The sequence below is a fragment of the Psychrobacter sp. SZ93C1 genome (assembly GCF_015864635.1).
Lineage (GTDB): Bacteria > Pseudomonadota > Gammaproteobacteria > Pseudomonadales > Moraxellaceae > Psychrobacter > Psychrobacter fozii.
Map to the genome: position 1 here is coordinate 1 of NZ_JADYWY010000002.1, position 57,671 is coordinate 57,671.

Annotated in this window: 53 protein-coding genes, 4 tRNA genes and 1 pseudogene (1 of these 58 running past the window's edge); 42 read left to right on the forward strand and 16 right to left on the reverse strand. The window is 41.4% G+C overall.

What is annotated here, in order from left to right:
• Nucleotides 1–142: pseudogene (locus tag I6E83_RS14820) on the reverse strand (hypothetical protein); the annotation flags it as partial.
• A 341-nt stretch (nt 143–483) separates the two neighbouring features.
• Between I6E83_RS14820 and I6E83_RS02880 the strand changes: the two are divergent.
• The 4 genes from I6E83_RS02880 (at nt 484) to I6E83_RS02895 (ending at nt 4,183) form a co-directional block, all read left to right on the forward strand.
• Nucleotides 484–2,418 carry an AAA family ATPase gene (locus I6E83_RS02880; protein WP_197099910.1) on the forward strand — a complete coding sequence of 645 codons (1,935 nt, stop codon included), beginning with the start codon at nt 484–486 and terminating at the stop codon, nt 2,416–2,418.
• A gap of 171 nt (nt 2,419–2,589) precedes the next feature.
• Complete coding sequence (locus I6E83_RS02885; protein ID WP_227680791.1) at nt 2,590–3,753, forward strand: type I glyceraldehyde-3-phosphate dehydrogenase; 1,164 nt, start codon at nt 2,590–2,592, stop codon at nt 3,751–3,753.
• Nucleotides 3,754–3,918: 165 nt separating this feature from the next.
• Nucleotides 3,919–4,009, forward strand: a tRNA-Ser gene (locus I6E83_RS02890).
• A gap of 83 nt (nt 4,010–4,092) precedes the next feature.
• Nucleotides 4,093–4,183: transfer RNA gene (locus I6E83_RS02895), tRNA-Ser, on the forward strand.
• 116 nt (nt 4,184–4,299) lie between these two features.
• On the opposite strand, the gene I6E83_RS02900 is transcribed toward I6E83_RS02895, so the two are convergent.
• The 3 genes from I6E83_RS02900 to I6E83_RS02910 form a co-directional block, all read right to left on the reverse strand.
• A complete protein-coding gene (locus tag I6E83_RS02900; RefSeq protein ID WP_227680792.1) occupies nt 4,300–5,034 on the reverse strand; it encodes a hypothetical protein in 735 nt (244 codons plus the stop codon).
• Nucleotides 5,035–5,470: 436 nt separating this feature from the next.
• Entirely contained in the window at nt 5,471–5,824 is a 354-nt protein-coding gene (locus I6E83_RS02905) for a CopG family transcriptional regulator (protein WP_110924297.1), read from the reverse strand.
• A gap of 190 nt (nt 5,825–6,014) precedes the next feature.
• Nucleotides 6,015–6,090, reverse strand: a tRNA-Asn gene (locus I6E83_RS02910).
• 540 nt (nt 6,091–6,630) lie between these two features.
• Here I6E83_RS02910 and I6E83_RS02915 point away from each other — a divergent pair.
• From I6E83_RS02915 to I6E83_RS02975, 13 genes are all read left to right on the forward strand, one after another.
• Nucleotides 6,631–6,975 carry a DMT family transporter gene (locus tag I6E83_RS02915; RefSeq protein WP_197099911.1) on the forward strand — a complete coding sequence of 115 codons (345 nt, stop codon included), beginning with the start codon at nt 6,631–6,633 and terminating at the stop codon, nt 6,973–6,975.
• Between the two features lies 1 nt (nt 6,976).
• Nucleotides 6,977–7,552: a TetR/AcrR family transcriptional regulator gene (locus tag I6E83_RS02920; RefSeq protein WP_197099912.1), complete on the forward strand. Its 576-nt coding sequence runs from the start codon at nt 6,977–6,979 to the stop codon at nt 7,550–7,552.
• Between the two features lie 202 nt (nt 7,553–7,754).
• Nucleotides 7,755–9,269 (forward strand): betaine-aldehyde dehydrogenase, encoded by a 1,515-nt coding sequence (gene betB / locus I6E83_RS02925; protein ID WP_227680793.1) that lies wholly within the window; start codon nt 7,755–7,757, stop codon nt 9,267–9,269.
• A gap of 126 nt (nt 9,270–9,395) precedes the next feature.
• Nucleotides 9,396–11,093, forward strand: coding sequence for a choline dehydrogenase (gene betA, locus I6E83_RS02930; protein WP_197099913.1), 1,698 nt, complete (start codon nt 9,396–9,398; stop codon nt 11,091–11,093).
• 547 nt (nt 11,094–11,640) lie between these two features.
• Nucleotides 11,641–13,686 (forward strand): choline BCCT transporter BetT, encoded by a 2,046-nt coding sequence (gene betT, locus I6E83_RS02935; protein ID WP_197099914.1) that lies wholly within the window; start codon nt 11,641–11,643, stop codon nt 13,684–13,686.
• 196 nt (nt 13,687–13,882) lie between these two features.
• Entirely contained in the window at nt 13,883–14,371 is a 489-nt protein-coding gene (locus I6E83_RS02940; protein WP_197099915.1) for a M48 family metallopeptidase, read from the forward strand.
• A 448-nt stretch (nt 14,372–14,819) separates the two neighbouring features.
• Nucleotides 14,820–15,242 (forward strand): tetratricopeptide repeat protein, encoded by a 423-nt coding sequence (locus I6E83_RS02945; protein ID WP_197099916.1) that lies wholly within the window; start codon nt 14,820–14,822, stop codon nt 15,240–15,242.
• Nucleotides 15,243–15,310: 68 nt separating this feature from the next.
• Nucleotides 15,311–16,444, forward strand: coding sequence for a flavin monoamine oxidase family protein (locus I6E83_RS02950; RefSeq protein WP_197099917.1), 1,134 nt, complete (start codon nt 15,311–15,313; stop codon nt 16,442–16,444).
• Nucleotides 16,445–16,452: 8 nt separating this feature from the next.
• Nucleotides 16,453–17,397 carry a DMT family transporter gene (locus tag I6E83_RS02955; RefSeq protein ID WP_197099918.1) on the forward strand — a complete coding sequence of 315 codons (945 nt, stop codon included), beginning with the start codon at nt 16,453–16,455 and terminating at the stop codon, nt 17,395–17,397.
• 186 nt (nt 17,398–17,583) lie between these two features.
• Nucleotides 17,584–19,344, forward strand: a complete 1,761-nt coding sequence (locus I6E83_RS02960; RefSeq protein ID WP_197099919.1) for a potassium transporter TrkG — start codon at nt 17,584–17,586, stop codon at nt 19,342–19,344.
• Nucleotides 19,345–19,413: 69 nt separating this feature from the next.
• The gene (locus I6E83_RS02965) at nt 19,414–20,118 is read left to right on the forward strand and encodes a potassium channel family protein (RefSeq protein WP_197099920.1); all 705 of its coding nucleotides are present in this window, start codon (nt 19,414–19,416) and stop codon (nt 20,116–20,118) included.
• A gap of 68 nt (nt 20,119–20,186) precedes the next feature.
• Nucleotides 20,187–20,729, forward strand: coding sequence for a DUF3124 domain-containing protein (locus tag I6E83_RS02970; protein WP_197099921.1), 543 nt, complete (start codon nt 20,187–20,189; stop codon nt 20,727–20,729).
• Between the two features lie 157 nt (nt 20,730–20,886).
• Complete coding sequence (locus tag I6E83_RS02975) at nt 20,887–21,300, forward strand: PaaI family thioesterase (RefSeq protein WP_197099922.1); 414 nt, start codon at nt 20,887–20,889, stop codon at nt 21,298–21,300.
• A 153-nt stretch (nt 21,301–21,453) separates the two neighbouring features.
• Here I6E83_RS02975 and I6E83_RS02980 read toward each other — a convergent pair whose 3' ends face one another.
• Entirely contained in the window at nt 21,454–21,771 is a 318-nt protein-coding gene (locus I6E83_RS02980; RefSeq protein WP_197099923.1) for a hypothetical protein, read from the reverse strand.
• 129 nt (nt 21,772–21,900) lie between these two features.
• Entirely contained in the window at nt 21,901–22,254 is a 354-nt protein-coding gene (locus I6E83_RS02985) for a hypothetical protein (protein WP_197099924.1), read from the reverse strand.
• A gap of 358 nt (nt 22,255–22,612) precedes the next feature.
• On the opposite strand from I6E83_RS02985, the gene I6E83_RS02990 reads away from it, so the two are divergent.
• From I6E83_RS02990 to I6E83_RS03000, 3 genes are all read left to right on the forward strand, one after another.
• Nucleotides 22,613–23,830 carry an acetamidase/formamidase family protein gene (locus I6E83_RS02990; protein WP_197099925.1) on the forward strand — a complete coding sequence of 406 codons (1,218 nt, stop codon included), beginning with the start codon at nt 22,613–22,615 and terminating at the stop codon, nt 23,828–23,830.
• Between the two features lie 429 nt (nt 23,831–24,259).
• The gene (locus I6E83_RS02995) at nt 24,260–25,435 is read left to right on the forward strand and encodes a M20 aminoacylase family protein (RefSeq protein ID WP_265091196.1); all 1,176 of its coding nucleotides are present in this window, start codon (nt 24,260–24,262) and stop codon (nt 25,433–25,435) included.
• Between the two features lie 122 nt (nt 25,436–25,557).
• A complete protein-coding gene (locus I6E83_RS03000) occupies nt 25,558–26,871 on the forward strand; it encodes a DUF3100 domain-containing protein (RefSeq protein WP_197099926.1) in 1,314 nt (437 codons plus the stop codon).
• 181 nt (nt 26,872–27,052) lie between these two features.
• Here I6E83_RS03000 and I6E83_RS03005 read toward each other — a convergent pair whose 3' ends face one another.
• Nucleotides 27,053–27,727, reverse strand: a complete 675-nt coding sequence (locus tag I6E83_RS03005; protein WP_197099927.1) for a GntR family transcriptional regulator — start codon at nt 27,725–27,727, stop codon at nt 27,053–27,055.
• 328 nt (nt 27,728–28,055) lie between these two features.
• Between I6E83_RS03005 and madL the strand changes: the two genes are divergently transcribed.
• The 10 genes from madL (at nt 28,056) to I6E83_RS03055 (ending at nt 36,299) form a co-directional block, all read left to right on the forward strand.
• On the forward strand, nt 28,056–28,457 hold the full coding sequence (madL, locus tag I6E83_RS03010) for a malonate transporter subunit MadL (protein ID WP_110924278.1): 402 nt from the start codon (nt 28,056–28,058) through the stop codon (nt 28,455–28,457).
• A 78-nt stretch (nt 28,458–28,535) separates the two neighbouring features.
• Nucleotides 28,536–29,294: a malonate transporter subunit MadM gene (gene madM, locus I6E83_RS03015; RefSeq protein ID WP_197099928.1), complete on the forward strand. Its 759-nt coding sequence runs from the start codon at nt 28,536–28,538 to the stop codon at nt 29,292–29,294.
• A 21-nt stretch (nt 29,295–29,315) separates the two neighbouring features.
• Entirely contained in the window at nt 29,316–30,971 is a 1,656-nt protein-coding gene (gene mdcA / locus I6E83_RS03020) for a malonate decarboxylase subunit alpha (protein ID WP_110924276.1), read from the forward strand.
• 22 nt (nt 30,972–30,993) lie between these two features.
• Nucleotides 30,994–31,311 carry a malonate decarboxylase acyl carrier protein gene (gene mdcC, locus I6E83_RS03025; protein ID WP_110924275.1) on the forward strand — a complete coding sequence of 106 codons (318 nt, stop codon included), beginning with the start codon at nt 30,994–30,996 and terminating at the stop codon, nt 31,309–31,311.
• The gene (locus I6E83_RS03030) at nt 31,304–32,191 is read left to right on the forward strand and encodes a biotin-independent malonate decarboxylase subunit beta (RefSeq protein ID WP_197099929.1); all 888 of its coding nucleotides are present in this window, start codon (nt 31,304–31,306) and stop codon (nt 32,189–32,191) included. The genes mdcC and I6E83_RS03030 overlap by 8 nt, the downstream gene beginning before the upstream one ends.
• Before the next feature lie 4 nt (nt 32,192–32,195).
• Nucleotides 32,196–32,912 (forward strand): biotin-independent malonate decarboxylase subunit gamma, encoded by a 717-nt coding sequence (mdcE, locus tag I6E83_RS03035; protein ID WP_110924273.1) that lies wholly within the window; start codon nt 32,196–32,198, stop codon nt 32,910–32,912.
• A gap of 31 nt (nt 32,913–32,943) precedes the next feature.
• The gene (gene mdcG / locus I6E83_RS03040; protein WP_197099930.1) at nt 32,944–33,669 is read left to right on the forward strand and encodes a malonate decarboxylase holo-[acyl-carrier-protein] synthase; all 726 of its coding nucleotides are present in this window, start codon (nt 32,944–32,946) and stop codon (nt 33,667–33,669) included.
• Nucleotides 33,596–34,483 (forward strand): triphosphoribosyl-dephospho-CoA synthase MdcB, encoded by an 888-nt coding sequence (gene mdcB / locus I6E83_RS03045; protein ID WP_197099931.1) that lies wholly within the window; start codon nt 33,596–33,598, stop codon nt 34,481–34,483. The genes mdcG and mdcB overlap by 74 nt, the downstream gene beginning before the upstream one ends.
• Nucleotides 34,461–35,369 carry a malonate decarboxylase subunit epsilon gene (mdcH, locus tag I6E83_RS03050; RefSeq protein WP_197099932.1) on the forward strand — a complete coding sequence of 303 codons (909 nt, stop codon included), beginning with the start codon at nt 34,461–34,463 and terminating at the stop codon, nt 35,367–35,369. Before mdcB ends, mdcH begins: the two co-directional genes overlap by 23 nt.
• A gap of 126 nt (nt 35,370–35,495) precedes the next feature.
• Nucleotides 35,496–36,299, forward strand: coding sequence for a sulfite exporter TauE/SafE family protein (locus I6E83_RS03055; protein ID WP_197099933.1), 804 nt, complete (start codon nt 35,496–35,498; stop codon nt 36,297–36,299).
• A 398-nt stretch (nt 36,300–36,697) separates the two neighbouring features.
• On the opposite strand, the gene I6E83_RS03060 is transcribed toward I6E83_RS03055, so the two are convergent.
• Nucleotides 36,698–37,648 carry an EamA family transporter gene (locus I6E83_RS03060; protein WP_197099934.1) on the reverse strand — a complete coding sequence of 317 codons (951 nt, stop codon included), beginning with the start codon at nt 37,646–37,648 and terminating at the stop codon, nt 36,698–36,700.
• Nucleotides 37,649–37,928: 280 nt separating this feature from the next.
• Between I6E83_RS03060 and I6E83_RS03065 the strand changes: the two genes are divergently transcribed.
• The 3 genes from I6E83_RS03065 to I6E83_RS03075 all read left to right on the forward strand — a co-directional run bounded on the left by I6E83_RS03065 (nt 37,929) and on the right by I6E83_RS03075 (nt 41,441).
• Nucleotides 37,929–39,110, forward strand: a complete 1,182-nt coding sequence (locus I6E83_RS03065; RefSeq protein WP_197099935.1) for an alpha/beta fold hydrolase — start codon at nt 37,929–37,931, stop codon at nt 39,108–39,110.
• Between the two features lie 120 nt (nt 39,111–39,230).
• Nucleotides 39,231–40,415 carry an L-lactate dehydrogenase gene (locus tag I6E83_RS03070; RefSeq protein WP_197099936.1) on the forward strand — a complete coding sequence of 395 codons (1,185 nt, stop codon included), beginning with the start codon at nt 39,231–39,233 and terminating at the stop codon, nt 40,413–40,415.
• A 60-nt stretch (nt 40,416–40,475) separates the two neighbouring features.
• A complete protein-coding gene (locus I6E83_RS03075) occupies nt 40,476–41,441 on the forward strand; it encodes a dihydrodipicolinate synthase family protein (RefSeq protein ID WP_197099937.1) in 966 nt (321 codons plus the stop codon).
• An 8-nt stretch (nt 41,442–41,449) separates the two neighbouring features.
• On the opposite strand, the gene I6E83_RS03080 is transcribed toward I6E83_RS03075, so the two are convergent.
• Nucleotides 41,450–42,058 carry a Crp/Fnr family transcriptional regulator gene (locus tag I6E83_RS03080; RefSeq protein WP_197099938.1) on the reverse strand — a complete coding sequence of 203 codons (609 nt, stop codon included), beginning with the start codon at nt 42,056–42,058 and terminating at the stop codon, nt 41,450–41,452.
• A 637-nt stretch (nt 42,059–42,695) separates the two neighbouring features.
• Here I6E83_RS03080 and I6E83_RS03085 point away from each other — a divergent pair.
• Nucleotides 42,696–43,373 carry a hypothetical protein gene (locus I6E83_RS03085; protein WP_197099939.1) on the forward strand — a complete coding sequence of 226 codons (678 nt, stop codon included), beginning with the start codon at nt 42,696–42,698 and terminating at the stop codon, nt 43,371–43,373.
• Between the two features lie 203 nt (nt 43,374–43,576).
• On the opposite strand, the gene I6E83_RS03090 is transcribed toward I6E83_RS03085, so the two are convergent.
• The gene (locus I6E83_RS03090) at nt 43,577–44,482 is read right to left on the reverse strand and encodes a LysR family transcriptional regulator (protein ID WP_197099940.1); all 906 of its coding nucleotides are present in this window, start codon (nt 44,480–44,482) and stop codon (nt 43,577–43,579) included.
• Between the two features lie 181 nt (nt 44,483–44,663).
• Between I6E83_RS03090 and I6E83_RS03095 the strand changes: the two genes are divergently transcribed.
• Both I6E83_RS03095 and I6E83_RS03100 read left to right on the forward strand, forming a co-directional pair.
• On the forward strand, nt 44,664–45,377 hold the full coding sequence (locus I6E83_RS03095; protein ID WP_197099941.1) for a pirin family protein: 714 nt from the start codon (nt 44,664–44,666) through the stop codon (nt 45,375–45,377).
• A 183-nt stretch (nt 45,378–45,560) separates the two neighbouring features.
• Complete coding sequence (locus I6E83_RS03100; RefSeq protein WP_197099942.1) at nt 45,561–46,169, forward strand: nitroreductase family protein; 609 nt, start codon at nt 45,561–45,563, stop codon at nt 46,167–46,169.
• Nucleotides 46,170–46,379: 210 nt separating this feature from the next.
• On the opposite strand, the gene I6E83_RS03105 is transcribed toward I6E83_RS03100, so the two are convergent.
• A complete protein-coding gene (locus I6E83_RS03105) occupies nt 46,380–46,658 on the reverse strand; it encodes a peptidylprolyl isomerase (protein WP_194198313.1) in 279 nt (92 codons plus the stop codon).
• 205 nt (nt 46,659–46,863) lie between these two features.
• Nucleotides 46,864–47,565, reverse strand: coding sequence for a CBS domain-containing protein (locus I6E83_RS03110; RefSeq protein ID WP_197099943.1), 702 nt, complete (start codon nt 47,563–47,565; stop codon nt 46,864–46,866).
• 642 nt (nt 47,566–48,207) lie between these two features.
• On the opposite strand from I6E83_RS03110, the gene I6E83_RS03115 reads away from it, so the two are divergent.
• From I6E83_RS03115 to I6E83_RS03135, 5 genes are all read left to right on the forward strand, one after another.
• Nucleotides 48,208–49,488 (forward strand): RCC1 domain-containing protein, encoded by a 1,281-nt coding sequence (locus tag I6E83_RS03115; RefSeq protein ID WP_197099944.1) that lies wholly within the window; start codon nt 48,208–48,210, stop codon nt 49,486–49,488.
• A gap of 27 nt (nt 49,489–49,515) precedes the next feature.
• Nucleotides 49,516–50,214, forward strand: a complete 699-nt coding sequence (locus I6E83_RS03120; protein ID WP_197099945.1) for a hypothetical protein — start codon at nt 49,516–49,518, stop codon at nt 50,212–50,214.
• Between the two features lie 118 nt (nt 50,215–50,332).
• Nucleotides 50,333–50,713, forward strand: a complete 381-nt coding sequence (locus I6E83_RS03125) for a hypothetical protein (protein WP_197099946.1) — start codon at nt 50,333–50,335, stop codon at nt 50,711–50,713.
• Nucleotides 50,698–51,096, forward strand: coding sequence for a hypothetical protein (locus I6E83_RS03130; protein ID WP_197099947.1), 399 nt, complete (start codon nt 50,698–50,700; stop codon nt 51,094–51,096). Before I6E83_RS03125 ends, I6E83_RS03130 begins: the two co-directional genes overlap by 16 nt.
• 123 nt (nt 51,097–51,219) lie before the next feature.
• Entirely contained in the window at nt 51,220–51,933 is a 714-nt protein-coding gene (locus tag I6E83_RS03135) for a hypothetical protein (protein ID WP_197099948.1), read from the forward strand.
• A 437-nt stretch (nt 51,934–52,370) separates the two neighbouring features.
• On the opposite strand, the gene I6E83_RS03140 is transcribed toward I6E83_RS03135, so the two are convergent.
• A tRNA-Val gene (locus I6E83_RS03140) sits at nt 52,371–52,447 on the reverse strand.
• Between the two features lie 311 nt (nt 52,448–52,758).
• Between I6E83_RS03140 and I6E83_RS03145 the strand changes: the two genes are divergently transcribed.
• Nucleotides 52,759–53,736: a glutathione S-transferase family protein gene (locus tag I6E83_RS03145; RefSeq protein WP_197099949.1), complete on the forward strand. Its 978-nt coding sequence runs from the start codon at nt 52,759–52,761 to the stop codon at nt 53,734–53,736.
• A 91-nt stretch (nt 53,737–53,827) separates the two neighbouring features.
• Here I6E83_RS03145 and hemB read toward each other — a convergent pair whose 3' ends face one another.
• The 3 genes from hemB to I6E83_RS03160 all read right to left on the reverse strand — a co-directional run.
• A complete protein-coding gene (hemB, locus tag I6E83_RS03150) occupies nt 53,828–54,835 on the reverse strand; it encodes a porphobilinogen synthase (protein ID WP_197099950.1) in 1,008 nt (335 codons plus the stop codon).
• A gap of 399 nt (nt 54,836–55,234) precedes the next feature.
• A complete protein-coding gene (locus tag I6E83_RS03155) occupies nt 55,235–57,049 on the reverse strand; it encodes an efflux transporter outer membrane subunit (protein ID WP_227680794.1) in 1,815 nt (604 codons plus the stop codon).
• Nucleotides 57,046–57,671, reverse strand: the 3' end of a protein-coding gene (locus I6E83_RS03160) for an efflux RND transporter permease subunit (RefSeq protein WP_197099951.1). 2,623 nt of this gene lie beyond the right edge of the window; 626 of the gene's 3,249 nt are visible here — the last part of the coding sequence; its start codon lies beyond the right edge, outside the window; its stop codon occupies nt 57,046–57,048. Before I6E83_RS03160 ends, I6E83_RS03155 begins: the two co-directional genes overlap by 4 nt.

The following is a 57,671-nucleotide window of genomic DNA, read 5'->3' on the forward strand; positions in this document are numbered from 1 at the left end:
AGATGACTTTGCCATCTATGGGACTGGTGTTGTCAAAGTATTCACCATCAACGGGTGCAACCCATTCACCATTGATGAAGTTGTCGTATTTTTCGCGGAATTGGACTTGGCTTTTTTCTGTATTTGGATAGGGATATAACATTAACTGCTCCTTGTTGTTTTATGTATGAGGCAAGTCATATATAAGCAATTATTTATTACATCATCGTGTAAAATAACGGCTTATCTCATCGCCACCGAATCTTCCTGATCAAGTTCTCACTTCATACTACTCAACTTTTGAGCAGAGTTATACTCACTTTTAATAATAACTAATGAATGAACTCATAAAATTTTGTTATGGAAAATGTGTCAGTTAAAAGGGTTCGTAAAGTGGATGTAGCTGTTATAATTATTGCCAATATTTTAGGCTGCAGCATTTATAAATTTGCTGATGGCTGCTCTCTTTTCTTTTTCTTCTAAGTTATTGGTTGGTTTGAATATATGCGTCAATCTTCTGCTCTTGATATCCTAAAAACAGGTCAAAATGTCTTTTTGACTGGCTCAGCAGGTTCAGGCAAGACCTATACACTCAATCAATACATCGATTATCTACGCGCGCGTCGAGTACCCGTGGCTGTCACTGCCAGTACTGGGATTGCTGCCACGCATATGAACGGTACGACCATTCATAGCTGGTCGGGTATCGGTATCAAAGATGAGCTAAGTGACCGCGACTTGACCACGTTGTCACGCAAACAGTTTTTAGCAGATAGATTAAAGGACACGGCAGTGCTCGTTATCGATGAGATATCGATGCTGCATGCCAAGCAAATTAATTTGGTGAGCCAAGTACTCAAACATGTGCGCAAAAACGACAAAGCCTTTGGCGGTATTCAGGTGGTGGTTGCAGGGGACTTTTTTCAGCTACCGCCAATTGGTAGCAAAGGTGAGAGTAATCGTGAGAAGTTTGCTTTTATGTCTGAGGCGTGGCTCGATGCCAAGTTTCACATTTGTTACTTGTCTGAGCAGCATCGACAAGTGAGTGAGGCGGCCAACGGCGGTCTTGATTTGGACGATATTTTGAACCAAATTCGTCGTCAAGAAGTCACTTTTGATGCGATTGCTGCGCTAGAAGCCACCTTTGACCAAAACGTCGATATCAAGCGTACCCGTCTGTATACGCATAATCTCAACGTCAATAAAATCAATGATAAAGAATTGGCGGCACTGTCTGGTGAGATGATGCGCTTTGAAGCCACATCTACAGGTGACAGTAAGCTGGTTGAAACCCTCAAGAAAACAGTACGTACCCAAGATGATTTGGTGCTTAAAGTTGGCTCAAAAGTGATGTTTATTAAAAACAACACCGAGCTTGGTGTCTCTAACGGTACGATGGGTGAGCTGATAGGTTTTGCTGCGGTGAAAATCGACGATAGCAAAGATACCAGTGAGGCTTTGATTGAAGATGATGATATCGACAGCACTGCCGACAGTGATGAAGCGTCTGCCAAAAGTACAAAGAGTAAAACCAAAAAAGACAAAGAAAAACCAAAAGCTAAAAAACCAACGACACAGAAAATGCCAGTGGTTAGGCTTAACTCAGGGCGTGAAGTTATCGCTGAGCCTGAAGAGTGGATCATCGAAGATGAGACGGGTGAAGTGCTAGCGAGCTATGAGCAAGTGCCGCTTTGTCTGGCATGGGCAATTACTATTCATAAGTCACAAGGCATGACACTGGACGCTGCTGAGATAGATTTGTCGCGTACCTTTGAATTAGGACAAGGCTATGTAGCATTATCAAGGCTCAAGTCGCTAGCAGGGTTGCAATTGCTAGGCATGAACGACATGAGCCTGCAGCTAGATCCATTAGCTCGCGGTGCAGACAAGAGATTTTTAGTGCTATCTGAAGAAGCTGATGCCAACTATGCCATGCTCGATGAAGAGAGTATGACGCAGGCACATGAGAAGTTCGTTCTAAAATCAGGCGGTACACTGAGTAAGTCAGTGATTGATAGCTATGCCAATCTACAAAAGAAGCGCCGCGAGCAACAGCAGGCGCAGCTAGATAAAAAGCAAAAAATGGGCAATCAGGTGTCTGATAAGTCGGACAGTACATTGCTGGCGACCAGAATACTATTAGAAGAGAGTTTATCTATTGCAGAGATATCTCAAGCCCGTCAGCTGTCACAATCTACCATCATGCGCCATATCGGCGAATTAAAATCTCAAGACCCAAGTTTGGCTTGTGATCATTTGCGTCCTGAAGACGAGGTGATGACTGCCGTTGGTAATGCTTATGTGGTGATTAAAGTTGCCAATAACCCAAACGATTTTAATGATGATGGTAGTATTAAGCTGCGTCCGATATTTGACCATCTTAAACAAAGCATTGACTACAATACCATTCGATTGGCACTTATTTTTATAACGCCTTAACGCTTGTTTTGCATGCGACTATGGCAATCAGCAGTGCCTACTTGTGAATGGGCAACACGCCCTAATATCCAACCTATTGTTAAAACCATTAAAGCGCATGGTTTTTGTTCCATTGTAGTGCTGGAATTGCAGTGCTCAATTTTATATCTCTCTTTATAGCGATAACTTGTTATGCCTGATTTTTCTAGCGCCACCTATCAATTAACGTCTGACCCTATTGTAGCAGCGCTTTATGCCACTGGTGAGCACACACAGCCACTGAGAGTGGCTATTAATGGTTTTGGACGTATAGGGCGCAATGTATTGCGTGCATTGCTAGAGCGCTTTGAAGTGTTAGGTCGAGCGATTCATGTAGTGGCGATTAACGATTTAGCACCAGCGGATATCTTGCTGCATTTATTAAAGTTTGATAGCACGCATGGGCGTTTGAGTCGACTGGGCGTTAGTGCCGAGATTGTAGAGAGTGGTGCCGACGATACTAGCAAGATTCAGCTCTGTCTGACGAAAAGTAATCTAACCTACTGTATCAATATGCTGTCGGAGGCAGATCCGAAAAATCTGCCTTGGGAGGCGCTGGGTGTTGATGTGGTACTAGAGTGCACGGGTCATTTCCGCTCTTATGAACAGTCTCAGTTACATAGGGCGGCTGGAGCGCAGCAAGTGATTATTGGCGCGGCCCCTTTTGATGATGTGGATGCTTGCATCGTTATGGGCGTCAACACGGACGAGTTAACACGTGAGCTGCCGATTATCTCGAGTGTTTCTTGTACCACGCAAGCACTGGTGCCATTGATTGCGACCCTTGATACTGCATTTGGTGTTAAGTCAGCGATGATGACTGAGATTCACGCGGTCACGGCTGACCAAACGGTACTCGATCAGGCGCATCGAGATCCGAGACGCGCGCGGGCTTCTGGTTATAATATTATCCCGACCACTTCTAGCAGTATCGCTGCGACAGAGCGGGTGCTACCAGCGATGATAGGCAAAATAAATGGACATTCCATTCGAGTACCAACTATCGATGTTGCCGCCATTGACGTGACTTTTGTGTTTGATGCGCCTAACGTGAGTGTCGATGATATTCGTGACGTGCTGAAATCGGCTAGCCAAGGTTGCTTGATTGATATTATGGCCTATACCGAGGAACCATTGGTCTCCAGTGATTTTATCCATCAGACAGAATCGCTTATCATCGATGGGCAGCAGTTGATGCAAGTGGGTGAGCAATACAAGGTTTTTGCTTGGTATGATAATGAATGGGGTTATGCCAATAGGTTGCTAGATATGTGCCTACATCTCGCATCTAATAAAAAACCTATAGTCAATCCTTGATAAAAGAGTAACAGCATCAATCTTGCTTGAAGTATCACCTATACACCTATACTCAGTTGCCTTGACGCTCTTTTAAACGGAATTAATGATAGCATCAAAATAATTTAAATTCGTTCAATTAATTGCTTGCAATCTCATTTTATATCGCTATAATGATGCACCTATGGAGACGTGGCAGAGTGGTTGAATGCACCGGTCTTGAAAACCGACAAGGGTTCGTAGCCCTTCGAGAGTTCGAATCTCTCCGTCTCCTCCAAATTCGAAAGCCGTAATCATTATTAATGATTGCGGCTTTTTTTGTTGCATTTTTATTTTATATCGTTATAATGATGCACAAATGGAGACGTGGCAGAGTGGTTGAATGCACCGGTCTTGAAAACCGACAAGGGTTTGTAGCCCTTCGAGAGTTCGAATCTCTCCGTCTCCTCCAAATTCGAAAAAAGCCCCAATCATTAGTGATTGGGGCTTTTTTTTACGTTCTTTTCCAATGGCTTTTTTAATGACATTGCGATGAACTAACTTGTAATGAATTTCCAATGACGTTATTTATTTCATTAGCGACTCATCAAACTCCACGGTTTGTCCGTCTTCTAATGTCAAAACACCTTCGCTAATCATGATAGTCATGTCCTTGGTGTTTTTTATGGCACGCATGATGTTGATGTCTTCTATGCTACTCTCAATGATGATTTTGCCAGACTGCTCTGGTTGAATGGGAGGATCAAACTGTGTCGAGGGCACGTTGAATCTTTTGCCTTTCGTCAGCTGCGCGTCTTGCATGATTAGCGTCCCTCTAAAGCTTTGAATAGCGACCTGACCGTGGTTTGATAGCATGAACTGTAGTTTTACTTGGTTTAAGCTGTCGTCATCGCTAGTCTTGACTGGTAGCAGGGCGATAGGGTAATTCTGTGCGTTAGCGGTTGCTGCTTGCTGACCCTTGACGATAGGGCTCTTCTTACCGGTAGGGTTGTTTGGATGCAAGCGCTCGTATTCACGCTGCTGTATGAGGGCTTGTTTGATAGTGGTACGTGGCATTGCGCCTGACTCATAAGCGCCGCTGAGCTTCATACGCAACATATAGCGGCTAAGGACTTGCTGATCAGCCTTGGGTAGCTGCTCAAAGGTAGTACCGAGCTTTTTTTGCCATTGGTCAGAGTTGGTCGGTATTGTTTTTTTGTTTGGATCAGTTTGTGGCTGTGAGCACGCAGAAACGACTGGCAGCACTGCCAAAGCAACTGCTAGTAACAACGCTTTGTCTAAACGCTGATATAAACCCATCATCGTACACCTCCTTGTAAACCCCTATGAAAAATAAAGAGCGATAATATAGTCACGTTTATATAAATCTGCTACATCGTCATCTTTGCTTGGTTTTCTGATATCGACATTATATTGAACCGACTATAGTGGTCTTTTTATTAATATACCTCGTTTGAAGATTGCTTGTGTTTAATTATCGCTAAAGGGAGTATGGAAATAAAACAGATATGTTTTTATGTTTGTGACAGCAGAAAGGGGTAGGAGGGGTGTTGGTCAGAGTGGATGATAGTAAGGACTAGCAAAGGATATGTTTATGATGCCCATAAAAAAAGACTGAGTGCGATTAGGCGGACTCAGTCTTTTTTTATTAAAAGCCGTAAAAGCTGACGATTAATAGTGGTTTTGAACGGTTATTGTTATTCAATACACATTGGCATGTTGCTTTTAATGCAGCTGGCTAGTTATTAGTTTGGTCATTAGCTTGATCGTTTTCTTGTAGCTCAGATAATGAATGCGTAATATTATTATTATGCGTCACAACAATAGCCTCATCAATAATATGCTGGCTAACACCGCGTTTACGTAGTGTTTCGATAAAAACTTCATCATGGGCTAACGTATAATCCTGATGATCACGATCAAGACCCTGACGAATATATAGGCGGATAAGACCTTGAATACGTTTAAAACCTAAATCCGACGAAGTCGCTTCTAATAGCGAAATCATTTCTTCAGACAGGCGAATGCTGACTGGACGCATGATTTTTTGTGGATGATCAGAAAATCTATTTTTTACACGTACAGGTATCATAATAAACCATTACTTTTAGTGAGTAGGAGTAAAGCGCTCAGACAAAAATTAACCCAATCAATACTTCACTTACCATACAACAAAAATGCACAAAAGAACACAGTAGCCATGCGAATATTATGACCATCACATATATAAATGGCGACCATAAAAAAACCTTCATCAAGTAATGATGAAGGTTTTCAGTATATGGCTCTCCAACCTGGGCTCGAACCAGGGACACACGGATTAACAGTCCGTTGCTCTACCAACTGAGCTATTGGAGAATAAGTTGTCATAACAGTAAGTTTAGTAAGCATTATATAAGAACAATTGCTTATCTTGTTTGCGTTATGTGGGGCGTATTTTAGCCAAGTCATCATAGGCTGTCAACCTTATTACGCTATTAATTATCAATATTGTTGTAATTAGTTCAAAATAGCTCGTTATCGCCTGTTAAGTGGGCAGTTCTGGTAGATAGATGAGTCTCAAGTTGTTATTTATTGGCTCGATCATCGATAATTTTATTAAGTGCATCGACCAAAGATAAAAGTGCTTCTGATAAGTAGTCGAAGTAACCTTGCATCCGTCTTTGCGCTTAGGTTTCAGGCCTATATTTGATTAGACAACTCGTCTATCTTTTTGAATATTAACGCAATACATACACCACTTGAAACAAAAAACTTATGAGTTAGCCCTTCACATTGCTAGAATATGTCTATAGAATACCGACCGTACGGTATCTTTAATACATGCTCAAACAATTTATTATGACCAATTGATATTGAATCGAGGAATATGCTTGATTCGAAAAAGGTATGTTAAATATGAGTCCTACCACTATTGCTTATGGTTATTTAGCCATTGCCATCATTTGTGAAGTGATCGGCACTACTTTTTTGATGAAGTCAGAGCAGTTCACGCGTTTGGTGCCGACGCTCATTATGGGTTTGCTTTATGTCATCTCATTTTATTTGTTGGCGCAGACCCTTAAGACCATACCGCTTGGTATTGCCTACGCGCTGTGGGGCGGACTCGGAATCGTACTGACATCGCTCGTTGGCTTGGTGTTCTTCAAGCAAAGCCTTGATACAGCGGCAGTGGTTGGTATTTCTATGATTGTAGGCGGTGTGATGGTGATGAATTTACTCTCTAATTCTGTGGTGCACTGATATGGAAATTGAAAACGCTCATAAACGTAAAAAACAACCAGAAGTTATTCGTCGTGCATTACTCGATCAGGCCGCACGAATAACGCTAGAGCAAGGGTTGTCGAAAGTCACTTTCCAAGCCGTGGCAGATGCAGTTGGGGTGACTAAAGGCGGCATCATGCATCATTTCGCCACTAAAAACGCGCTCATTCTTGAAGTGTTTTATGATGCGATGGCGAAGTTTGAGGCAGAGGTGGATAGCGCAATGGCGAAAGATCCAGTGCGCTATGGCTCTTTTACCCGTGCTTATATAGATGCCACGATCAGTCTAGGCGAAAAAGGGCAGGAAGAGTTTGACAGTCAAGCGACGCTATATGTATTGATGCTAGGTGATAGTGAGCTGCGTGAATTGTGGGCCAAGTGGTCAAATGAGCAATTGAAGAAGCATGAAGCAACCGATAATACCGAGACATTGTGTATGGTGCGGTTGGTCGCTGATGGGATTTGGCTTTCTGACTTTTCAGGTATCAATATCTCGGATAAGAAATCGCTACGTGAGCGTCTAATAAAAATGACGCAACGTGGCTTTGATTCATAAGCATGATGTAGCACGTTAATTAAAGTGCCACACCCAAAGATTTATTAAAGAACAATTGATAATCGCATAACGACTTTTAACCACATAACGACTTGTCATCATATAACGATGCAACTTTTATTTTTAAAACTGAAACCATGACGAAATTATTCGGTAGGCGTAATTTTATAGCGCTTGTACCAGTCGTCGTAAGGAGCACTCCATGACAGCTACTCATACAAACTCAAATAACTTAACAGACATTATCGACTTAGAACAAATACAAACCGCTTATATCAATGGTCGTTATCTGGCTGTCGATGAGTCTTTGGCTACTTTTGAAGACATCAACCCAGCAACAGGTGAGTTGTTGGCTACCGTTCAACAAACGACCAATGAGCAAATCGACGAGGCTGTTAAAGCCGCGCAAAAAGGTCAAAAAGTTTGGGCAGCGATGACATCAGTTGAGCGTGGTCGAATCTTATCAAAGGCCGTTGAGATATTGCGCGACCGCAACGATGTACTGGCATTGCTTGAGACGAAAGACACAGGTAAAGCGTATTCTGAAACCAAGTATGTCGATATCGTTACGGGTGCTGATGTGGTTGAGTACTATGCAGGTCTTGCACCGATGATAGAAGGTCGTCAGATTCCACTACGTGATACCAGTTTTGTTTATACTCGCCGCGAGCCACTTGGCGTGGTTGCTGGTATTGGTGCATGGAACTATCCAATTCAAATCGCGATGTGGAAGGCAGCACCGGCACTAGCTGCTGGTAATGCGATGATATTTAAACCATCAGAAGTGACGCCGTTAACTGCATTGAAACTGGCAGAAATTTTGACAGAAGCAGGTTTACCAGATGGCGTATTCAACGTCGTCCAAGGTAACTATAAAGTGGGTGAGGCATTAACTCAGCATCCTGATATCGCCAAAGTCTCGTTTACGGGTGGCGTACCGACGGGTAAAAAAGTCATGTCGAGTGCGGCATCATCGTCTCTTAAAGACGTGACATTAGAGCTTGGTGGTAAGTCGCCATTAATCATATTTGATGATGCAGATATCGACACTGCTGCTGACATCGCTATGATGGCAAACTTCTATAGTAGTGGTCAGGTATGTACTAATGGTACGCGCGTGTTTGTTCCTAAATCACTACAAGCTAAGTTTGAGCAGGCTATTTTAACGCGTGTCGAGCGTATTAAACTGGGTGATCCGATGGATGAAAGCATCAACATGGGCCCACTAGTCAGCTTCCCGCATATGGAAAGAGTACTTGGCTATATCAAGCAAGGTAAAGTCAGCGGCGCACGACTGCTCACAGGTGGTGACCGTGTGACAACAGGCGAATTGGCAAATGGTGCATTCGTCGCACCGACGGTATTCACTGACTGTACTGATGAAATGACTATCGTCCGTGAGGAAATATTTGGCCCAGTAATGTCGATATTGACTTATGAGACTGAAGAAGAAGTTATTCGCCGTGCCAATGATACCGAATATGGATTGGCAGCTGGCGTCGTGACTGCTGACTTGACCCGAGCACATCGAGTCATCGCTCAAATTGAAGCGGGTATCTGCTGGTTAAATACGTGGGGCGAGTCAGCCGCTCAAATGCCAGTCGGCGGTTACAAGCATTCAGGTGTTGGCCGAGAAAACGGCATTGAAGCCCTTGAGCATTATACGCAGACCAAATCTATCCAAGTAGAGTTGGGTAAGTTTGAATCTGTTTTTTAATTACTTTTATTGAGAAAGTTTTTGATCAGTTTTTTAATCAGTAAAGTAGTTCAGTAGCGCTAATTTGTTTTTTGTTCGACTTTACTGATAGTAAATGATTTATTTTTCAATATTATGGAGCGTTTTATGACATCAACCACACCTGAGTATGACTACATCATCGTTGGCGCAGGATCAGCAGGCAATGTGCTGGCCACGCGTTTGACTGAAGATGCCAACATTAAGGTGCTGCTACTAGAAGCGGGTCGTCCAGATCATCGCTTAGATTTTCGTACGCAGATGCCAGCAGCGCTTGCCATGCCGTTGCAAGGAACGACCTATAACTGGGGCTACAAAACTGATCCTGAGCCGTATATGAATAACCGTGTCATGGACTGCGGTCGCGGTAAAGGACTTGGCGGCTCGTCACTGATTAACGGTATGTGTTATATCCGTGGTAACGCACTAGATTTTGATGATTGGTCTAAGATTAAAGGCCTAGAAGATTGGACGTACCTGGATTGTCTGCCTTATTTTAAAAAGTTAGAAAACCGCGATGCGGGCGAAAATGACTATCATGGTGTAGGTGGCCCTGTTGAGATGACCACTTCAAAACCAGGGGTCAACCCACTGTTTCAAGCAATGATTGAAGCAGGCGTGCAAGCTGGCTATCCAAGTACCGACGATTTAAATGGCTATCAGCAAGAAGGTTTTGGGCCAATGGATCGTTTCGTGACGCCTAATGGTCGCCGCGCCTCAACGGCTCGTGGTTATCTGGACCGTGCCAAACCGCGCAGTAATATTACGATTTTGACGGGTGCACTGACCGATGTAATCTTGTTTGATGGTAAGCGTGCTATTGGTGTCAAAGTCGAGCATCAAGGTCAAACCAAGAACTTTCATGCCTCTCGTGAAGTGATTGTCTCATCAGGTGCGATTGCCTCACCACAATTATTGCAGCGTTCTGGTATTGGCCCAGGTCAATGGCTAAAGGATTTGGGTGTCAATGAAATTATAGATTTGCCGGGTGTTGGTAATAATCTGCAAGATCATTTAGAGCTGTATATGCAGTATGAATGTAAGCTGCCAGTGTCGATTGCGCCTGCCAATAAATGGTGGAACAAGCCCGCCATCGGTGCTGAGTGGTTATTTAATGGTACGGGTCTTGGCGCGTCAAATCAGTTCGAAGGTGGTGGTTTTATTCGTACCGATGAGAAGTTTACCCATCCTAATATTCAGTATCACTTCTTGCCATTAGCAGTACGTTACGATGGTCGTAGTGCGGTGAAGTCTCATAGCTTCCAAGCGCACGTGGGCTCATTACGCTCGCCAAGTCGAGGTCGTGTCAAACTGACATCGAAAGATCCAAGCGCTCATCCAAGTATCTTGTTTAACTACATGTCTCATGATCAAGACTGGCAAGAGTTCCGTGCTGCTATGCGTATCACTCGTGAGATTATGCATCAGCCAGCGCTTGACCCTTATCGTGGTCGCTCGATTGCACCAACCGATGATCTAGTGACCGACGCGCAGTTAGACGAGTATGTCCGTAATCACAGTGAGACGGCCTATCATCCATCTTGTACTTGTGCGATGGGCGAAGACAATGATTCGGTCGTCAATGGCGAAGGACTGGTACATGGTATTGATGGCTTACGCGTCGTTGATGCCTCTATCATGCCCAACATCATCAGTGGTAATCTCAACGCGACTACCATTATGTTGGCAGAAAAAATCGTCGATAAGATGCGCGGTGTGCAGTTACCACGTTCGACAGTAGACTATTTTACTGCCGATGGTGCGCCATTGAGAGCTGAGCCGATGCGGGCTTATGGTTCTGTTTAAATTAAGCATTAATAAATAACTGTCTAGATATATGATATATAGTCGATTTAATTCAAAAGCAGTACAAGGCAGCCGAGTGTAGATGTATATTAAATACTTCAAGCGAGGTTAACGCAGTAATACTTTTATAGTGAAATGACTATAGTGTTTATGAATAATGTTGATAAGAAGGCCTTTTGATAAAGGTCTTTTTTACCCCCGCTACTGTTTTAGAAAATGAATATAGTCAATCAATCTTAAAAATGGTATAAGGCAGACGAGCGCAAGTACTACAGTAGTAGGCTAAGCGAGTCTAACGCCATAACACTTTAAGAGTGGTTCGACTATACGATTAAGATTGGTTTTTTAATCACTTACCTTGTTGCTTAAGTACTAATTATTGAAGTAGCAATTACTGAAATGGTCATTATTTGAGTAGCAAATCTTTATTTATTGGTACTGCTTTGTGCGTCATGCAGTGATTTATATCTTGTATGACTATCAGTCATAAGATTATGACGGACAAAGCAATATCAGACCCTGTTTAATTTACCTATTGAGGTCTTTTATGTACAGCTCGCCATCAAATGATGCGGCAAAACCCCTGACTCTAAATAAGACGGTTTTTTTAGGCTCAGCTATTATTTCTATTTTATTGATAATTTGGACGATTGCGTTTCCAACTTATAGTGAGACATTGTTAAGTTCGAGTATGTCATGGATATCAGAGAGCTTTGGCTGGTATTACATGCTGGTGGTTGCCGCTTATAGTATATTTTCCTTGTTTGTTGGTTTTTCTAAGTACGGTGATATCAAGCTTGGGCAAGACCACGAAAAAGCACAATTTCCTTTCCTAGCATGGGCGGCGATGCTGTTCTCTGCTGGTATCGGTATTGACCTGTTGTTCTTTGGTGCCTCTGAGCCTTTGATGCATTATCTGACACCGCATACTGGTTTAGAACCTGCCAGTGCCGAGGCTATGCGTGAGGCACTTGCGCAGACCTTTTTACATTGGGGACTACATGGCTGGGGTATTTATGCCTTGATCGGTATGGCATTGGCGTACTTTGCTTATCGTAAAAATATGCCATTGGCGCTACGTTCGCCGTTGACGCCTATCTTTGGTGAACGACTCATCAAAGGCTGGCTTGGTGATGGTATTGATACCTTTGGTGTTGTTTGTACCTTGATGGGTATCGCCACCAGTTTGGGTATTGGGGTATTGCAGGCCAATGCTGGATTGACCCATGTCTTCGGTATCGAATCGAGCAAAACCGTTCAGACAATTATTATCGTCTGTGTTGTTGCGGCGGCAGCTGTCTCTGCGATGACGGGTGTTGAGAAAGGCGTACGTCGTCTTTCTGAATTCAACATGCTATCGTCGATATTGTTATTGATTGCGATATTAGTGATGGGTAATACGGTCTATTTGCTTAATACCTTTACTCAAAATATCGGACAATATTTCCAAACCATTATTTTCAAAACCTTTGATGTTTATGCTTATGATGGTCAAGCTGGCGCTGACTGGAAATCAGGTTGGACGATATTTTTCTGGGCATGGTGGGTCGCTTGGGCACCGTTTGTAGGACTATTTATCGCACGTATTAGTCGTGGTCGTACCTTGCGTGAGTTTGTCTTTGGTGTGATGTTTATCCCGCTCGGTTTCATCTTTGCTTGGTTCTCTATCTTTGGTAATTCAGCGATAGACTTGGTTGCCAATGGTGCCACTGAATTGGGCGAAATCGCTGTTAATGATGCAGCGATGGGCATGTTTGCTCTGTTTGAGCACTTTCCTTACAGCGATATTTTATCATTCGCTGGTGTGATTATTGGCCTTATCTTTTTTGTGACCTCAGCGGATTCAGGCGCGTTAGTACTCGCGAACTTGAGCTCAAGAGGCATGACCAATGACACAGATGCCCCTGTTTGGTTACGCTTGTTTTGGGCAGCGGCAACAGGCTTTATCACCTTAGGACTATTATTTGCCGGTGGTTTTGCTTCATTGCAGTCAGTCTCTGTGATTGCAGGTTTGCCATTCTCGCTCATTCTAGTGCTCTATATGGTATCGATGTGGAGATCATTAAAAGAAGAAGGCAATAAACGTAAGGCCAGTACGATTGGTACGGCTAACGTGTTGGATAGTGGTAAGAGCTGGAAAGCACGCTTGCAACGTATTGTCAGTTTCCCTAAACATGCACAAGTGGAACAGTTTTTACAAAATGTGGTCAGACCTGCCATGACGGAAGTTGAAAAAGAGTTTGCGGCAGGCGGTCTAAAAACGTCTTTGGACATCCGTAATCCTGCACATATCGGACAAGATATAGATGAAGGTATGGATGAGAGTAGCGGTCAAATAGATGGTCTCAAATTGCGAGTTGGCCATGGCGACGAAGACGACTTTATTTATGAAGTTAACTTGATTAAAGCTGAGCGTCCTAACTTTACATTGAGCACCTCAACTAAGAATGCCGAGTACTATTATCGTGCAGAAGTATTCTTAAGCGAAGGCTCGCAAGAGTATGACTTGGTTGGCTACTCCAAAGAGCAAGTATTGGTCGATATCTTAAATCAGTACGAGCGTCATTTACAGTATCTACATTTAGAGCGTTAATTCACTCATTAATATGCTCTAAATAGTTCAGTAAAAATCTTGTAAAAAATAACCCCATAAGTTGAATTCAGCTTATGGGGTTTGTTTATGCCTCACAACCTAAATGATGCCACGCTCTAATAAAGCGCACCAATATAAGGTAAAATTCATTTAGACCGCGTCGATACGTGGTAACGCATCAGTAAAGGATAGGTTCGTGACCAAATTAAAATACATCGCTCATTATTCTGAGCAAGTTCAAACCCAAGCCGCGCTACTCATTAGCGATGGTAACTTGGGTGCGTATCTAGAAAAAAAGTATCCGACTCAGCACCAAATAAAAAGTGATAAGGCTCTTTATCAGTATATCAATGATATTAAAAACCAGTATATGCGCAAAGTGGGACAGCTATCGAATGTCAGCTATAGCAGCAAGTTAAAAGTTCTCAAGCATGCGCTAGGTATTCATACCACCCAGTCTCGCATACAAGGTAGCAAGCTCAAATCGCACAACAGCATCACGGTGGCCAGCTTGTTTCAAGAAGCGCCGCCTGAGTTTTTGCGTATGATTGTAGTGCATGAGTTGGCGCACTTTAAAGAGCACGATCATAACAAAGCGTTTTATCAATTATGCTGCCATATGGAGCCTGAATATCACCAGTTTGAGCTAGATACGCGGCTTTGGTTGCACTGGCGAGAGTTGTAACCCTAATAGTCATTCCACTATAAAAGTATGACAGCGTTAACCTCGCTTGAATTATCAAATATACATCTACACTCGGTTGCCTTGTACTACTTTTAAATTGAATCGACTATAGTATGAATAGCAGCCCTAATAAGGTTCATAGCAATCTTAATAGTTATCTTAATAACAGCCATATAAATATCGTGTCCTTTTCTGTGGCAATCATCTGAGCCGCTAGGGCGTGTCCTCAATTCAATTGATCCTATCTAAACGAGCTAAAAATGGCTAAATTTTGCCAAACATCGTTAAATAGCTGGTTAATACCCCGATATTATCTGCGCTATTTTCCTTGTTTGACTGCAATTTATCTCATTTTTATCACCATTTTTAAAATGAGGACACGCCATAGAATTACGTTATAATCCTAACCAAATAATTTATACCCCAAGTCAATAAAAGGTTGTAAGCAATGATTAATACCAAAATATATAAATCTATTTATAAATTGGCAGAAGAGTTACTAGAGGCTGACCGTATCGGTAATCAAGAAGCATTTGATGGATTTTATGCTGAGCTAAAAGCCGTCTGTACGGATAACGAAAGCACAGACAAAGATCATCCAGAGCAGTGGGAAACACTTGCTGACTTTACAGAAGATTTGGACGAAGCACTGGTCATTTATGACAAAGCACTAACCAAAGCCACGGCGATCAATTCAAAGGATCATCTGTCGTCGATTGCTTTTTCTATGGCGGTTTTACAGCTTGAGATAGGTAACAAAGAAGCGGCTATTCAAAGTCTACAAAATGCCAAAATCACGGCAAATAAGATTGAAGATAAAGAGTTTAAGGTTGAGATAGATGAGATGCTGACTAAGTTGTTGGGTGAGTAGTTTCACTTGAACAATTTTGATCGAGTAGTCCTGATTAAATGTACTTGATGAGATAGGACGTATTTGATATGCAAAACGTACCAGTGGTGATCGTCGGTGGCGGATTAAGCGGATTGTATGCTGCCTTCTTATTAGAACAAAAAGGCATCGACTATATATTGATAGAGGCTCGTGATAGATTGGGCGGGCGTATCACTGTTGCCAAATCATCAGTGGGTCAGAATGCTAGCAGTCAAAGTGGCGATCATGAAAAATCAAACGATGGCTTTGATTTAGGGCCGTCGTGGTTTTGGCCAGAGTATCAGCCGCAGCTGAGCAGTCTTATCGAAGCATTAGGTTTACCACGTTTCGCTCAGTTCGAAGAAGGCGATATGATGGTTGAACGTGGTGCTAGTGAGTTGCCTATTCGTGCGCAAGGTTATCAGAGTTCGCCACCATCTATGCGCCTCGTGGGTGGACTGACGGCGCTAACTGATGCTTTATACGCTCGCTTGGATGCCAAGCGTATCGTAACAGGACAGACAGTAAGGCGCTTAACCAAGACTGGTCAGCATATTAAAATAGACAGCGAGTATGGCTCTGAACATATCAACGCTGGTCAAACAATCACTTATCAAGCGCAGCATATATTACTTGCGCTACCACCTCGGTTGGCGGTCAGTAATATCGTGTTTGAACCTGCTTTACCGCAAGATTTAGCGATAGAGTGGCAAGAGACCGACACTTGGATGGCACCACATGCCAAGTATGTGGCTGTTTATGACTCACCATTTTGGCGAGATAACGGTCTCTCGGGTGCAGCACGAAGTGTGATAGGGCCGCTTACTGAGATTCACGATGCTTCACTAGTAGAAGGCGAAGGCGCTGTGTTTGGTTTCTTTGGTGTTCCCGTTAAGGTACGCCAAAACGTTTCAGAGATGGCGCTAAAAGCACATTGCCGAGCGCAGATGGTACGTCTATTTGGTGTACAAGCAGACAAACCAAAGGCTGAATATATTAAAGACTGGGCGCAAGATTCATTTACTGCCATGCCTGCTGATGTCATTGGTACGGGTCAGCATGCTGTAGCCCCGCCATCAAAACCAAAGACAGGCGAGTGGCAGGATTGTCTAACAGGTTGCGGTAGTGAGTGGTCAGAGGCGTTCCCTGGCTATGTCGCTGGGGCTATCGACGCGGCAAGCAAAGCGGTACAAAGCTTATAGGATCGTTGATGAGTGAGCCTACGGAACAGCAAATATCTCGCAATAAAAACACATGGCTGATTCCTTTCGCTTGCTTGTTGACTGGTGGTGCGCTCACTGGTATCTCGACCAATTTGGCGAAATATGCAGGTGACATAGGTCTGACGCCATTAGCCTTTCTGTTTTGGTCCATCACTGGTGCGGCCTTCATTTTATCAATTGTTGCACTAGTAAGGCATGAGTCCCCGCCGTTTAGCAAGCGTAGCTTTGAGTACTATTTTATCGCTGCACTGGTCAGCGTTGCAGGGTCCAATTTACTGCTGTTTTCTGCTATCCCTCATGTCGGGGCAGGTTTCGTTGCGCTGACCATCTCGCTACCACCACTTCTTACCTACCTCGGGGCACTGGCCCTACGCATAGAAAAATTCAACATCATCCGTGCTTCTGGCGTGGCTACCGCACTGTTGGGGGCTGGGGTATTGGCTGTGCATAAATTCTCTGCACCAGATGCCAGTATTTTTTGGATATTAATAGCACTTTGTGGCCCTGTCTTACTGGCCATTGGCAATATATATCGCACACTACGTTGGCCTGATAAGGCATCTCCTAGCGCACTCGCTCCAGGTATGCTGATCGCGGCGGCTCTCCTGTTAGGCTTATTCAGTATGATGTCTGATTTTTCTATCGATATACCACAAGAATGGCTGTTGCCATTAGGTCTAATCGCTGTCCAATCTTGTGTGTTTTCTGGTCAGTTTTTACTATTATTTCTGCTACAAAAAACAGGCGGGCCAGTGTTATTAAGTTTGTTAGGTTCGGTAGGGGCCATTGTCGGTGTACCTGTCGCTATATTTTTGCAAGGCGAGCAGCCGCCAGAAGGCTTATTCTTAGGTGCTACATTAATAGCTATTGGTGTAGCATTGGTGACATGGGGTGGAGTGAAAATAGCGAGGGTAGCCAAAGAGGATGTTTAGCAAATATCTATCAAACTGAAAATCTATTAAAGCCTCTATGTGCTTGCGAGTATCCTTTCATGTTGTTTTCACAATCAGTGTCTATTCTGGCTCAATAATTGGTTACGATTAACTTAAATCACTTTTTGTAGATACGATAAAAAAGGAGTATAAGTATCGTGGTTATTGTTGTCATGGACTCAGGCTATGAATGCAGCCACGCGTTATCGCTTATTGAATAATTTTACGATTCTCATTAGTGTCATCGGAGTAGCTATTGCTCTATTCGATAGTGGCTTTACACTACCGACGTGGCTACAGCAAGTATTCCATATTTTTTATCTAGTGATTATCTTTTTAAGTTTTATAGTGACTGCTGGTCGTTATATTTACACAAAAAAACCGCTAACCTTCAATAAAGTTGCTGTCTTTGACACATTGACCAGCATCGCGATTATCGTTCTATTAACCGCGCATTTCACAGACCTAGTGCGCTCGGGATTGTCCGCTGCGGTTGATGGATTTGTTGCAATCAAAATAGCCGTGTTTGTCACCTTTATCCGTGAAATCTCCGATCATAATTTTAATCTCAATCGTACCTTTCTGCACCCCGCACAGTTTTTTATTCTGAGCTTTTTAGTAGTGATATTGGTTGGCGCGCTACTACTAATGATGCCCAATGCGACGACGCAGCCACTGTCTTTTATTGATGCACTCTTTACGGCGACTAGTGCGGTTTGCGTGACAGGACTTATCGTCGTGGATACGGCGACCTATTTTACGACTTTTGGCCAAGTCATCATCATGGGGCTGATACAAATCGGTGGCTTAGGTATCCTGACCTTTGTGACGTATTTTAGTTACTTTTTTAAGGGTGGTGTCAGCTATGAGACGCAAGCAAGTATCAGCGAGATGTCTTACATGCGCGGTATGGGTAATGTGGTCTCGACACTCAAGTCTATCTTGTATGTCACCTTTGCTGTCGAGGCAGTGGCGGCTGCATTGATTTATATTAGCATCTACGACATCCCCGATATGAATTGGTCTGAACAGTTATTCTTTTCTGTTTTTCACGCGATTTCTGCCTTTTGTAATGCTGGGTTTTCTACCTTTAGCGCTGGTTTGTATGACGATTCACTACGTTTTAATTATCCGCTACAGCTGATTCTGGCGATGACATTTATCTTTGGTGGCATGGGCTTTACCATCGTCGTCAACGTCCTACGGTATTTGCGTCATCGTGCTCAGCGGCTGATATATCGTCATGACCAGCGCTACATTTATCAGCCTTGGTTGCTGAATATTAATAGCCGTATTACTTTGATTACCACAGGTGCATTATTGCTAGTCGGTCTGATCGGCGTGATGATATTTGAATACAATAACGTGCTCGCTGAGCATACCAGCTTCTTTGGTAAGTTAGTGACAGGCTTCTTTACTGCTGCTACTCCGCGTACGGCAGGGTTCAACGTCGTTGATATGGGTGATCTCACGTTTCCGACCGTGATGCTGACGATATTTCTGATGTGGATTGGTGCTTCGCCAAACTCGACAGGTGGTGGTATCAAGACCAGTACCTTTGCGATTGCGCTATTGAATACGTTGAGTCTGGCGCGTGGGCAGACTAAGATAGAGGTATTTAAACGGGAAATTGCTGAGATTTCTGTACGCCGCGCATTTTCTATTATGTGGCTGTCGCTACTCGTCATCGGTACGGGCGTAACGCTCATTAGTTATGATCAGCCAGAGCTGGATTTGATTAAAGTGGTGTTTGAGTGTTTTTCAGCTTATAGCACGGTGGGGCTGAGTTTGAACTTAACGGCAGATTTATCCGATTTTAGTAAAATCGTGGTTTCGGTCATTATGTTCGTTGGGCGTGTCAGTATGCTAACGATATTTATTGCGCTGCTTAAAAATATGCGCCAGCGTAATTATCGCTATCCCACTGAAGAGATTACGATTAACTAATTCATAAAAAAAAACGGGTTCGCTTTTAAAAAATAGCAAAAAAAATACTAGAAGAAGGTCATTAAGATTATGAGATATATCATCGTAGGGCTAGGAAATTTTGGTGCATCGCTAGGGTCGGCATTGACCAGCCAAGGCCATGAAGTGATTGCCATTGATAGCAGTATGCAAAGGGTAGAAGCCTATAAAGAGGTGATCTCTCATACCCTCTGTATGGATGCCACCGACGAATATGCTGTTAGTGGATTACCCATTGTTGATACTGATATTGTTATCGTAGCTATTGGGGAAGACCAAGGCGCGAACGTCATGGCAACGGCGCTATTTAAGACACTAAAAGCAAAACGTTTGATCAGTCGTAGTATTAATCCTCTACACGAAAAAGTTCTGCAAGCTATTGGTGTTGATGATTTGATTCATCCTGAAAAAGAAGCGGCGAACCGCTGGGCGAAAAGACTGTCGCTACGCTACTTTGTCGATTCGTTTGAGTTGAGCGATAACTTCAGTATGGTAGAGATTAAGATTCCAAACGTTCTAATTGGTAACACCGTTGATGAGTTACAGTTGGAGCAAAGGTTTAATATCCGATTGCTTAGTACCATGCGCTATGAGTATTATGAAGACAGCTTTGGTCGTACGCAGAGTAAGCCTAGTATTCAAGGTTTGGCGACGCCTGAGCAAGTATTGCAAGAGCGAGATGTATTGGTTATTTATGGTGCCAATAAACACATCAACCAGTTCTTACGTAGTGTGGGTGTAAAAATAAAGGTGTGAAAATAAAGGTATAAAATCAAATAACGGTTTGCCAATCGCAGTGATGCTGAGGCCACAGGGAAATTATTATGAATAAGCGCAGAGTATCCGTTCTATTGATTGCTGTGATGGCACTACTGTCAGGCTGTGATGAGTCCGCACAAGACCCGAACGTCCTTCTGTCCGAGCATCAAAAAGATCCAATTGAAGCATTAGAGATTACTTCAGACGTGGATCACAGTCAGTTCGGTTATAAACAAACCTTTTATGTGCCGATTTATTCTGATATTTATACCGATAGAGATGCTCGCAAAGTGCTATTGTCGGCGACGTTGAGCGTGCGTAATACGACGTTCAAAAAATCACTGTATATCAATAAAATTGATTATTACGATACGGATGGGGCATTGGTAAAATCATATCTAGACAAACCCATTGAGCTACCAGCGATGGCCACGCTCAATTATATCGTCGAAAAAGAAGAAGACAAAGGTGGCTCAGGTGCCAACTTTATTATCGAAGTCGAAGGTGTGGATGAAACCGTCAAACCAGTTATCGAAGCAGTTATGATTGGTAACTTTAGCAATAAAGGATTTGCCTTTAGTACGGAAGGCACGCCAGTGGTACATTAGTGAATACAGCGGGCAGGTCATCATCTATAAAACTAAAAGCGCGCAGTAGAAAAAGCTGATGGGCTCTTTTGGTAGTCAGCGATAACGATATAAAGCTATTCAGTCAAATCAAGGTATTAAGTGCAGTAACAAGGACCATTCAATTCAAGGAAGAATTATGTCTGCAACCAAAGAAGAAATCAGTGCCTTTATGGCATTGGAGTTTCCACAAACTAAATGTGTCGTCGAGGCAGTCAGTGAGAAGGGCGCGATCTTATCGCATGAAATTGGTATAGATGAGCTGCGCCCTGGTGGCACAGTCTCTGGCCCCGTTATGATGGCCGTGGCTGATGTCGCCATCTATGTGGCGATACTCGGAAGAATCGGCATCGTCCCACTGACAGTAACGACAAGTCTGACCATCAACTTTTTGCGTAAACCATCAGCAGATGCTCGTATTATCGCCGAATGTACCTTGATGAAAGTAGGGCGTACGCTGATAGTAGGTGAGGTGTCTCTTTATTCAGAAGGCTCTGATGATGCCGTGGCTCACGTAGTTGGCACGTATTCTGTACCGCCCAAACGTATTTAGCCCTTTTCATAGTAACCTATCACTTAAGAAACATATCACTCAAAAATAGGTGCTCTTCCAATATTTGGATACTAGGGCGTGTCCCCGTTTTTAACCCATTTAGATGACTATCGATTGAATTGAGGACACACCCTAACCACTTCTAAGAGGTTTTTAGTCATGCAATATATCGGTGTTGTGTTTTTCAAGATCTCTAAACTGCTTGCTCTCTCTAATCAACGTTGAAAATTTTGATTTATTACTAAAAGCTGTGAGATGTTCGTTCTCTCTCTTCAAATTGCCTTCTTTGGATAACGCTTTTTTAATCAATGCTGTTTCGGTGCTAGACGTGGTTTCAGATAACTCTGTCTGAAAAAACTCTGAGCCCAGTGGCAATATAGCAACTGCAGAAGTCACTGGCATGATGGTCGATCCAAATACGGCTAAGCTCAGTAGTAACTGTTGATTGGTACGAGTCAGTTTGTATTTCATGATAAAACTCCTTTTACACAGAAAATAGGCTACTACATTGCTATCAGGATATAGCGTAACCAGTATTAGAGCGTGATATTGGATGTCTGTTAAAGATACCTGATATCACAGTCGAGATTTTTTGCTTACTTAAGATTTATGATTTTTGTCGTATTTAGTGTCTGTCGATTTATGGTCAGATGTTACGTTTTTAGACTTGCTAGGTTGTTGTTGTGCTGTAGATTTTTTTGGCGTGACAGCTTTTGTGTTTACAGACTGCTTTTTATTATTGGTCTGGTCAGCCTTTTTGACAACTTTAGCCGCTGGTTGTTGTTTGACAGTCTTTTGATTTGTAGATTTATTTTTCTGTGCAGACGTGTCGTCTTTATGGTTTTGTACTTGGACGCTATGCTTTGATGAGTCGTGTAGCGCCGCATTGGCTGATCCCATCATTGCAACGCAAGTAGAGGTCGCTAGCATTAGGCTTATTATTATTTTTTTCATTATTTTTATTTCCTATTGAGGTAAAACATAGTGGCAACGCGTTACACGTTCGATAGAAGAGATGATAAACGATTGCAATGTTACGTATATTTATGAAACTTAAAGAAAGGTAACGATTGTCATTAGGTATTGTTCGCATAAAATGTTGTTCGAACATGCCATGTGGCATTTATATGGACATGCACTAAAACCATTCTTTTTATATATAAAAGCACCTCACTGGAGCAGTAAGTTGTATCAAAACAGTGCTTTTTCTACTCAAATTAAGCGATAAGACGGATTTTTCTGTGGCATAAAACTTGCGCTACCCTAGATGTAAGACAATGTTGTTATGTTTCATTTATCAAGGGTATATTCTATGTTTAAAAATACAGTTCTTTCATTATTCGTTCTCAGTGCACTAGGCGTATCAGCCGCTCAGGCAGACGACTTTACTGTGCTTAAGCAGATGTCAGATAAACCCACGCAGCTAACAAATGGCGAATACAAAGGGAATTATTACGTACCTTCGACTCTAGATACGATAACGTGGGGATATTTGCCGAATAAAGATGCCAAACCTATTATGTCGGTGGCCTCTGGTAGCGTGGTAACGTTTGATACGGTCTCACATGAAGGCTTGCTCGAAGATCAGGGACGTGATGCCGCCAAGTACTTTAAGTCTAAAGGGGTCAAAGATGACTTTATCTTGGATGAAGCAAAGAAAATTACGCAATCCAAATTAGATCATGACTTTGATAAAGATGGCCCGCATATTGTGACAGGACCGATTGAAATTAAAGGCGCGCAACCGGGCGATATTCTAAAAGTAGAAGTCATCAAAGTTGAGCCGCGAGTGCCTTATGGCGTTATCTCTAATCGCCATGGCAAAGGTGCTTTAGCAGGAGAGTTCCCAAAAACTCCAAAACAAGCCAATGCTTCCGCTGCTCATCCTGAGCGTTATGGCAATGTGTCCGTGTTTACCCCGATAGAAAAAAACGCCAAAGGCAACTATGAGGGTGTGCTAAAGACCGACTCTGGCAAATCTATCCGTTTTCCGCTTGAGCCGTTTATGGGTTTGATGGGCGTCGCAGCCAATACCTCAGATAAAGTACACTCTGTGCCACCTGCTATGTATGGCGGCAACATCGATATCAATGAATTGGGTGCAGGTTCAACCGTTTACTATCCTGTGCAAGTTGCTGGCGCGTTGTTTTACACAGGTGACAGTCACTTTGCACAAGGCGATGGTGAGGTTGCATTAACGGCACTTGAAGCCTCTGCACGTGCCACGTTCAAATTTACCTTATTAAAAGCTGGCAAGGATAAAATCCCAGGTAAAGAAATTGTTCAACCTTTAGCAGAAAATGCAGAGTTTTGGATCACGCCAGGGCTAGATGAAGATTTGGATGAAGCGATGAAAAAGTCGACTCGTGAAGCCATCCGCTTTTTGAATCAGGAATACGATATTGATGAAGCGACCGCTTATGCTTACCTCAGTGCCGCTACAGATTTTGAAGTATCACAGGTCGTGGATAAAACCAAAGGCATCCACGCTAAAATTCGTAAAGCAGATTTTAAAGAGTTCGATAAGTAATTTGATAAATGACAGTAAGGTTATCATCAGCTAGTTAGAACCTTTTTAGTTAGAACCCTTGAAGATAGAATGATAGCTCTCAAGGGTTTCTAATTGAGTGATTAATAGGCAATACAAAGTCCAATTTACTGGTTATTTGTTGACTATAAATCAGGCTAATACATTCACAGACGGGCATTTCGCCCAAAGTTGTGACAGTTAGGTTTCTCAATACGTGTAGATAGGCTAATATACTGTCTTTAGAAAAACAACAAAGCCACATCTATATCTGGTTATACAAAATAAGCCACTTTGAGTGGCTTATTTGTTTTTCTAAAAACTACTATCAGTTCGCGTATTTAAGCGTGGCTACTGTGATATGAAAACAGCAATAGCATGCATCAGTTTTACATGGTTTTTATCAATAAATAACCTCAAAGGAGAGAGTCAATGTCAGTTTCAATGTCGGTTAATGACGCATTACTGGACGAAGTCAAACAATGGCGTAAACAGATTCATAGCCAACCTGAGCTAGGGTTTAAAGAATTCAAAACCTCGTCATTTATCGTTGATAAGTTACAGTCTTTTGGAATTGAGGTTCATCAAGGATTGGGTGGTACTGGCGTTGTCGGCACATTAAAAAACGGCACAGGACCTACCATTGGCATAAGAGCCGATATCGACGCTTTGCCCATTGAAGAGCAAAATGACGTTGAGCATAAATCTACGCATGCAAACTGTATGCATGCCTGTGGTCATGATGGCCACACTTCAGTCTTGCTAGGCACAGCTAAGTATCTGAGTGAGAATAAGAATTTTAGCGGTACTATTCACTTAATATTTCAACCTGCCGAAGAAGTCTTGGGCGGTGCCAAAGCCATGATTGATGATGGCTTATTTGATAAGTTCCCAATGGATGCAGTCTACGGACTACATAACTGGCCGGGTCTTCCTGTGGGTCAAATCGCTGTGAATGATGGACCGATGATGGCGTCTTTTGATACGTTTGAAATTACCCTAACTGGTAAAGGCACACATGCTGCCATGCCACATTTAGGCGCGGATCCTATTGCAGCGGGTGCCGCGCTTATTACAAACATCCAGTCGATTATCTCGCGCCGCATATCACCATTGCAGTCAGGCGTCATCAGTGTCACGCAGATGAATAGTGGGGACACGACCAATGTCATTCCTGATGTTGCGATTTTGAAAGGTACGGTACGTAGTTTTGACATGGATGTGCGCCAGTCGCTACAGAGTTTGCTCACAGAAATGGTGACGACGTTGCCACCGTTATATGGTGTTACAGGCGAGATGGATTACCATATCCGCTATCCAGTGACCACCAATGACAGTCAGGCTTATCTCGAAATAAAAAATGCAGCGACCAAAGTATTGGGTGCTGACAAGGTAAACACAGATGTAGAACCATCAATGGCTTCTGAAGATTTCTCATTCATGAGTCAAGTCGTAAAAGGCGCTTATTTTTGGTTAGGTGTTGATGGCAGTACGCCGTCTAAACCTTTGCACAATGCAGCTTATGATTTTAATGACGATGCTATTGAAACCGGTATAAAGGTTTGGGTGTCTCTAGTTGAGTCTGAATTACCAAAAACATCTGCATAAGAAAAACTCTTGATGGACAGTTGCTTCATAAAAAGCGTCTTCGTAAAAAATTTCTTCATAAAAAATCGCTTCGAAAGTTGAACGATTAAAATATACAGTAATCATATACAAAGAGAATTGATATGAATAATAATAGCGTGTTGTCACCGACAATGACAAAGCACCTACTTGATTGGAAGCTGCATTTATTGGTCATTGCTGTGTCATTACTGGCAGAATGGATCGGTATTATTAAGATTCCTATCGGCATTGGTATTTTGGTATTACTGCCTCTACTTTATGCTTTTATCTTTGCAATTCTACTCAACCCAAACGTCATTCCTTCTATGAAGGCAGTCATAACCAAAAAACGCGCCAAGTTTGCCAGTTATGCAATTTTATTAAGCATCATGCCTTTCATTGCAAAGTTCGGTGTGGGTGTTGGTCCTAATATCGAACAGATTATTGCCGCAGGTCCAGCACTGCTGTTGCAAGAGCTGGGCAATGTAGCGACTGTACTGATTGCACTACCGGTTGCAGTATTGGTCTTCGGTATGGGAAGAGAGGCTATCGGTGCAACACACTCTGTCGCTCGTGAGCCTAACGTGGCATTGATTGCTGATAAATATGGTCTCCAAAGCGCCGAAGGTATCGGTGTGATGGGCGTCTATGTAATGGGTACTTTGTTTGGTGCCATTTACTTTTCATTGATGGCGGGCATCATTGCCTCTATGGACATCATGGATGTTCGAGCGCTCGCGATGGCTTGTGGTATTGGTAGTGGTAGCATGATGGGTGCGTGTTCTGCTGCGTTGGCAGAGACAGTGCCAGATCAAGCTGAGACCATTACAGCATTTGCCGCAACGTCTAACTTATTGACCTATGCTACCGGACTATTCGTTAGTTTATTTGTCGCGCTACCTTTCACAGAGTTTTTATATAAGGTCGTTAGCAAATTTAAAAAGAACACTGCAGACGCTACTACCGACACAGATTTCGGTGCGGTTATGGAAGAGCCTGCCGTATTGTCGATGGGACAGACATTTATCTTGCTAGCTGTGATATGCGTGGTGCTGCTACTCAGTAACTGGGTAGGGCAAGGCGTTGATCCAATCGATGGATTACCTGCCATGCTGATTCTGTTTGCTTGCTGTGTGGTCGGTATATTACTCAAACGAGTCATTCCTTTCAACGTGCCTGCTATTGCGTGGATATCGATTGTGGCTATCCTTATATCCTTGCCACAGTTTCCGTTTAACGCCTATGTGTTGGAAGAGACTGCGAAAATGGGTGTATTACAATTACTGACACCTGTGCTTGCGTACGCTGGTTTTGCTATCTCGCAAATGGAAGTGGATCTGTTCAAAAAATCTGGATTTAAGATTGCAGTGGTTGCGATACTGACCTTTACAGGTACGTTCATCGGTTCGGCTATGATTGCACAAGTGATGCTGTAGTAAGTACTTACTTTGAGCTCTGATATTGAACCGACTATAGAGTAATCGTTCAAACTAAAAAAACCCGAGGATTTAATGAACTTAAATCTTCGGGTTTCTGTTAAATGGATAATGGAGGTGTTTTTGCAATAATTTTGGTAGGAATGTAGGAGCCTTTTTCTAGAAAAAATTATGAAGTCGTCTAGTCTTTAGTATTATCAGGACCCATCGTTGCCACCAAGTCTGTGAACTTCTCTCCCTGAACTGACACGTGCTCTTTAATCAAACGCTCAGCCAAATCTTCATCAGAATTGATAACGGCATCCACGATGCTTTGATGTTCCTCAAAAGAGTGCTGCATCCGATTGTTTACTCGCAACTGTAGTCGTCTATAAGGGTGCAGTCGGTTATGTAAGTTACTGGCTTGCTCTATCAGAAAACTGTTATGACTGAGTTGATACAGGAAAAAATGGAATTTTCTATTTGCTTCATAATAGCTTTCTGTATTCCCTTCCATCAAATACGCTTTACATTCATTATGCAGCGCCAATAGCTCAACTTTCTCTTCCTCATTGATTCTTCGAGCAGCCAACCGTCCACACATACCTTCAAGATACGCCATCACCTCAAACATCTCAAACAGCGTCACGATATTTAGTGTAGGGATAATTGCGCCTCTACGAGGGCGGATTTCTACCAAACCTTCAGATGCTAAAAGCTTGAGAGCCTCACGGATAGGTGTTCTGGATACCTCATATTTTTCACAAAGTTTTGCCTCATCAAGTTTAGTACCAGGTGGAAGACGACCGTAAATAATTTCATCTTCTATCTTTTTACTAACTTGTACAGATAAAGGTAAGTCGTCAATTAAACTCATAAATACTCCATTTGTATACAATAAGTGATTTAATAAATACAATATGGTTGCACTTTCAAACCAACTGTATTAGATTATATCAAACAAGTGGGTGGTAGGTGGTAGATCCTTACAAAGGTTTTGAGCTTTATCAAGGCTGATATTCTTTGTGAAGGGGAGGGGGTAGATAGGGAAAGTCAAAGAACCTCAAAAAGTATTACCAAACGACAGTTACCCGTACTTGGTTCTCTATCTGGTTGTTATCAATTGAGGTTTTTATTTTATGCAGTCCGTGTATCAAGTTAGATACTACTAAAGCGGCTGTCATTTACATCCAAGGAAGGTTTTTATGATCATATATGGTACTGCTTTGCTAGCAGTTTGTTATCTACTCGGGGTGTTCCTCGGTGGGCTATTGGGACAAATACTAGGTGTCGATGCCAACGTCGGTGGTGTAGCAATCGCAATGATTCTATTAATTATCGGTAAAGAGCTGCTTGCCAAAAAAGGTATGCTGCCGAAATCTACGCAGTTTGGAGTTTTGTATTGGGCAGGAATGTATATTCCTATTGTGGTTGCAATGGCAGCCAAGCAAAACGTAGTCGCTGCACTATCTGGTGGAATGGTAGCAGCTGTTGTTTCTGTTATTGCGCTGACTGCCACCGTGTTCGTTGTACGTTGGCTTAATAACATGGCCAACGATTACGATACATTCACATGGGACGATGATAAAGAGGTAGTTGTCGAATAATTCTTATCTATAAATGAGAATTATTAATAATATACGAAAATCTACGCAACTAATTAAAGCGCGAAATGGAGTAATTAAATGGACTTAATTATACAGACGCTCACTAAAAATGCCTTCGTCACTGCTATCGCAGTAACAGGCCTAGTGATGCTTTTCTCTCAAATATTATCCAAATATCTAACTAGAGGAAAACTACAGTCATCTGCTATTGCTATCACCCTTGGTTTGATTGCTGCTTACTTTGCAGGTCTATATACAACTGGTAGCAAAGGCATTTCTGATATTGAAATTTTCTCTGGCTTTACACTTTTAGGCGGAGCGATGCTTCGAGATCTTGCTATCTCATCCACTGCATTTGAGGTAGATGTCAAAGAACTAAAACGTGCTGGAAAAATTGGCGTGATTGCCTTGTTATTAGGCTGCGTTATCCCGTTCGTGGTAGGCGCTGGTGTTGCATGGACATTAGGTTATAGAGACGCTATTTCTATGACGACTATTGGTGCAGGTGCGATGACTTATATTGTGGGTCCAATTACAGGTACTGCTGTTGGCGCAAGCTCTGATGTGATTGCTTTGTCTATTGCAATTGGTTTAATCAAAGCCGTATTTTTTATGATTTCAACGCCATTGCTTGCTAAGTTCATGCAACTTAAAAGTCCTCGTTCAGCCATGATTTTCGGCGGCTTAGTGGGTACTACTAGTGGTGTAGCAGCAGGGCTGGCAGGTACAGATGTAAGATTAGTTCCCTATGGTGCATTAGTGGCTACGTTCTACACAGGGCTAGGGTGTTTATTAGGGCCATCTATATTTTTCCTAACTTTAAATGCCATATTTTAATAAGTAGATAAAGGAAGTCTTATGAAAACGAATATCGAAGAAAAAACATGGGATATACAGAAAAAGCGACGGGCTACAAAGCTGAATGAAGCGAAGAATAAAGGCTTAGAAAAACTGGTACCGAGCAATAGAGCTATTGAATTGCTGGAAACGGTACTGGTCCCTGAAGATAAAGTCTGTATAGAAGGTAACAACCAAAAACAAGCTGATTTCTTATCGGAGTGTTTGTCTCAGTGCAACAATGAAGTGCTGAATGATTTGCACATATTACAGTCGGTTTTAGCACTTCCGAGTCATATCGATATCTTTGAAAAAGGTATTGCGAGTAAGGTCGACTTTTCCTTTTCTGGTCCACAAGCATTAAGACTGGCAAAGCTGGTTCAGCAACAAAAAATTCAAATTGGCTCCATCCATACCTATTTAGAGTTATATGGTAGATATTTCATCGATTTAATACCAAACGTGTGCTTGATCACGGCACATTCTGCAGATGCCGAAGGTAACCTGTATACGGGCCCAAATACCGAAGATACGCCAGCAATTGTAGAAGCCACAGCATTCAAAAGCGGTATTGTCATTGCACAAGTGAATGAGCTAGTAGATAACGTACCACGCGTTGATATTCCTGCGGACTGGGTGGACTTTTTCATTGTGGCACCTAAGCCCAACTATATAGAGCCTTTGTTTACCCGTGACCCTGCTCAAATTACCGAAGTACAGATACTGATGGCAATGATGGTCATAAAAGGCATCTATGCACCTTATCAAATCAAACGCCTGAATCATGGTATCGGCTTTAATACGGCTGCCATTGAGTTGCTGTTACCTACTTACGGGGCAGAATTAAATCTTAAAGGTAAAATTTGTACTAACTGGGCGCTCAATCCTCATCCGACTATGATTCCAGCGATAGAAAGCGGGTTTGTCGACAGCATTCATAGCTTTGGCTCAGAAGTAGGGATGGACGAATACATTCAAAGTCGCCCTGATGTGTTTTTTACGGGCAAAGACGGCAGTATGAGATCCAACCGTGCTTTTAGTCAAACGGCAGGTTTGTATGCTTGTGATTTATTTATAGGGGCAACTTTACAGATTGATTTACAAGGTAATAGCTCGACAGCGACAGTAGACCGCATTGCGGGTTTTGGTGGCGCTCCTAATATGGGGTCAGATCCACATGGCCGTAGACATTCTAGCTATGCATATCTCAAAGCAGGTCAAGAAGCGACAGACGGACGCGTGGTAAAAGGTCGGAAGCTAGTGGTACAAATGGTAGAAACTTACCGTGAGCATATGGATTCTGTCTTTGTTGAAGAGCTTGATGCATGGCAACTACAAGAAAAGATGGGAAGTGACTTTCCACCCATCATGATCTATGGCGATGATGTCACACATATTGTGACCGAAGAAGGGATTGCAAACTTACTATTGTGCCGCACTCCAGAAGAGAGAGAGCAAGCGATTCGCGGCGTAGCGGGTTACACACCTATCGGTATGCAACGAGATCATGAAAAAGTCAAAGAATTAAGACAGCGTGGGATTATCCAAAGACCAGAGGATATTGGCGTAGATGCTTCAAAAGCGACGAGAGATCTATTGGCAGCCAAATCTGTCAAAGATTTAGTGAAGTGGTCCAATGGTACTTACTCTCCACCAAGTCGTTTCAGAAACTGGTAAAAATAATACTAAGGATATAACTATGAATGTACTTAATTTCGACTTCATTTCACAGCCCATCGAAAATATCAAAAAAGAAGTTATTTGCGGTGTGGTTGGTTCAGGCAACTTAGAAGTATTAGTAACACCGCTAGCGAATAATGAAAGTAGCAAATTCATTATTGATACGTCAGTCGCAGGCTTTGATCATATTTGGGAGACTGTGTTACAGGATTTCTCTAGTCGTTATGCCGTAGGCGGATTGGAGTTTAAGGTCAATGATATGGGCGCGACTCCTGCAGTAGTGAGTTTACGCTTAAGCCAAGCGATCAATATCTTAGAGGAAGAATCACATGGATAATTCACATATTCAACAAAGCTTTTATGAAAAGAACGCACGTAATCGAATCGCCAGTATTGTTGATAAGAACAGTTTTCAAGAAGTTCTTAAGCCCGGTAGCATCCCTGTGAGCCCTAATCTTGCCTCGTTAGATATCGTAGGCAGTTTCGATGATGGTGTCATTATTGGGCAGGCAAAAATTCAAGATGAGCCAATATACATGATTGCTCAAGAAGGCAAGTTCATGGGTGGTGCTGTAGGGGAAATACATGGGGCAAAAATTGTCGGCATGTTACTCAAAGCTATTCAAGAAAAGCCCAAAGCCATCATCTTTTTGGTTGATTCAGGTGGTGTTCGCCTTCACGAGGCAAATGCTGGTTTGATTACGATTTCTGAGATTATGCGTGCGATGTTAAAGGTTCGCAATGCGGGCATTCCTATTATTACCGTCATCGGTGGTACGAATGGTGCCTTCGGTGGTATGGGTATATGTGCGTGTCTAAGTACACATGTCATTATGACAGAGGAGGGGCGTCTGGCTCTTTCAGGCCCTGAAGTGATTGAAACCATTAAAGGTGTAGAAGAGTTTGATTCTAAAGACAGGGCTTTAGTATGGCGAGTCACAGGTGGTAAAACGCGTTATTTGCTCAATCATGTCGAATTTTTGGTAGAAGATGATGTAAATGATATTACTCAAGGGATTGTTGAGGCTCTGCAGCAACCTGCTATTGATTTGGACTTAGCGTATTTACAGCAACAGCAAGCCTCATTACAAAGCCAATATGATAAATGGTTTGGTGAAAAAGACAGCATACCAATTTGGCAGTCGATGAATATAGACAACCCTGAATCTATTTCCATGCTTAGCGCTCAACAGATTAGAGCTATTAAAAAAGGATAATATCATGCAAACGAAAACAATTTTAGAAGCGTTGTTTCCTAACGAGCTTGAGTATCACATTGAGCATTCAATGATACGAGGTAGTGCAGAAACCAAAATGGGCAAGGTTGAAATCATTGGTACCGTTGATTCCGCCGCTATGAACCAACTGATTGCAATGACACTTGCCAATGAGATATTAGATGTCATAGCACAAGGTAAAAAAACGCCTATCGTATTTATCGTAGACACGATGGGACAAGACTCATCGAGAGCTGACGAGTTGTTATGTCTCAATAGAACGTTTGCTCATCTGGCATCTTGTGTTGATCTGCTCAAACGCAGCGGTCATCCAAATTTAGCCATTGTTTTGGGTGAGGCGGTCAGTGGTGGATTCTTGTCTTATGGTCTCATGGCAAATCAAGTATTTGCTATGCAATCCAGCCAAGTGAAAGTGATGGATTTAAATGCGATGTCGAGGGTGACTAAGATACCGTTAGATAAGCTGAAGTCATTATCACAGACATCAGCCATTTTTGCCCCAGGTGTAGAGAACTACTATGCAATGGGCGCCGTTAATGATATCTGGAAAGCGCTTGATGAACATTTGGTCGAAAATGCTCTTGAATCCCAACTGACACATATTGATGATTTTCTTATAGATAATCGCCGGCAAGTGGCAGAAGAAAGAAAAGGGCGTTTGTTATGCAATGATATTGTTCAGTCGGTTTTGACCGCTTAATATTACACAGGTCTTTATAGAGGTGAGATGTATGCAACGTCATGATTTAGTTTACTTACAGCGCCATGAGCCATATGACTTTATGAATGCATCTCTACCTTTATCGGTGACCATGGCTGTTGATAATATGATTGAGTCTCAACAACCACTGACGGCTTGTAGACAAGATATAAATGATGTCATCAAGGTTGCGACCAGTTATATAGAGGACGGTCGTAAATATCGATTGGCACTAACGCTATCTACAACTCCTGACGTTATCAAGCCACCTTTAGCGCTTGAGGCTTTAATACCTCAGTTACCGAAAGCGATTCAAAGACCTACTCAACAATTTATTGAACGCTGTGCTTATTTAAATTGTGATGTGCGTGTCTATGGCTCCTTTGCCAATCAATACTTTACGGGTTTGCCTTTTGTGAAACCAACATCAGATTTGGATATTTTAATCGTTGCACACAGCAATAATATTTCACAAATATTATTAGCAGTGGGAGCCTTTAACCTGCTTGCGCAATCTGCCGTGGGTTTAAAGATAGATGGGGAGATAAGATTACATGGATGTAACGACGTATCTTTTAATGAGCTAATCTACGCCATTATGTTTGATGTCCCAACCGTTTTAGTAAAAACCCTTTGTGATATCAAACTTCAAAAAATAGACGTATTACTAGGATGGAATACTGATGAATTTGAACACTTTATTAGATCGCACAAACAAGCCTTTATTGCCCACACAGGCAGTCTGGCAGCAGATTGATGAATTAGCATGTGAAGCTTTATATGATGAATTAAGTCTGGAGAATAAACCAGGATTGGTCTGTCCGTCTAGCAACGGTAGCCACACAGATATGAACCACCTTACCTTTATTAATAGTATCACTTCTTTGAAAGGATATTTTTCCACGTTGAGTCAGTTTGGCCATGATGACAGACCATTCGATGACTTAAAAAATATGGGAATTTACCAAGAAGCAAAAATGAGAGAGGCGACCAACAATATTAACACTCATAAGGGTGCAATATTTAATTTAGGTTTTGTCTGTGCAGCGATTGGTAGATGTATACAAGCAGAAATACCACTAACCGCTAAAAATATCTGTGAGCAATTGGTGGATCGGTGGCAGTTTGATTTAACGACTCGTCTACAGCGTGAGCCAGATAGCCACGGTCAAAAAATGTTTAAGAAGTACGGCATAACTGGTGCTATTGAGATGGTTTCTAATGGCTTTGAGATTATTTTAACTGACGTTTTGCCATGCTTCTATGACACTATCTATAGCACTCGAGATTTTGAAAAAGCCAGCATGCAGTCATTAATGACACTGATATCCGTATTGTCAGATACTAATATCGTGTGGCGAGGCGGGATAAAAGACTTAGAAAATGCGCAAGTGTTAGCGAAGCAGTTTTTGCAAGCAGGGGGCGTACATCAATCAGATTGGCGCCAAAAAGTAAGTAATATCAATCAGTATTTTATTCATAATAACCTCAGCCCAGGTGGCAGTGCTGATCTATTGGCCGTCACGATATTTTTTTATAAGGTGGAAAATGAATTTAATTATCCTATTTAGTGGGCAAGGTCTACAAAGCCAAAAGCACGTGAATGAAATACTGACCTATACCTCAGAGCATGAGCAATCCGTTCTAAGCGCTATAGCACCAGAGTTATTCGATGAAAATTCTGATAGTGATAAGTTGTTTGATAACAAAGTTGCACAACCGTTTATTTATACTTTGCAATATTATCGATGGCATCAGCTACGTCAATTGATTGCAGCACCAACGGCTTTTGCTGGGTATTCTTTGGGAGAGGCAAGTGCCTTTTGTTGTAGTAGCCAACTCACATTTGAGGACGGGTTAGATTTAGTTAGTCAAAGAGCCAACCTCATGCAGCAAGAAGTGACAGAGTCTAGCGGGTTATTAGCAATTAAAGGTGTGCCTGATAGTAAACTGGAACAATTGCTTGAAGAGAGTAAAACCTATCTATCTATCAAGATTAATAGAGACCAATTCATTATAGGGGGTCACAAAAAAAATCTTGAACAGGCTACACAAATTGCCCAGACATTGGGTGCGCAAAATGCACAACTGCTAAATGTATCAGTGCCGTCACATACGGTAATGATGCAAGGTGCGGCAGCAGAGTTCCGTAAATATACAGACTCATTAGCTTTATCCGCTATGACAACACCGATTATTAGTGCAACCGAAGGCGTAAGGTACAGTGAGACAAATCAAGGTTTAGATATCTTGTCACGTCAAATCGATCATGCATTAGATTGGTACCGCTGTATGGAAAGTATTGAAGAATATCAGCCGAGTATGGTGATAGAGATAGGCCCGGGAAATGCTTTGTCCAGAATGGTAAATAACTTGCTACCGCATGTGCCTTGTAGGAGTTGGGATGATTTTCGTAATGTAGATGGATTAAAAGACTGGATAGAAAGAAATCGTTAATGTGCTAGCCGTAAATTTTAGAATACAGAGCCAGATATCTGGTTTTTAGAATATTGTTAATAAAGCTATCAGGTCAAAGTAAATCTTAATGATTTACTTTGACCATAATCAAAAGGTAGGATCTAGATGTTATATGTGTGGTTTATTATTGCAGGGGCATTCGCAGGCGTTAGCGCTGGCTTGTTTGGTGTGGGCGGCGGCATGATTATTGTCCCAGTACTCGTATGGATTTTTACGGCGTATAATTTTCCTCCTGAAGTTATTACTCATCTAGCGATTGGTACTTCTCTTGCGACGATTGTTGTGACCTCTATCAGCTCATTAACGGCTCATAATAAACGTGGTGGTATACGCTGGGAGGTCTGGCGTCATATGGCCTTGGGTCTAGTTATTGGCAGTCTGGTTGGCGCAGGCATTGCTGATATGATTGAAGGTCAGATGCTACAAATTATTATTGGTATTGGTGCATTACTAATGGCGCTAAAAATGTTGTTCTTCTCTAATCAAGAGTCAGTAGAGAAGCCATTACCACCTGCTAGTGTACAGTTTGGGGCGGGTACGGGTATTGGTATGGCATCGTCTATTTTTGGTATTGGCGGTGGTAGTTTGACCGTTCCATTTTTAAATTGGGCAGGCTTGCCCATGAAGCAGTCAGTTGGGACTTCCGCTGCCTGTGGTTTACCGATTGCTTTAGCTGGTGCGGTAGGCTTTGCATGGTTTGGTCAAGACGTGGCCAATCTTCCTGAAGGTACGATAGGCTTTGTACATATTAGTGGCTTCTTATGTATTTCGGTGGCGAGCTTTGCGATGGCAAAAGTTGGTGCCAAGCTTGCCCATGTATTACCGGCCTTGATGCTTAAGCGTGCCTTTGGCTTATTATTGTTAGTGGCTGGTGGACAGTTACTGTTAAGTGGTATTGGCGTATTGTAGGTGGTTTATAAGCCAGCTATTAATCCAATAAGAATCATAGCAATGGATTAAGCGTCTATGTAGGCTATCCATTAAAAGCCAATTTAATAAGTAAAAGTATAGTAGACAGCTCAATTAGGAAAACTGACAAGAATTTTTCTATTATTAAAAAAATGTGAATGGCGTTTCAATCACATAGACCAAAAAAGCCATTCACATCAATCAAGCAGAGATGAAATTATTACTAAGATACCTATTTGAGGCATTGCCAAAGCTCTTACCTTTGTCCAATACCCTAGAAACCTAGACCCACCCTCAAGCCAATTATATTACCGATAGCGTGCAGAATACGCATGCGCATCCAAATCCTCACGTTGAGCTAATATATCAGCAGTTTTGGCTAACGGCTTATTACCGCTTTATACCGATTGAAGCTTCTTTTTTAGCTTCAGATTTGCCAATAACAAACCCGACAAGATTAATATCATCGCTAGCATCTTCCACCATGTCACTACTTCCCCTGTGAGTAGCACTGACGTTGTCATACCGAATACGGGCACTAATAAAGCAAACGGCATCACTTTAGAGGCTGTGTTTTGGCTAAGTAGATGTGCCCAAAGTCCAAAACCAATCAAGGTTGAGATATATACGATAAATCCAAGCGATAACCATGACTTGAGCGATGCCTCTGCAAAAGTCGCCAACTGCCATGCGTCAGTCTCAAATATGAGAGAAGACAGCGTCAAGATTACACAAGCAATGAGACCACCCCACACTACCAGTGCTAGCGCAGATAATGCAGAAGCTTTGTTTTTACCAGTGGTAGGCGAGATGTTAGACGCGCTTGATTCCTGCTGCGCGGACTTTAAGGTTGCTTGAGCCGATGCTTGCTTTGATGCGATATTGCCAAAACTCCAGCCTATTGCCGCAATCAATATACAGACAAATCCAGCCAATGGCATATCACCGCCAAGGTTTAGTGCAATCACGCCCAATCCTAGTACGCCAACTATCATACCGATGATTTGCATTCGATTTACTGCCTCACTCAGCATGACATATGCTAGTAGCACGGTGATAAAAATCTGAATTTGTAGCAATAGCGCGGTCAAGCCTGCCGACGCACCCAAATGCATAGCAGTAAATACAAAGGCATATTGCATGACAAACGTACCGATGGCATAGATAAATAATGTACGGTTGAACTTGGGTGGCTTAAGAAAAAAAACCAGTGGTATAGCTGTAAAGAAAAAACGTAGGGCCGTGAGCATCAGTGGAGGAAAGCTGTCTAGTCCCCACGCAATAAAGGTAAAGTTTACACCCCAAATAAAGGTAACCAGTACAGCTAATGCAGTATATAAAGGGGTCATATAATTGGCCTAAAAAATGATGACTGGTTATTAGAATTATATTCGAGAACATATCACCAGCCATTCTATCACTAGGAACATTGGCAAATTAGCTAAGCGTAAAAATATAACTCATAGGCTTATTTCCAACTTTCAAACTTATTTATCTCTCATTTATTGAGGAATTGTCGTGTGCGCGACAAACTTCTAAGCGCTGTTATGAAATTATGGTCTGTAAGCAAGGAATGTCTTCGACGACAAGCCTTAACTTATCACTAAATAAATTAATCAGGGATGAATGATGAATAGTAATAAAAATGCTTATGGTACCGATACGCTTGATCCAAAAATCAGATCGCGTTTTGTTTATAACAATAACGGCTTGAATGTTCATATTTTAGAAGCAGGGTTTGAAGAAGCAGAGTCTGAGAAAGGAAGCCGACCAGTCGTGCTGCTTTTGCATGGTCATCCAGAGCTGGCCTATAGCTGGCGAAAGCAGCTAGTACCTTTGGCTGACCAAGGCTTTCATGTGATTGCGCCTGACTTACGCGGCAGTGGGAGAACGACAGGGTGGGAAACAGGTTTCGACTGTAATCTTGACCAGTTTAGTTTATATAACAACGTGCAAGACATGATTGGATTGGTATACGCGCTAGGCTATAAATCAGTCGCCGCCGTTGCAGGCCATGACTTTGGTTCTCCTGCAGCAGCGCTATGTAGTTTTATCCGTCCTGATATTTTCAAGTCTTTAATCATCATGAGCACGCCTTGGCCGGGCACGCCGCAATTTCCTTTTGATTCAGCCAACTTATCAAAAGACGCTACAAACTATGATCCAACCTTGACCAAAAGTATGGAAGAGCAGCTTGGCTCTTTAGTACCACCCCGCAAACACTATCAGATGTATTTTGCCTCACCTCATGCTAACGATGAGATTATGAATGCACCTCAGGGAATTCATGATTTTATGCGGGCATACAATCATGCCAAGAGTGGCGACTGGCAAGAGAACAATCCGCACAATCTACAAGCTAAAAACCTTGAAGCGTTTTCTAAAATTCCAAAATACTATGTGATGGATCTGGACAAAAGCATGCCTGAGCAAGTCATGGAGTTTATGCCAACCCAAGCGCAAATAGATGCCTGTGAATGGTTACCCGATAACGAGCTAAAAGTGTTCTCTGATGAATTCACCCGCACGCAATTCCAAGGCACTATGAATTCTTATCGCTGTGCCACCAATCCAAAATATTTCCATGCGATAAAAACCTTCAGCGGTAAATCTATCGATGTGCCCGTGGTATTTATAGCAGGCGAAAAGGACTGGGGGCCGTATCAGAGCTATGGCAACTTTGAAGCGATGAAGGCGAGTATCGCGCAGCTAGAGATTCACTTTGTGAAAGGCGCAGGACACTGGGTGCAGCAAGAGCAGCCAAAAGCGGTGAATGACATCATGATTGAATTTCTCAAAGAGAAAAAATAACAGCGCAAATACTTGGCATTGCGGTTCATTATTTGAATCTGCAATGCACACTACGTGGCTGATTTTGAATATGGCTGACTTTAAAGGTAGCTGACCTTGGAGGTAGCTTGGGAGCAAATAATGAGTAAATATGATGTCGTGGCTATTACGACCAATGATTATAAAAGACAGGCCAAACAACGCTTGCCCAATTTTTTGTTCGATTACATAGAGGGCGGCGCAAATGCTGAGCAAACATTGCAAGCGAATACAGCAGACTTTAAAAGATATACGCTAAGACAGCGAGTCATGCGAGACGTGTCAGCCGTTGATACCTCAACGACTCTTTTTGGAGAGTCCCTGTCGATGCCGTTGGCACTAGCACCTGTCGGTATGGCTGGACTGTTTGCAAGGCGCGGAGAAGTGCAGGCGGCGAGGGCAGCAGAAAAGAATGGCATACCGTTTACCCTGTCTACTGTGGCGATATGTTCGTCTGAAGAAGTGCAAAGTGCGACCAATCAGCCTTTTTGGTTTCAGCTATATATGCTGCGTGATAGGGCACTTGTGCTAGATATGTTGCATCGTGCTGCTGCATCAGGGTGTAAAACGCTGGTATTCACGGTTGATTTGGCGCTGCCTGGTATGCGATTAAGAGACTATCGAAATGGTATGTTAGGTGGTTCTACAAAAGGAAAAATCTCTTACCTAACGCAGTTATTTACGCGGCCAAGATGGTTGCTCGATATTGGTATATTAGGAAAACCACATAGTTTAGGCAATCTGAAACACAAGGTTGAGAGTGCAAGTGACCTTGATCGATACAAAGCGTTTGTAGAGAGTCAGTTTGATCCAAGCGCCACATGGAAGGATATTGCATGGCTTCGCAATAACTGGAGCGGCAATATCATTATCAAAGGCATCATGGATGCAGATGATGCCAAAGCAGCGGTTGATGCAGGTGCAGATGGCATTGTTGTCTCCAACCATGGCGGCCGTCAGCTAGATGGTGTCTCGTCTACCATTGATAAGTTGCCGAGCATAGCGAACAGCGTCGGGCAGCAAACCAAAGTTTTATTGGATGGTGGCATACACAATGGTGTCGATGTCGTGAAGGCCATAGCACTTGGGGCAGACAGTGTCTTGATAGGACGCTCTTGGGTATATGCGATGGCAGCGCAAGGAGAGGCTGGCGTGAACAAGCTATTGGCTCTCTATCAGCAGGAGATAGCTGCGACGATGGGATTGATGGGGGTAAGCCGTATCGAAGAGCTCAATAGCGATGTCATCGAGCGATTCAATCAACCATTCAATAATCCGCTCAGTTAAATACCTTCTATTTGGAGAAGCCATATGACTTGCATGACGACTAAGACTAAGATCATAACCATGACCATGACCATGACCATGACACATGGCATATATCCCGTTGTTCATACGCCATTACATGGAGATGAAAGCATTGATTTTGACGGTTTAAAAGCGTGTTTGGAGTATTACAATCAAACAGATTTACCGGGCGTTACTTTGCTTGGAAGCGGTGGAGAGTTGCCTTATTTTTCAGACAGTGAGCAATATGACATTATTAAGGCAGCTTTTAATTATCTAGACCGTAGTAAGTCAATCATTGCTGGTGTCCATGTGTATAGCAGTACGCAGGCGATAGACAAAATAGCCTCATATAGCACTTACGTTGACTACATATTGCTATTGGTTCCTGATTATTACCAAAGCACTTTTGAAGATTATCTACAAACATTAGAATGTATTGCGCAACACTCTGCAAAACCTATCTTGTTTTACTATTTCCCGCAAATCACCCAAAAGTCATTTACGTCAGAACAGCTAATTACCATTCTTTCAATTGACAATATTATTGGTATCAAGGACAGCTCTGTACATATTCCAACGGCCAAACGCATCTTGTCTAATGTACCTGACACACTATATTTTAGCGGGCTTAGCTTGTTATTAGAGCCCATGATAAAGCTGGGCGCAGTAGGTGCGATTTGTCCTATTGCCTCGGTACTGCCACAGCAAGCACATGAGTATTTTTGTGCCATTAAAAACAGCGATAAAAATCTCACAAAATATAGAGCACCATTAAAGCGTATGTTGCCGATTGTGAATGCATTAAATCTATCGGAAAAAACCCAGTATCTGGCGTTAAGTCTGCTTAGTGCTAGCCCAGTGAAGCTGATAAAAAATGTGACCAGCTCTCACGCTAAAATCAAAGAAGCTCTGAGATTTAAGGGCTTGCCTATTCAAAGAACGGTTAGAGTGCCTTTACCCAGTCTATCTGACACAGAAGCTGAAAAAATTGCGCTAATTATGGATGATTTGGCATCGCTTTGATCGCTTGTTTAATTAGCATCGTGATAGGCTTTTGAGAGTGCATCCATATTGTTGATAACGATTTTTCCGTATTGAATACAGATAAGCTTGTCCCTCTCCATTTGTTTGAGCTCTTTACTAACGCTCTGCCGAGAGACACCTACCATCCTTGCCAAATCTGCGTGTGAGATAGTGATTTCTAGCTCATTGTTTTGTGCTATTTTTGAGCTTTGATTGAGCACAATTCTGTATATGCACCGTGCTAGCCTTTGATGCAAAGGGAGCGTTAGGTTGTCAGTATTAACCTCAAAGGCCACTCGCATTCGGTGAGAAAACATGATTAGGAGCTGAGTATTTATCTCAGGGTGCTTATGGTTAAGTCGAAAAAAATGCCTCTTGCTCAATACATTGACGACAGAATCACCTACTGAATAGGTATTGGTCGCTCTAGGCAACTCATCTATCAGTCCCTGCTCACCAAATGTCTCTCCTGACAACAGCGTACCGATGACAACTTCTGTGCCATCTTGGCTATATATATTACATTTTATTTTACCCGATACTACTTGGTACAGCTCGTTCGATGCCTCCTGTATACGGAATAATGCCTCGCCGTCAGATAGCGTTCGTTGAGTCATCGCTGAACGAATATCCTCTTGAATATCTGCATGGAGTTTTTCAAACCAGTTATAAAATATTAGCGTATTCAGAAGAACGCCCTCATGTGAGTCGAGACTATTAATCTAACATATTTTGGTTTAAACCGTTTTATACGTTTATAAATGATGAAACAGGGAAATAATGATTAGCCACATTTCTAATGACTTAAAAATGGAGGTAGAGTTCAAAGAAAGGCTCTTAATTTTAATTATTTTTATGAGCAGGTCATAATAAATACAATCACTTTGAAAGTCTGTTTGCAGCAGCAATGGACAAGTTTAGCTGCGTTAAGGCGAGATAGTGGGTGATCACATACCTACAAGCATAAGACTACGAAGAATTACCCAACCTAGCACTTATGGAGGGAATGATATGCTAAGTCCTTTAAATCAAAGGTACCGCAGTAGGGTAGGTATTACTATACATAATCTGAGAGATTGTGTGGTTATTGACATACTTATTATAAAACCATTCTAATAACGATCTGAGTTAGTTGTCTAATGCACTTTAATAGAGCTAGAATAAATGGCTAGGTTTTGCTCGAAGATAAACGATGCTTGCTTGATGAGATAAATGGAATTGGCTTTGTAAAAAATAATATCAAGGGATGTTTATATGTTATTGAAAATTGTATTAGGGCTATGTGTGATATGGATAGCAATCTCATTTGGAAAAAAGCTGATCCTACGCAATAAAATACAGAGAAAAGAAAAGGAAGAACGGCTGCTATCTACTTTGAAGCAACACCTAGATAGCGATACTATTGAGTCTAAAAAAGAAATTTTAGAATTTGATGCGTTATGGAAAGAGAGGCTTAGCTCTTTGCTTATTGTAGATTCTAATATTTGGATGAATGAAGAGCATGAAGCATTATTTGAAGAGTTAGAGTGGGTCATGGAAAGGTATCTAAACACTATCAAAATGTCATCCATCCAATTTGACCATATCGTAAACTTAAAGCATTTATCTGACAATAATCCCCAAAGTACGCTTGGCCAGTATGCATTTGCAAGAATTGAAAAACTTCAAACAAAGGGCTTAATCGACATTATCCCTATGCAAGTCGCAGCAAGTGAGCACGTGGATTCTGACGTTATCCCATTCTTAGTAGAGGTTTCAAAAATACATCCTACTACAACACTACTAAGTGATGATAAAGCGCTAGTAGTTCGAGCGAGTCAAATCATGAATGACCAAAGTGCATCTGATTTTATGTCAATCATAGGGGCCGATTTGTATTCCTCAATCAATAACTATCGTGAAAACTTGGAATTTATTGAATTAGGTTTGTAGTACAGTCAAATCCATATAAATCCGCTACATCGTCATCCTTGCTAACCATACTAATATATAACTTGCACTCGGTTTCCTTGTGTTGAACTTATTTGAATTCACCTACATTCAAGATGTTTTTTAGTTAGAAGTTACTACAAATTCGAATTGTCTTCTTTAAGTTTATTGAGCTTCTTGTGCTTTAACTTGATGAACTGGAAAGGCTAGCACTCATCCCAATAAGGATTATCACCGAAACGCTCAGCGATAAAATCAATAAAATAGCGGCATCGCTGAGATAAGAATCTATTCTTTGGATAGACCGCATAGGCCGTTAGCATGGGTAGTTGATATTGCTGCAAGATGGGCACTAGCTCGCCACTGGCTACGGTCTGATAGGTGATAAAGGTTGGCAAAGAGGTAATGCCATGACCTTTCACCGCCATATCACGCAAAAAATCACCATTATTGATTTTTATTTTTGAGTTAACGTCCACCTGATGTTTTTTGCCTTGCTTATCTGTCAATTCCATCGTGTTAGATTTGTTCAAGCTGTATTGCAAAAATTCATGATCTACTAAATCTTCTACCGTTTTTGGTGTGCCCATTTTATCTAGATATTCAGGACTGGCACATAGGGTATGACGGATTAACGATAGGCGTTTGGCCTGATAGCTGGAATCTTGCATCTCTCCAATACGAATGGCCAGTTCAAACCCTTCTTCAACTAAATCCGTATGCCGATCAGAAAAATCCAACTCAAAATTCAGATTGGGATGTTGGTTGGCGTATTCATCAATTATATCCTTTAAATGAAGCAAGCCAAATGATAGTGGTGCGGTCATTTTCAATGTACCTTCGATACGCGTTGGCGCACCACTGGATGCTTCATTTAGTGCGTCAACCTCATTCAGTATGTTACTCACCTTTTGGTAATACTGCTCACCTGCCTGCGTCAAGTTCGATTGGCGTGTGGTTCGACTGATCAACTGACTGCCCAAGCGCGTCTCTAATTCCTTAAGACGGCGGCTGACAGCGGACTTGGCGATATTCAATTGCTCTGCGGCTTTGGTAATGCTGCCTGCTTCGACAATGCGCACAAACATTGCCATGTCTTCTAGTTGCCCCATTTTAGTCACTCCTAATTGTTCTTTAAATGAGAACTTACATTTGCAATTATCGATGTTTATCTATAGTTAGACAACAATTATAATATATCCATAACTTAAACCAATTAACTAATCAATATTTATCATTATTTAACTTCTGAATAACTAAGTTAATAACTAAGTTAATAACTAGGGATAAATGATGCAAACCATCTATCATGCAGCAGACTCTCGTGGCAATGCCAATCATGGCTGGCTAAAAAGCAACCATACCTTCAGCTTTGCTAATTATTACAATCCAGAACGTATGGGCTTTGGCGCGCTACGTGTCATTAATGATGACTTTGTGATTGGCGGGCAAGGTTTTGGTAAGCACTCACACCGTGATATGGAAATTATTACTATTCCCTTATCAGGCAAGCTCAGTCATAGCGATAACATCGGTAATGAAGGTATTATTGCAACGGGTGAAATACAAGTCATGTCAGCCGGCACGGGCATTACTCATAGTGAGATGAATGGCAGTGTGGATGAGGCTGTGCAGTTTTTGCAAATATGGGTGCTCCCTAATAAAATTAATGTCACCCCTCGTTATCAGCAAATGCGTATGGGTGATATCATGCAGCCGAATATGTTCAATCAAGTACTATCGCCAAACGCTGACGATGCAGGTGTCTGGATTCATCAAAATGCATGGTTCAGTATGGGTGACTTTGAGAAAGGCGTGACAGCGTCTTATCAGCTAAAAGATACTAATAATGGTGTTTATCTCTTTGTTATTAGCGGAAAAGCCACTGTAAATGGTAAGACGTTAGGTACTAGAGATGCGCTTGGTATTTGGGGTGCTCAGCAGTTCACTGTGGATATCGAAGAAGACGCCAAAGTATTGCTCATGGAAGTACCGATAACTGCTTAATACTTTTCTATGCTCATTATTTGTAATACACAAAATGTTAAATGGCGAGATTGAATCTAGCATCAGGATTTGAGTACGGCATCTTGGTTTCAAAGGCTAATGGCTATTTATCCCAACGCACCAATATTTTATCCCAACGCACCAATATTCAATTTTAATTCATAAAAACTACTGGAGAAAACCATGTCAAATTTACAAGATTTACAGCAATTAGCAGAAAAACGCCGTTCTATTTACGCGCTAAGCAATCAATTGCCAGTATCGAATGATGAAATAGTAAAGTTGGTTGAGCATGCTATTCTGCACACACCATCAGCGTTCAACTCACAGTCAACGCGCGTTATCGTGTTGTTCGGTGACGAGCATCAAAAGCTATGGCAAATGACGGAAGATACCTTACGTGATATCGTCAATGACGATGAGAAGTTTGTGTCAACCAAGCAAAAAATTGATAGCTTTAAAGCGGGTGCAGGTACGATATTATTCTTTGAAGATCATGCAGTGGTTAAAGGTTTACAAGAAGCGGCACCGTTATATGCTGACAAATTCCCAGTGTGGTCTGAACATACCAGTGCCATGCATCAGTATATGATCTGGATGGCATTATCCAGTTTAGATATCGGTGCAAACTTACAGCATTATAATCCTATCATTGATAGTCAAGTTGCCGACGCTTGGAATGTGGATAAGGACTGGGAGTTGGTTGCACAGATGGTATTTGGTGCGATCGAGCAGCATGCAGGTGACAAAGCGTTTAAGCCTGTAGACAGTCGTTTAAAAGTGTTTGGCTAATAAATCTTAGCTTTGAAGAAAGTAAAACCGATGAACCCGCTATGAATAGATATCATAGCGGGTTCATTGGTTTTTATAAGTGATAAGCAATCAGAAGATTACTGTCATTTTAAATACAGACATTTTAAATACAGTTATTTGAAATATGGGTCTGAATGATGTTCAGGGCATACTTCAGTTAGATTGCAATCAAAGCTCCGACTCTAACACTTATGTTCTGTAAAGCACTTTAACCACGTGCCAGCCAAATTTGGTTTTTACTAAATGTGGGGTGTAGAGTTCACTGCTGAAGCAGACTTTATCAAATGCTGGCACCATGTCGCCTTTTTGAAATTCGCCTAAGCTGCCACCTTTCTTACCTGATGGGCAGTTTGAGTGCTTTTTAGCCAGCACATCAAATTTAGCGCCTTTTTTAAGCTTGACAATAATGTCCTCAGCCACTTCTTTGTGTTTTACTAAAATGTGTAATGCGCTAGCGGTACGAGCCATAACGTAAACCTTTCATAAAATATCGATTATCAAGATATTATATCATGGCTCATCTTGGTTGCTCATCTCAACTGTCGGCTCTACTTTATGCTTAGTTCACTTAGGTTTAGTTGTACGGTTTCTTAAGCGTAGCTCAGTGTTCCATTGTTGAACTAACGCACTTTAAGTCAGCACTCAACAGACATTTAAATAAGCTTGAACCACTTTATATCAAAGGGGCTAAGTCAGAAATAGTAATCAAACCTAACAGCTTCTCTGTTTCTTTTCCATTATGAGTAATAAACAGAACATCAAGATTTCTTTCTTTCTCGTTTATATGGTTCAAAAATAGATCGTAAGCTTTATATATCGAGGTATCACGAGAAATAAACTTATAATTACGTTTAAACTCAATTTCTGGAATCAATTTTTCGACAGTTACTCCGTCTACGATAATCGTTCCATTCTCATCTATTTCAGAAGCCAGCCAACGTGAGATAGTATTGTTATTGATTAACTCTATAATAGCTTCATTTGAATCCAATACTGGAAATTGAGAGAATGATTTTTGCTTCATTTGCTTAAGGATATCATTGATATAATCATCCTTATTTGCCCCCAAGACATCAAATTGAAAGGTAGGGATTACTTTTTTAGGGTTATTTATTGTTTCATAAATTTCATTGAACCTTTCCACCGTCCTATCATGAGGTTCAGCAATAGCCTTATTATCTATTTTAGGGTTATGTACTATTGCATTTCTTAAAGTACCAAAAGATAGCAGTTCATCCTTAAATCTATTCACAACAGTGTTCTTTGAATTTTTTACTTTATTTGTATAACTGACATAATCATCAGCTCTGATTTCCTTTTTAAGGTATTGATCAAGGTTGTTATAAATCTCTAAAAATTTTTCAGAATTATTCATGTTATTCCTAATGTATTCAAGTCCATTTGTAGCAGGTAAGTTTGATATCTAAACATGCTCAATAATACATAATACTAATATTTCAAATTAACCCGTAGTGTTGATTGAAGACCTATCTTCAAACTTTAATAGATTACTCAATGCTAAGCCCTACCTTAATCCGAATCTATGAGCAAACTCACTACAGTTTTAAGAATAATGTAGCCTTCCAAAGACACTAGAACTTTATTGGAACTTTTATTACCCAAAGGTGCAGTTTTTATTACTGCGCGGAACCCATTAGGTAAAGAGGCTATGTAGTGGTCAGAAGGCATCATTATCTAATAAATAAAAAAATTAGGCATCGTTTGGGTAAAACTTGGGCACATGCTTTTTGTAGAGTTTGTATTTCAAGATTGAACAATTATAGCTATATGAGAGTCAGAACCCCTACAGCCTACATTTTACAGACAAAAAAAGCCCCAATCGTGAGATCGGGGCTTTCTAAATTTGGTAAGCATAAGCAGACTCGAACTGCTGACCTCTACTTTATTTATAACACCTTAGGTAATAGTTAACTTTAAAAAACCAAACAAAAAACTATAAAATTATGTAAACGATTGTTAGTATTGGTTACTAATTATCTCTGAAATACTACCGTTTATGCGAAAAATAAATGATTTCTTGAATAAAAAAATAATCAAGAGTTTAGTAGTAATAATCATTATATCTACTTTACCTGCCTGCGATAAATCCCCTTCCGAGCACCTTCAAGCCCTTACCGAAGACAAATACCCTGTGGCAAATATGCCAGATGAGCCGTTAGAAACCCCACTTGAGATTAACATCGAACCCAAGCGCTTAGCCATGACCAGCTCATGGAGCGCAGGGGTAAAAGACGATGGGACGCTTTGGACATGGGGTACAGATGGTTTACTGCGTGATACCAAGACAGGACAAGATCCAACGCCTAGGCAAGTCGAGGGTGTCAATGATGCGGTGGCTGTGTCAGGTGATGGGAGTCATATGTTATTACTCCGTAAAGATGGCACAGTATGGGGCTGGGGTAGCAATAACGAACATCAGATAGATCCTAACGATAAAGATACTTTTATTGAAGAGCTAAGAGAGATTAAGGAGATTAAAGATGTAGTAGATATCGTAGCTGGATCTGACAATTCGCTATTCGTTCTAGCCAATGGTGATGTGTATGCATTAGGTAGTAATAATTTTGGTTTAATCAATGGTAGAACTGCTAAGCACTTAGATAAACCGACTAGAATTAATGGGTTTCAAAGTATTGTATCTATTGATCTAACTATTGGATCAATATTAGCTTTAAGTGAAGAGGGTGAAGTATTTACGACTGGATTAAGAACGACTCAAACGGGAATTCTAGGTATTGAACCCAAGAGGAACGATAGAGGTGAACTATATTACCCACCTAATAAAGTAGAACTTCCAAGTAAAGCAGTGAGTTTAGCAGATGGTAATGGCAGAGTAGTATTACTTGATAATGGTTCAGTTTATAGCTGGGGAAATAGTGTAAACGGTGAAACTGCACAGGGTACAACAAGTAAAGATTTTTCAGTGCCAACAAAAATACAAGGTCTGAATAAAGTTGTTGCTATTAGTGATAGTGCTGCAAATACAGTAAATGGAAAACTATTTATTTGGGGAGCATATGCGACTCGTTCAAATAATGGTAGTTCGATGAATTATTATACTAACCCTATAGAAATAATGAATAATATTCATGTTGAACAGTTTGTAAGAGGAAATAGTTTTCATGGGTTTATTGATAATAACGGATATGCATGGTTCTGGGGCAACAATAGATACGGAGAGAAAGGCACTGGGAAAGTTCAGACTGAAGAGTATATAACCGAAGAAAAACTACTCACTCCTGAAAGATCGCTATTCAATATCCATGCTAATAGATAACTAAATTTTAAAATAAGGAAGAATACTATGTCACAGTCGATTAAAGACATCTTTTATCATGCACTACTAGCTCGTGCTGCTTACGCAAACATGGAAGATAATGATACATCTTGGGATGAATTAACAAAGAGAGATGGTCAGTCTAAGATGCACGAAGCCATGGCTGACTTTATCCAATCCCGCTTTGACTTTGTGGCATCGTCCTTAGATAACAATGGCAGTATTGAATATGAGTATTCACTAGACCCTCTCGACCCGGCTAACCCTGCAAATCATGTCAACGTAAACGTAGATGGCTATGACGGTATTATATTCAAAGAGAAAGGTAATTACGTTCTAGCCAATAGAGGTACTGAATTTGAATTTGATAGTTTGGATAAAATAATTTCTTCGTTCGCTGACTTGTATGCAGATGTGGTTCATCTTGCTGTAGAAGGTAAGGCTGAAAACCAAATCGAAACCATGCAAGCGTTTTTAGAGGATATAAAAGCGCAAGAGGGCTTAGGCGAAGATGCTGTTATTACTACCACAGGTCATAGCTTGGGAGGTTATCTATCAGCAGAAGCAGTATTAGATTCTACTATGGATATCAGTCATGCTTATGGGTTCAATGGTGCAGGAGTGCATATTGAAGCTGATCCGCTAACATGGGCAGCCGAAGCTAATGAGCATCTTTCAGGGCTCGTAGATGCTTTTGAAGAGTATAGGGAAAGTTCCCAATTCTGAACGCTAAAAATTTAATTAAATTTTGGAGATGATAATGAGTTTACCTATTTTCCAAGAGATGTGGTCGAGATATTTTTTTATTTATAATACTAATATATAAATAAAAAGGAGAGATGAATTGAGAACTATAAAATCCCTGCTCTTATTATTGTTTTTAGCTTTGGTAGGTTGCTCAAATGATAGACCTAATAGAGTTGAAAAATTTAATTCGGACTGGTACACAAAAGCTGAGATTAATGGAATAAAAAATCCATATCAGGTTGAGGAGCATATATATACTTATGCTGGATATAATGAACAAGACCTAGAAAATGATAACTCGCCTAATAATTATTGTATTTTTAGAATTTATAGTTTAGATGATGAGATATATATCAATGATAATGATAATGATAATTCTATTGAATATTTACGTCAGCTTGATGGAAAAATATTAAAGAAAAATATTTTATATGGGCATAGTGGGAAAAAAGTAAAAACTACTTGGATAAAAAAATAAATATTCCTAATAATATATTTAATTTACTAAATTTAAATTTGGAAAATTTACCTAGTAGTATTAATCCTATAGAGAATAGGTTTTTAGAGTGTCTATATTTCTTTAATGATAAAAATTCAAAGTCTTTTTTTATAAATAAGTATGGTTTAGAATTTTTTGAGAAGCTTAATAAAAGTAACGATAAAGCTTATAAAAAAGAAGTATTTAACAGAACTTTAAATAACCCTGAATCCTTGGTTCGGTTCGAATTTTACTGCTCTGGAAATAGAGTGGAATTTTATGATAATTCTAATAATATATTAATCAATTTATCATTTCAGTTACCTAATAAAACATATCCAAACCCTAGCTGTTCTGCATTTAATCAAGTTATAAAGGAGTAATGCTATGACTATACCTACTTTCCAAGAGATGTGGTCGAAATATTCGTTTAGTGACGAAAAGTACTCAGCATCACAAGCTGGGGAAGTCAATTGAAACGACTAAGACCCTTACTCTGCTCGTTAATGTTCGTTCTATTAGGTTGTTCAGAAGAGCCAAAACCTGAAAATGGCTTTGAAGACTTCGCATCCAATGAAGAAAGCTATTATAACAACAGTATCAATGGTGTCACAAACCCTTACGGTGTTGAAAAAAATATCTACCTTTACTCTGGTTACGATAAACAAGGTCTTGAGAACGATCATCAAGCTTTTAACTATTGTCACTTTAAAGTATTTAAAATAAAAAATGATTTTGATATTGGTTCACAAAGTCTACAAGATTATCTTAAAAAATTTGATAATCGATATTTAAAAGAAAACCCAAATAGCTTACATGGAGACTATGGAGGAGTAGTTGAAACAACTTGGATACAGCAGAAGGAAATGGATGAGAAAATTTTTAACCCACTTAATATTAATTTGAAAGATTATTATGGACAAGAAATCAATATACCGCCTGGTCAAGCAAGGTTTGAGGAGTGCATAGATTTTATCCATGATGATAAAGAAGTAAAAACGTATATTCGTAAATATAATCATTATTTCAGTGAAAGTTTTAGTCAAGGAGAGGAAGTTAAATATAACAAAGGAGACTTTCTACAAGTAATTGACAACCCTGATACATTAGTTAAATTTAAACTAGCTTGTATCAGTACTATCGTTGAATTCTACGATCCTGATAAAAAATTTCTAATACGTCTCTCGTTTCAAACACATGACAGTTACCCTGAATGCTAACTTTAAGAAATAATTTTGGAGATAAAAATGAGTTTACCAACTTTTCAAGAAATGTGGTCAAAATATTTATTTAATAATAAAGCGCCAAAAATAGGTGATGATTTAAAAGATTATATGTGTTTCTTAGCATGTTCTAATATCTCGTGTTGAATATACTACAATTGAAAAAATATGAATATATAGTATGAGGATTTCAATGAAAGCTGATACCAAGCAATAGATTTAAAGTTAAAATTCGAAGTAGAGGTCAAAAAGAGGATTTCAATTTTAAGGGTTTTTAAAGGTTGGTCACCATTTGGCCACCGTCACTTTTTCAAATGATTTAAAACTGATTAAATAATCCTAACTATGAGTCGATGCAAGCAAGAAATTTTCTCTACAGCCCATATATTACAGACAAAAAAAGCCCCAATCGTGAGATCGGGGCTTTCTAAATTTGGTAGGCATAAGCAGACTCGAACTGCTGACCTCTACCATGTCAAGGTAGCGCTCTAACCAACTGAGCTATACGCCTATTTAGGTCATGCATTTTAGCAAGTTTTTCAAACTTTGCAAGCCTTTTCTATCAGAATATCGCCTTATTATTATTATATTTAGAAATGAGATATAGATTGACTTCCTTAAGATGATTATTATGTATTTTTACTAAATATTTAATTAAACTGGTTTAGTTTTTATTGTTAATTAAAGTGTGAAATCAAATGAATAAGCATCTATAACTGCTATGATATCTCTGGAAACGAGGTGATTATCATCATGATCATAAGTTAAAACCAATCATATTTCACAAAAGTTAAATAAAAATCAGAAGAACCGGAGAATAAGATGGGTCTATTGGTAGATGGGCAATGGCAAGACAAATGGTATGACACAGAATCTAGCGGTGGGCGTTTTGAGCGTGAAGATGCAGGCTTTAGAAACTGGGTCACAGTAGATGGCAGCGCAGGACCATCAGGGGTAGGCGGTTTTAAAGCTGAGCCTAATCGCTATCATTTATATGTGTCTTTGGCCTGTCCTTGGGCACACCGTACTTTGATTTATCGTAAGCTCAAAGGCTTAGAGAATATGATTTCACTGTCTGTCGTTCATCCGTTTATGGGTGAGAATGGTTGGACGTTTGCAGCGGGAGAAGGGGTTATTGCTGATCCATTGAACCATGTGTCGAATGCCTATGAGATTTATATCGCGGCAAAACCAGACTATACAGGGCGCGTCACGGTGCCTATCTTATGGGATAAGAAAACCAATACCATCGTTAGCAATGAGTCGTCAGAAATTATTCGTATGTTTAATTCAGCTTTCGCCGAAGTTGGTGCTGTAGCGGGTGATTTTTTACCGACTGAGTTATTAACAGAAATAGATGAGATTAATGCCTTTGTCTATTCTGCGATAAATAATGGTGTATATAAAGCAGGGTTTTCGACCACACAAGAGGCTTATGAAGAAGCCGTGACCGCACTATTCGACGCACTAGATACGTTAGAGGTACGTTTGTCAGGTCAGCGCTATTTGGTAGGTAGTACCATAACAGAGGCCGATTGGAGACTGTTTACGACTTTGGTACGTTTTGATGCTGTGTATGTCGGGCATTTTAAATGTAATCTGCGTCGTATCGTGGATTACCCACATCTGTGGGGATATCTGCGTGATTTATACCAAGTGCCAGGTATTGCAGAGACGGTAAATATGACGCATATCAAGCAGCATTATTACACCAGTCATGCCAATATTAATCCTACGCGCATCATACCTGCTGGCCCAGTGATTGATTTTAATGAGCCACATAACCGTGCACGTCTATAGTTTTATTTATCAAAAAATATTCAAAAAAAGCCCCAACTGCTTAATAGTAGTTGGGGCTTTTTTTGTGAGATTAAATGTGGTTTAACTATTATTAAGCATTGTTTAGCTGACGTGCTGCTTCTAGAGCAAAGTAAGTCAAGATACCATCAGCACCAGCGCGGCGGAAGCCAATCAGTGATTCTAGAATTACTGCATCACTCAACCAGCCGTTTTGAATGGCTGCCATGTGCATGGCGTATTCACCAGAGACTTGATAAGCAAAGGTTGGTACACCGAAAGTATTTTTAACTTCACGAATCAAATCTAAGTATGGCTGACCAGGTTTAATCATCACCATATCAGCGCCTTCATTGATGTCCATGGCCACCTCATGCAACGCTTCTGCACGATTGCCAAAATCCATCTGATACTGTTTCTTATGGCCGCCTTTTAGGTTGCCAGCACTGCCTACAGCATCACGGAATGGGCCATAATAAGAAGAGGCGTATTTGGCTGAATAGGCCATGATAGCGGTATTGACAAAGCCTTCAGATTCTAGGGCATCACGCATGGCTTTGATACGGCCATCCATCATATCGCTCGGTGAGATAATATCAGCCCCTGCGCGTGCATGTACCAACACTTGCTTCACCAATACTTCGACGGTTGCATCATTGACCACATAACCGCTGTCATCGAGCAGACCATCTTGACCATGTGAGGTGTAAGGGTCTAGCGCCACATCAGTCATGACCACCATTTCTGGTACGGCATCCTTCACCGCTTTTACCGTACGTGCTGTCAGGGCGTTTTCGTCATACGCTGATCTACCATCCGGTGTCTTTAGTGAGTTATCAATCACAGGGAAGATATCGATGGTCGTAACACCTTCTGCCAATAGCTCTTTGGCATATTTAATCAGTAGGTCAATGGATAGGCGCTCGACACCTGGCATACTCGCAATTGTTTCGCGCTGGTTTTCGCCTTCTAATACAAAGACGGGAGCGATGAAATGCTTAGGATGTAGTTCAACTTCACGAATCATCGCTCGCACGTTATCGTTATAACGTAGACGGCGCAAGCGAGTAGCAGGGTATTGGCGATTAAAAGTGTAAGTCATCATAATTCCTTATTTTAATTACAATCAGGGTTATTCGGATGTTAACTGCGTCAGGCTCTGTTAGATCTGCTTTATAAAGCAGTCCAATTTTTTATAGAATTCATGTAGGCAACAGTGTGTTCGATAAAATGTCACTATAGTCATACCATTATATAAATATTACTGCATTAACCTCGCTTGAAGTATTTAATATACATCTACACTCGGTTACCTTGTACTACTTTTAAATTGAATCGACCATACTATAACCAATAGTCGCTACCGAAAGCAAAAAGCCCCACCAAGTCGGTAGGGCTGATTGTACGTATCGACTGTCAATGTGAGGATATCGTTACGTCACAAGATGATGGTTGTATGATTGAAGGCATAACAATCTTTGTAACGTGAACTGACTCTACACTATTTTTTAATTAAGCGCGTTTCTTCAGTGATCACACCTACGGCAGCATCTTTTTTACCATCATCGTTAACATCGACTACAGCAGTAGGAGTAAAGGTAGTCGTTTCTACAGGTTGTGCCTGTTTGATAGCCACTGCTTCTTGCTGAGAAGCAACACGTGCCGAGCCAGCTGCATCGATAGCCTTGGTCGCTTTTGCCTTATTGGTATTGGCAGCTACATTGGCGATTTGAGCTAAATTGGTATGTTGCGGCACAGGAATGGCAGTCGGGATGTCTAGATTTGAACCACCACCAAGCACTTGATATAACTCAATCTGGCTAATGATTTTTTGTAGCTCTAAATTCAAGATACCTTGCTGAGTTGAGAACAACGAGCGCTGTGCATCGAGAACGTCTAGATAGTTAGAGATACCAGCTTTGTAGCGAGCATTGGCAATCTGATACGTCTGGTCAAAGTTATCCTGCAGGCGATACTGTGCGTCGAGCTGATCACCCAATGTGGCACGTGTCGCTAATACATCTGATACTTCACGGAATGCCGTTTGGATAGAGTTCTCATAGCTAGTCAGCGTTTGCTCACGTTCAATCTGCGCCACATCGTAGTTGGCATCCAAGCGACCAGCATCAAAGATAGGCACGCTAATGCTAGGGCCAAATGACCAGCCAACCGAGCCAGTATTAAATAAGTCGTTCAAGCTACCACTACTAACACCAATGCTACTGGCTAGACTGATAGACGGGAAGTAAGACGCACGCGCCACTTCGATATTGGCACCAGCGGCTTTTAGATTGTATTCTGCTTGCAGTACATCTGGGCGATAGCGTAGCAGCTCACTAGGCAGTCCAGCATTGAATATCTGCTGGTTAGTGATGTTGGTAACAGACGCGTTCGGAATAAGATTGCTAGGTATTGGTGCACCGACTAAGTACTGCAAAGCATTACGGGCTGTTAACACACTGCTCTGAGCACTCAACATCGCAAGATTGGCGTCTTCTAATGAGGCGCTGGCTTGCAAAGAAGCAAGCTTGTCATCGATACCAGCTTCAAAGCGCTTGGTAGTAATAAACAGCGACTCTTTACGACTTTCATAAGTTTTAGAAGCCAGTTCAAGCTGTGCTAGGCTATAACTTAAGTTAGCGTAGCTTTGGGCAATATTACTGATTAGACTGATTTGAGTGGTATCTTTTGCGGCACTGGTGGCCAAAAAGTTCTGTAAAGCCTGATCTTTTAGGCTTGAGATTTTACCCCAAAAGTCTAGCTCGTAGTTTGCCAAGCCTAGATTGACGTTGTAGCTGCTACTAGGGTTACGATCCACGCTGTTTTGAGCGCTGCGAGAGTAACCACCGCTACCATCAATCGTTGGTAAATCACTAATATCGGTGATTCGATATTGCGCACGTGCTTTTTCGATGGCTAAGCGTGCATTCTCAAAGTCTTTATTGTTTTCAAGACCGAGCGCAATCAAACTCTTTAAACGCTCATCGCTATAGAAGTTCTGCCAGCGTTGACTGGCAATACTTGCCTGATCAGCACTACTGACAGTTTCTTTGTCATATGCACCATAGGCTTGCTGAACTGGAATGTTAGGTTCAGCAAGTACAGGCCGCATATCCGCTTTTGGGATAGTATTACAGGCAGCCATGCTTATTGCTAAAGCGGTCAGGCCTATTAGACGACTGCCATTTCTGCGGGCGCTAGATAGTGATAAAGGGATAGAGGTCATGGGGCGCTCATCTGTCGTTGCGCACGCGCTGGCAGTAATACTGACTGCCGCGTGTGCTGAGTTTGAGGTAAAAAGTGAACGAAAACTCATTGTGTATTATCTCCTAAGTTCACAGGCTGATAACTCTTAGAGAGAGTCGGACTTTGTGGGTCACTGTTTGGTGTATGCGGCGTATTATCACCACCACCATCTCTGTCATTTGGCTTATTATTTTCATAGTTATGAGGGAAGATGCTACGTATCCAAATATAGAACATTGGAATAAAGAATACACCTAATAATGTCGCACTGACGACCCCACCAACCACACTGGTACCGATCGCACTTTGACTGCCAGAGCCAGCGCCAGTGGCTAAGAATAATGGTACAACACCAAGACCAAAGGCAAGTGATGTCATAATAATTGGACGTAAACGTTGGCGTGCGGCTGTCATCACGGACTCTTTGAGACTATAACCAGCTTCTTGATAGTCTCTCGCAAATTCGATAATTAGAATAGCATTCTTAGCAGATAGTCCGACTACGGTGAGTAGACCTACCTGCAAATAAACGTCGTTGGCGAAGCCACGCATCCATGTAAATACCACCGCTCCTAAAACACCAAGCGGAACGACCAATAGGACAGAGAATGGGATAGACCAGCTCTCATACAAGGCGGCTAGACATAAGAATACCACTAAGAGCGAGATTGCATATAGCAGTGGAGCCTGAG

Excerpts from the sequence above, each read along its gene's own strand:
- I6E83_RS02880 (WP_197099910.1), top strand. The coding sequence starts at position 484 with ATGCGTCAATCTTCTGCTCTTGATATCCTAAAAACAGGTCAAAATGTC.
- I6E83_RS02885 (WP_227680791.1), top strand. The coding sequence starts at position 2,590 with ATGCCTGATTTTTCTAGCGCCACCTATCAATTAACGTCTGACCCTATT.
- I6E83_RS02900 (WP_227680792.1), bottom strand. The coding sequence starts at position 5,034 with ATGATGGGTTTATATCAGCGTTTAGACAAAGCGTTGTTACTAGCAGTT.
- I6E83_RS02905 (WP_110924297.1), bottom strand. The coding sequence starts at position 5,824 with ATGATACCTGTACGTGTAAAAAATAGATTTTCTGATCATCCACAAAAA.
- I6E83_RS02915 (WP_197099911.1), top strand. The coding sequence starts at position 6,631 with ATGAGTCCTACCACTATTGCTTATGGTTATTTAGCCATTGCCATCATT.
- I6E83_RS02920 (WP_197099912.1), top strand. The coding sequence starts at position 6,977 with ATGGAAATTGAAAACGCTCATAAACGTAAAAAACAACCAGAAGTTATT.
- betB (WP_227680793.1), top strand. The coding sequence starts at position 7,755 with ATGACAGCTACTCATACAAACTCAAATAACTTAACAGACATTATCGAC.
- betA (WP_197099913.1), top strand. The coding sequence starts at position 9,396 with ATGACATCAACCACACCTGAGTATGACTACATCATCGTTGGCGCAGGA.
- betT (WP_197099914.1), top strand. The coding sequence starts at position 11,641 with ATGTACAGCTCGCCATCAAATGATGCGGCAAAACCCCTGACTCTAAAT.
- I6E83_RS02945 (WP_197099916.1), top strand. The coding sequence starts at position 14,820 with ATGATTAATACCAAAATATATAAATCTATTTATAAATTGGCAGAAGAG.
- I6E83_RS02950 (WP_197099917.1), top strand. The coding sequence starts at position 15,311 with ATGCAAAACGTACCAGTGGTGATCGTCGGTGGCGGATTAAGCGGATTG.
- I6E83_RS02955 (WP_197099918.1), top strand. The coding sequence starts at position 16,453 with ATGAGTGAGCCTACGGAACAGCAAATATCTCGCAATAAAAACACATGG.
- I6E83_RS02960 (WP_197099919.1), top strand. The coding sequence starts at position 17,584 with ATGAATGCAGCCACGCGTTATCGCTTATTGAATAATTTTACGATTCTC.
- I6E83_RS02965 (WP_197099920.1), top strand. The coding sequence starts at position 19,414 with ATGAGATATATCATCGTAGGGCTAGGAAATTTTGGTGCATCGCTAGGG.
- I6E83_RS02970 (WP_197099921.1), top strand. The coding sequence starts at position 20,187 with ATGAATAAGCGCAGAGTATCCGTTCTATTGATTGCTGTGATGGCACTA.
- I6E83_RS02975 (WP_197099922.1), top strand. The coding sequence starts at position 20,887 with ATGTCTGCAACCAAAGAAGAAATCAGTGCCTTTATGGCATTGGAGTTT.
- I6E83_RS02980 (WP_197099923.1), bottom strand. The coding sequence starts at position 21,771 with ATGAAATACAAACTGACTCGTACCAATCAACAGTTACTACTGAGCTTA.
- I6E83_RS02985 (WP_197099924.1), bottom strand. The coding sequence starts at position 22,254 with ATGAAAAAAATAATAATAAGCCTAATGCTAGCGACCTCTACTTGCGTT.
- I6E83_RS02990 (WP_197099925.1), top strand. The coding sequence starts at position 22,613 with ATGTTTAAAAATACAGTTCTTTCATTATTCGTTCTCAGTGCACTAGGC.
- I6E83_RS02995 (WP_265091196.1), top strand. The coding sequence starts at position 24,260 with ATGTCAGTTTCAATGTCGGTTAATGACGCATTACTGGACGAAGTCAAA.
- I6E83_RS03000 (WP_197099926.1), top strand. The coding sequence starts at position 25,558 with ATGAATAATAATAGCGTGTTGTCACCGACAATGACAAAGCACCTACTT.
- I6E83_RS03005 (WP_197099927.1), bottom strand. The coding sequence starts at position 27,727 with ATGAGTTTAATTGACGACTTACCTTTATCTGTACAAGTTAGTAAAAAG.
- madL (WP_110924278.1), top strand. The coding sequence starts at position 28,056 with ATGATCATATATGGTACTGCTTTGCTAGCAGTTTGTTATCTACTCGGG.
- madM (WP_197099928.1), top strand. The coding sequence starts at position 28,536 with ATGGACTTAATTATACAGACGCTCACTAAAAATGCCTTCGTCACTGCT.
- mdcA (WP_110924276.1), top strand. The coding sequence starts at position 29,316 with ATGAAAACGAATATCGAAGAAAAAACATGGGATATACAGAAAAAGCGA.
- mdcC (WP_110924275.1), top strand. The coding sequence starts at position 30,994 with ATGAATGTACTTAATTTCGACTTCATTTCACAGCCCATCGAAAATATC.
- I6E83_RS03030 (WP_197099929.1), top strand. The coding sequence starts at position 31,304 with ATGGATAATTCACATATTCAACAAAGCTTTTATGAAAAGAACGCACGT.
- mdcE (WP_110924273.1), top strand. The coding sequence starts at position 32,196 with ATGCAAACGAAAACAATTTTAGAAGCGTTGTTTCCTAACGAGCTTGAG.
- mdcG (WP_197099930.1), top strand. The coding sequence starts at position 32,944 with ATGCAACGTCATGATTTAGTTTACTTACAGCGCCATGAGCCATATGAC.
- mdcB (WP_197099931.1), top strand. The coding sequence starts at position 33,596 with ATGAATTTGAACACTTTATTAGATCGCACAAACAAGCCTTTATTGCCC.
- mdcH (WP_197099932.1), top strand. The coding sequence starts at position 34,461 with ATGAATTTAATTATCCTATTTAGTGGGCAAGGTCTACAAAGCCAAAAG.
- I6E83_RS03055 (WP_197099933.1), top strand. The coding sequence starts at position 35,496 with ATGTTATATGTGTGGTTTATTATTGCAGGGGCATTCGCAGGCGTTAGC.
- I6E83_RS03060 (WP_197099934.1), bottom strand. The coding sequence starts at position 37,648 with ATGACCCCTTTATATACTGCATTAGCTGTACTGGTTACCTTTATTTGG.
- I6E83_RS03065 (WP_197099935.1), top strand. The coding sequence starts at position 37,929 with ATGAATAGTAATAAAAATGCTTATGGTACCGATACGCTTGATCCAAAA.
- I6E83_RS03070 (WP_197099936.1), top strand. The coding sequence starts at position 39,231 with ATGAGTAAATATGATGTCGTGGCTATTACGACCAATGATTATAAAAGA.
- I6E83_RS03075 (WP_197099937.1), top strand. The coding sequence starts at position 40,476 with ATGACCATGACCATGACCATGACACATGGCATATATCCCGTTGTTCAT.
- I6E83_RS03080 (WP_197099938.1), bottom strand. The coding sequence starts at position 42,058 with ATGACTCAACGAACGCTATCTGACGGCGAGGCATTATTCCGTATACAG.
- I6E83_RS03085 (WP_197099939.1), top strand. The coding sequence starts at position 42,696 with ATGTTATTGAAAATTGTATTAGGGCTATGTGTGATATGGATAGCAATC.
- I6E83_RS03090 (WP_197099940.1), bottom strand. The coding sequence starts at position 44,482 with ATGGGGCAACTAGAAGACATGGCAATGTTTGTGCGCATTGTCGAAGCA.
- I6E83_RS03095 (WP_197099941.1), top strand. The coding sequence starts at position 44,664 with ATGCAAACCATCTATCATGCAGCAGACTCTCGTGGCAATGCCAATCAT.
- I6E83_RS03100 (WP_197099942.1), top strand. The coding sequence starts at position 45,561 with ATGTCAAATTTACAAGATTTACAGCAATTAGCAGAAAAACGCCGTTCT.
- I6E83_RS03105 (WP_194198313.1), bottom strand. The coding sequence starts at position 46,658 with ATGGCTCGTACCGCTAGCGCATTACACATTTTAGTAAAACACAAAGAA.
- I6E83_RS03110 (WP_197099943.1), bottom strand. The coding sequence starts at position 47,565 with ATGAATAATTCTGAAAAATTTTTAGAGATTTATAACAACCTTGATCAA.
- I6E83_RS03115 (WP_197099944.1), top strand. The coding sequence starts at position 48,208 with ATGCGAAAAATAAATGATTTCTTGAATAAAAAAATAATCAAGAGTTTA.
- I6E83_RS03120 (WP_197099945.1), top strand. The coding sequence starts at position 49,516 with ATGTCACAGTCGATTAAAGACATCTTTTATCATGCACTACTAGCTCGT.
- I6E83_RS03135 (WP_197099948.1), top strand. The coding sequence starts at position 51,220 with ATGTTCGTTCTATTAGGTTGTTCAGAAGAGCCAAAACCTGAAAATGGC.
- I6E83_RS03145 (WP_197099949.1), top strand. The coding sequence starts at position 52,759 with ATGGGTCTATTGGTAGATGGGCAATGGCAAGACAAATGGTATGACACA.
- hemB (WP_197099950.1), bottom strand. The coding sequence starts at position 54,835 with ATGACTTACACTTTTAATCGCCAATACCCTGCTACTCGCTTGCGCCGT.
- I6E83_RS03155 (WP_227680794.1), bottom strand. The coding sequence starts at position 57,049 with ATGAGTTTTCGTTCACTTTTTACCTCAAACTCAGCACACGCGGCAGTC.